This window comes from Idiomarina sp. PL1-037 (assembly GCF_034422975.1).
Classification (GTDB): Bacteria; Pseudomonadota; Gammaproteobacteria; order Enterobacterales; family Alteromonadaceae; genus Idiomarina.
The window spans coordinates 1,377,285-1,433,749 of record NZ_CP139873.1 but is presented as its reverse complement, the minus strand read 5'-3'; the positions used below and the strand labels follow the sequence as shown (position 1 = coordinate 1,433,749).

The following is a 56,465-nucleotide window of genomic DNA, read 5'->3' as shown; positions in this document are numbered from 1 at the left end:
TGGGAGCTCAACAGCCGCGACAGCTTGGGCGTTTCATTGTCTAATGCTCAGCAGGCTGTTAATAAAGCTCGTTGGCCTCTAAAGCTAAATGCTGTAGCTAAAGGTGAAAAAAACAAAACAATTCGCCTCGCGTCTGAGTTATCGATACAACAAAAAAAATGGCAATTTAACTCGCTTGATCTCGATTATGTACAACTAAGTGCGGACAGCATTAAGTTTCCAGTTGCCGGGCAATCAATGGCGATAAGCAAACTCACCTCACAATTTGCAGGAACAGTCTCGACCACAGCTGCCGAACTCCACAGTACTAAGCCAACCCGCATTGAGCTTAATGCTTTCGAAAACGACGCCCTAGCCATACTGAACTTCAATCAAATTTATTATCCGTACTCCGAACCTCATAATGCGCTTGCAGAATTTGACCTTAACATTCACAGCAACGCGATTAATTTCGAACCGATACGGAACCTCGAAGCCGTTTTTGACAGTAAATTTCAATATCAACAACAGCAACTGACAAGTGACGGAGAGCTCGTACTCGGTGACCATATAAAAGTGGCACACCATAGCCAAATTAATTCTGATCGGCTAAAGAGCAAAATTGAAGTTGGCAAATTCAACTGGCAGCAACTTCCACAACTGGACACCCTGCTGACGAATTTAGCGCCTCAGCTTGTTGTCAGTAAAGCAGCTATTAGTGGCCAAACCGATGTCACTTATTCCATAAATGATAACCGCTGGCACCTCGATAAGGGGCAACTAGAGATTCAACAAGGTGACTGGGTTTTTGATACCTTATCTGTGGTTAATAGCAATATTGATTTTGGTTTCACTGCCAATAACGAACAACTTAAGGTTAATAACGCGCAACTTAACATTGGTAGCGTGCAACAAGGTTTTGCACTGGGGCCAATCACCGCTGAATTTAGAGCCCAACTGCCCTTTCAACAACCTATGCAATCCACTCTCGATTTAACCAGTCACACCATTAAAGCTCTTGGTGGCAGCATAAGCATTCCCAACCAGGGTTACTCGTTAACCGACAGCTTTGTACTGCCCGTTGTGTTCGAAAAAATTTCGCTGGGTGAACTCATGCGTCAATATCCAAGCAACAAAATTTCCATAGATGGTAAGGTTTCAGGAACCATCCCTGTTTACTGGGATTCTAACGATTTAACGATAGAAAGAGGTTATCTGGATGCACTGGCACCCGGTGGTCACCTTCAGGTAGATTCATCCGCTCTGGTTCAACTTGCTGGCAGTAACCCCAGCTTACAGACTTTGGCAGGCGTATTGGGTAACTTCTATTATGATCAACTGTCTACAACCGTTGACTATAATGACAATGGTAAATTGACCTTAGCAGTACAGCTAAAAGGCTCTAACCCGGAGCTTGAAAATGGACGTCCGGTTGAGCTTAACGTAAGCTTAGAGGAAGACCTGCCCGCATTGATAAAAGGGCTGCAAATAAGTAATAGCCTGAACGATGTTATCCGTAAACGAGTGCAGCAGAAAATCAACTAAACAGGGAATGATATGAAACGATTATTGTTATTAATAAGCGTGCCTTTATTCGTTCTGGGGTGTACCCCGACGGTACAGGTCGCAGCACCTAAAGAGCCTATTACTATTAACCTAAACGTCAAAATAAAACATGAAATTTACGTTAAAGTTGATAAAGCGCTCGACGATGTAATTTCTGAATCCAGTGGCCTGTTTTAACGACAAAGGAATGCAATGATGAAATATTTACTAACCGCAGTTTTAGTTGTTTTTATTGGCTTATCAAGCCCGCTGGCACAAGCTCAGCAATTAGACTTGCAACAGGCAAAAACGCAATTAAGTGAAGCCAAAGAAAAAGGTCTGGTGGGTGAGAGACCCGACGGTTACCTTGGGGTGGTCAAATCTACAGACACTGCCGAACAGATCGTGAAAAAAATTAATGAGGCCCGTCGTAACGAATATACACGAATAGCCAACGAAAATGACATTGCTGTCGCGGATGTCGAGCTATTAGCCGGCAAGCGTGCCATTGAACTGACTGAGTCAGGCCTTTATGTTAAAGTAGATGGGGAGTGGCAGAAGAAGCCTTAAACGGCTTCTTTACCCTTTCAGTAATGTCATTCGAGCCCAAAACACCGTCTTTGCGTCAGCTAAGAGCAGGCCTTCCCGAACGATCGCGGCAAAGATTCACCAGCCAATCGCCCAGTGCCTCTACTCCCGGGCTTTTTGCAGTCGTTGAGGGGTACACAAAATAAAAGCTATCGTCGGTTTTAATACTATGAAAAGGTAATTCAAATAAGCTTTCAGCACGCTCTTGCTCCGTTGTCATAAACTCGTTAAGCAGTGCTATACCCTGGCCGTATTTCGCTGCTTCGGCCGCCAGTAACAAGTGGCTAAAATGGTGGACTTTCGCTGTTGCAGGGAGCTGTAAATTGGCTTTTTCAAACCAACGCTGCCAATCGGTACCCGGTTTCCCACTTGCAAAGGCACTAATTGCCGACAATAACGGGTACTTTATCAGCTCATCGGCACTTTTTAGCCGGTTAACTTCTGAAAAAAGTGCTTTTGAGCAATAAGGCTTGAGGGTTTCATCGTATAAATGATAACGCTGATAACCTGTAGCCGGTGGCTTTGTTGTAATGAAACAGTCTGCCCAGCGGATATCAAAATTACCATCCTGCGTTAACATTTGTAGAGTCAGTTCAATATTGGGGTAACGTTGGCGAAACTCATCTAGCGCAGGAATTAACCACTTAACCGCCAATGAGCCATGCACAGCCAAGCTTACCTGACGGGAGTCATTTTGTTTAAAGTTAACCGTAGCCTCTTCAATCGTACTGATAGCTCCGGCTACCTCGTTAAAGTAGCTTTCTCCCAGCGCGCTCAACATCGTCTGTCTGCCCCGTCGAATAAACAATTGAGCCCCCAGAGACTCTTCCAGCAGTGCTACTTGGTGGCTGACAGCACTTTGCGATACATGCAAACGCTTAGCCGCTTGAGAGAAACTCTCACAGCGAGCCACTTCGACAAAATACTGTATCGCTCTGAACGGCAAGCTCATTATCTAAAAATCTCATCTTATGATTATTTAATATCATTATATTTTATATCAAACCTTCCGTAAAATGCGCCCAAGTCGTCATCATGTCGTTCCCCAAGGGGCTATAAGAGTATGAATCGTTCGTTAATCATGGCTGTTTTCCTGCTGGTTGTCGGAAACAATATTGTCATTTTCTCAGATTCATTAATAAAATTACTGGATGGTTTTGATGCCCCCTTTCAGTTTGTTTTCTATCGGCAAGTTAGTGCGGCACTCATTTTACTGCCTTTTATCGTATTTTTTAAACGGCCTTTATTGCCGAGAAGACTTCGCTGGCACGCCACAAGGGCGCATATTTTTTTACTTGGTACTGTCTTTATGGTGGTATCACTTACCACCCTTCCGTTAGCAACAGCCAATGCTATTTTCTACGCTGCGCCTATTATTACGGTAGTGCTGGCGCGGCTATTATTTAAAGAGCGAGTTACACGCTTGTCATTGGTCACAGCCGTGTTAGGTATGACTGGCGTGTTGGTTATTATTAACCCAGCATCTGCAAATATTTTTGCGCTGGCTGCTCTGGTTGTGGCTACAACACTAGCTTTGAACAATCTATTAATAAAGAAGCTGCCATCAGAGCATGGCATAATAGACACGCTATATTTGACTAACTTATTAGGTATTCCCGTTGCTGCCTGCCTGACCTGGTTTGAAGGTGCCAGTTTTAATTTAGACACATTATTAATAGCTGTAGGCTCTAGCCTATTTTCTATGATTTATGCTGGTACATGTGTTTTTGCTTATCGGGCGGCCGAAAGTAATAAAATTACCAGCGCAGAATACACGGGCCTTATCGGCGCGGTAGTTTTAGGAATGCTATTTTTTACCGAAACGCCAGATGTCCGTTTTTATGTTGGCTCGGTGTTGATTATTGTGCCGCTAACCGTCCTTACTTTGCGAAATTCTAAGTCAGTTGGTTAACACTAAAAACCAGCTTTTTAAATAAGTGGACTCATGTCGTGAGAAATAAAAAACCTTTAATATCAAACTTTTAAGTGATCGCCTCGGCTATTTTTAAAGTTTTTGATTTTTTATTCAAATTAAGCCATGTAAAATTAGTATTCAGTCTATTGAGGGCACTGAATGCTACACGACTATGAAAGAAAGCGTTTGGCCGCGCTTCGCCAGCTAAATTTATTGGACACATCGCCAAGCGAAAGTTTTGACCGTATAACCCGTATGGCAAGTAAACTTTTCGGTTTACCTATCGCAGCAGTCTCCTTAACAGATAAAGACCGACAGTGGTTTAAATCTCGCGTTGGTGTTGAACATACAGAAATCCCTCGTTTTAAAGCCTGTTGTGGTGAGGTTGCTGATACATCAGGCTTTTTAGTCGTGCCCGACTTGCAGAACTCTCCACTATATCAAAACAGCGTACTGGCGGAATCGGGTGTGCGCTTTTATGCCGGAGCCCCGCTTACGACCCGTGACGGTTATACACTAGGGTCTATGTGTGTACTTGGTAACGAACCCCGCCTAATAACCGACGACGAGCGTGCCCTGCTTCAGGACATGGCTGCTATGGTGATGGACCAGATAGAGCTGCAACACGCCTTCGGACGAATAGACCCCGTAACAGGACTGCCTAACCGCAATCAATTTGTCGAAGACATTGAAGATTTAAAAACAGAGCAAAGCGGGCTCCGCTATGCCTTGCATGTGGATCTATTTGACGAAAACCAGCTCCGTTCACTACAGCGAGTAGTTGGGTTGCCAAGCCTCGATAACCTAGCGCACGACATTGCCGACTACCTGAAACAACAGCTGCAGAACCGCGATCGCCTTTATTACATCGGTGGCTGTGAATATTTGTACTTAGTCGACGACAATGACGAAGACATTAATAAAACAGCCAGAGCTTTGTGGCAATTAGTTAACGACGTGGTGTTGGATGAGTCTTCTCCTTTATTACACACTCCAGTCATTGGAATTGCGCCATTCGAAATTAGCGATGCCTTTGGCGCGGACATAATTCGCACAGTACACAGCGCCAGTCAGGACGCGCGCCTGGCCGGTGAGGACGTAGTTCTGTACTCTCAGCAAATGGATGCAGAGCATCGTCGGCGCTTTACTATTTTGCACGACTTTCGTCAGGCACTGGAGAGTAATGAACAGTTGTTCCTGTATTTTCAACCCAGATTAACTCTCAGCGACAATAAATGTCACTCGGTAGAAGCACTGATACGCTGGCAACATCCTACCCTGGGCACGATTTCTCCAGCCGAGTTTGTTCCTCTGGTAGAGAGTACGTCATTAGTACGGGAAATGACCCACTGGGTATTGCAGCGCTGTATCGAGCAAATCAATCTGTGGCACCAGCAAGGTTGTTCACTGCAAATAGCGATGAATATTTCTGGTAATAATCTGGATGAAGCCGGCTTTGCAAAACGCATATTATCGGCTCTGAAAGCAGCTGATATTGACACTCGCTGGTTCGAGCTTGAACTTACCGAAAGCGCCATTGTAAGCCACAGTAAACAAGCAATGAAGCAATTAAAAACGCTTGCTGAAGCAGGTGTATCAATTGCTATTGACGACTTTGGTACCGGCTACAACACATTGACCTACTTACAAGAAGTTCCGGCACATGTGGTTAAAATTGACACAGCTTTTGTTTTTAACCTTGATCAAAAGCCTCGAAATCAGGCAATCGTGAACGCTATGGTGAGTATGGCGCAACAGTTAGGCTACCGAGTTGTTGCAGAGGGCGTTGAAAACAAAGAAAGTTGCGAATATCTACGTCGAATTGGTTGTAATGAGATACAAGGCTTTTGGTATAGTAAACCTAGCCCTGCCGATGAATGCTGTGCGCTGGCTCGCATCTGAATCAGCGATCTTTTATTGGGCTTACCGCGCTGTCGACCAATACGAACGAACAATAGGTCAGACTTCGCCCCAAAACGGGACTAATATGAACGCACAGTTATTACAACTTTTTTAAAAGTTCGAGCTGTTGCCGCTCTTGTTGACTTGGTGAGTATGGCGTTTGATCCAGCCTATCTTGGTTAACTTTACCAATAGGCCAACGTATTCTCTCGCTGCGCCCATATCTTTTGGCTTCACCAGGGCGCGATGACATCTTCTCAATAACTAGGTTGGTCAAGGCTAACTCTACGGTTTTATTGGGCAATACGCTGTGATGTATCTTAATCATAAGAGTCTGAGAGCCAGCCCCCAAAAACTCAGTTGCAGTAACAATTGCAAGTCGCGTTCCTTTTTCTTCTTCAAGAATGCCTCTTAACCGATAAATACCCGGTTTCTCAGTATGCAGGGTCACTTCACTAACAAGATCTTGTTGGTTGATACGAGCGTGATTAATCGCCTTAATTGTCGCGACAGAGTAATGAGCATTTAAATCAGTGCTCAGCTCTTCGCTGCCTCCATCAAATTCTACTGTTGCTTTTATTCTCAATTGACGGGGCCAGTTCAATTCCAAAGGTATTAAAAACTCGCTTTTACTTTGTTGTATATGCAGTGTTGTTCCGGTTCTAACATCAATTAATTCAAGCCTGACATTGCCGACACCGACGCTCGCATCTACTTTACCTTTAATAGCATCTGGGTAAACATAATGAAAGTGACTTAATCGTAGAGATAAATGCTCCTCGCCGTCTAATATTGGGATGTCTACGGGGTGTGGACTGTTCCATTGTTCGAACGAAGCACCAACATAACCATAGGGCTGAGAGTAAGAGGGATGACTTAACAACTTTCGCTGTATGGTCAAAGCGTTATGAACTGCCTGCCCCCCTCTTGGCTCCGCTGCATCGCGCTTATTATTATGACCAGCACTGTAGGACGCCCCCTTATGCTGCGATGCCTTCTTACCGTCCAAGTGATGAGTATCGTTTTTGGGTAAGCTTTTTTCCAAACCGGACAACGGATTTAATTGAATAATAAACCACAATACCAGCGCTGCGAGACTTGCAGCCCCGGCCAACGTCATCCATAAGATTTTTTTCATGAGATACCTAATTGGTTATCGTAACAACTCTAATGCAACCATGGACATACTGGCTCGTTGCGACCCTCTCATGTACTCATACTCCTGCCCTAACCAGTTTGATTCTTTATCTGTAACAATCTTGAGAAGGTAACCATTTTTAAACATTTGAGAACGCTGAACTGAACCTAACGCCCCTTTAAATTGCCGATTAATAGTTGCGCTATGACTGTATTCTGCCCCCATAGCTACTGGGTAATGATAAGCCATGAAGTGAGCAACTCCTTGGGAAACTGGTGCTTTACGGCCACTAAATTCCATCGCTGTCGAACAACTACTGAAGTTACCAGCATTAAGCGCTCCACAAGCCGAATGAGCAGCAACTACACCATCATCATGCCCCGGCAAAAACATTGCTGTAGCATTCCAAAAATCGTTGGCATCACCGACAAAGCGCAACCGCGGAACGCGTGCTTCTGGCAGAGGTGCTAACTGACGAGCATTTGCCACGCGCAAGTCGTTCAGCACCCCTAATGTTTTTTCAGAGGGGGGCATTCCCAGCCATAGGGACATCGCATAACGCATGGCTTCGTTTGTCAGTCCTCCTCCATTGGCGACATTAATTGCAATATCAGCCAATTCCGTACCTCCGCCAGCTCCAGCAAAATCTACCGTAGCCACAATGTTAAGGGGCGTCATACCCGCATTTTTCAGCCAGTTGCGCTGATTTTCAAGAATATAGCGTGCAATTAAATCTCCGGTTGAATGCGTGACCAAAATGCAACCAGCGTCACATAGACCTTCCCGCGAAAACTTTCTAAGCTTAGGCCAAACATAATCAGTAGATATTTTACCTTGTACGCGCTGGTGAGATGGCCAATCAATGCGAGCTGCTGCCTTTTCCTTCCAGACACCACTCCAATAAGCTGCACCATCGAGCTCCACTTGTTTTGCATTGGGCTGAGACTGCAGTTGGTGCGATTGAAAACCGTGAATTAAGATTATGGGGTAAACCTTTTCCGCTATCACCGAAAAGGAAAGAAATGCGCTAAACGCAACAAATAGTATCATTATCCTAAACATAGTATTCCCCATCTGCTGCACTGTTAACTTTGTACATAAAAGCGCATTGGATTTTTCGACATTATTACTACTTTACGTTTCCCGCTCAAATTATGAAAGCGCTTGATATTAAAATATATCGGCGATTCCTAAAACCTGAGCAGCCATAGCTCAAAACGGCTCAAAAAAGCTTGCAATCTCAAGTTTGCTAGTTAACATAAAATTAACACGCGATTTACTCCGCTCCATAGGATTTACCCAATGAAACTGATCACTAATACAAATATAAGTTTAAGACTTTGGTTTATGAGTGCTACAGCTCTATTGGGCGTTGTCGCTATGTTTATTTTTATGTTGGTGAACATGCGAGGCGAACTCATCAATGGAGAAGTAAAGAAGCTAGATGCCATTAACGATGTCGCTACAGCCCTTATAAACGATGCTTACGATAAATATGAAAGCGGTCAACTTAGCGAGGTCGAAGCGAAGGAATACGCTACCAATCAGATCCTGAAGGTTAATTATGAGGGGGATGAGTATGTTTTTATATATGATAGGCGTGGAACCTTGATAATGGATCCATCCCTGCCTAAAGAGGACTGGTCTAAAGTTAATTTTTACGATTTTAAAGATCCCGAGGGAACCCCCCTTTTTCAAGAAATGATAGAACGTACTAAAAATAGTGAGCGTGCTACTGTTAACTACGTTTGGGAACTCCCCAACAGCACTGAAATAGCTTCTAAAATGTCGCGAGTTATAACATTTGAACCTTGGGGATGGATCATTGGGACTGGGGTTTACATGAATCATGTTTCTGAGCAGGTATGGGAAACATTTTGGCGTGTAATAACAGCGGTATTAATTGCCTTGATACCTATGGCTTTCCTGTTTCTAATTATTATCAGAAGTGTAGTTTCTCCATTGAAATCTACAATTTCTGCAATGAATAACATTGCAAATGGAGACGGTGACTTAACTCGGCGACTAGAGGTAAAAGGCGACGACGAACTTGCTCGACTAGCTAGTGCTTTTAATACTTTTGCTGATCAAGTTCGTGATTTAGTAGCTCGAGTGCGAGCATCATCTTTAACTATAAGTCAATCAGTGCTTTCGCTTAACGATACCATGCAAGAAACTAGAGAAGGTGTTGATAGGCAACAAGTTGAAACAAATCAAGTTGCAACTGCTATGAACGAAATGACTGCAACTGCACAGGAAGTCTCGTCGAGTGCTAGCGCAGCATCCGATGCCGCCAGCCAAGCTGAAAAACAAGTTACTAACTCCAAGAGCGTGCTTGGCAAAGCGATAGAAGTGATTGGAAGTCTCTCTGAACAAGTCAGTGAGGGGGTCATCGTTGTAGAAGAGTTGAGTGGGGACTCTGAGAATATTGGAAGTGTTTTAGATGTAATCCGCGGTATCTCTGAGCAGACAAATTTACTCGCTTTGAATGCAGCTATAGAAGCAGCTCGCGCGGGCGACGCTGGCCGCGGCTTTGCTGTTGTAGCCGATGAAGTTCGCACGCTGGCGAGTAGAACTCAAAAAAGCACAGAGGAAATTAGATCAATGGTCGAGAGCTTACAGCAAAGAGCTACCAAGGCAGTAAAAATGATTAATACTATAAGTGAGCGAAGTGGAGCTACGGTCGATGAAGCACGCTTAGTGGATGCTGCTTTGGCTAGCATTGAGCATGATGTTAATACAATAAATAGTATGAACGCCCAAATTGCGAGTGCGGCCGAGGAGCAAACCAGTGTTTCTGAAACAATTAATAAAAATATTCTACATATCTCGGAGATTACAGAAAATACGGAGCAAGGAGCTCGGAGTGCCAGTGAGGAGACCAATAAGCTCAACAAGCTAGCTACTCAGCTCGATCAACTAGTAAAGGGCTATAAATCCTGAATAGATTCACCTGGCTTTATTAGTAAGTAGTGTTCCCTTCTTGTATACTCTCGGGTCAGTCGGCATATTTATAGTACTGGATCACTACAAAGGAATTTGCATGCTTACCCCCGAGCATATTATTGACCGGAATAACGTCAACATAATTGGATCTGGCGACAAAGTCATAATGATGGCTCATGGCTTTGGTTGCAATCAAACAATGTGGCGTTTTCTCATACCAGAGCTGCCCGATGACTACAAATTAGTGCTTTTTGATTACGTCGGCTCTGGGGCAGCGAGTATGGCGGAGTATTCAACCTCTAAATACAGCTCCCTAGAAGGTTATGCTCAGGACATTGTCGATATATGCAAGGTACTCGACCTACAGAATGTATCTTTTATAGGTCACTCCGTCAGCAGTACGATAGGTCTACTTGCTACACGAGCCATTCCTGACAGAATCAACGCCCTGATTATGATTTGCCCCTCCCCTTGTTTTTTGAATATTGACCAGAGTTACCAAGGTGGCTTTGAAAAGCATGACTTAAGCGAACTCATCGAGTTAATGGATAAAAATTATATTGGCTGGGCGGAGTACCTGGCCCCTTTGGTAACAGGAATCACTGAGCGCCACCCCGTGACAAATGAGCTGACGGAGAGTTTTTGCACGACCAACCCAATTTCAGCTAAGAATTTTGCCAAGGCTACTTTCTTTTCTGACCATCGAATGATACTTCCCGAAAATACGCATCCGGTATTGCTATTACAAAGTGATAACGATGCCTTAGCTTCGTTATCTGTGGGTCAGTACATGGAAAAACATACACCTGGCAGTGAGTTACAGGTCATAAAAGGAAAAGGCCACTGTTTACATATGACTCATCCTCAAGACGTTGCTCTGCACATCAAACGTTTTTTAGAAGTGACATACGCCAGCGAGTAAAGACAAATGACTAAAGTACAACTGGATAACTTTCCAATCGGACTGGTCGTCACCACAGCTGAAGACCATAACGTACTGCATGGCAATAAGGACTTTTACGGGCTTTGTCAGCAAAAAGCAGAAAGTCTATCGTGCTTAAGAAGCATATTAACTCCAGCCTCTAAGATTATTGTTGAAAGCTTTGTCATGCCGTTGCTTTTACATGAAGGGCATTGCAAGGAAATACAATTAACCATTAACACTCCGAGTGGAGATAAAATTCCCGTTTTGGTTAATGCTGTAATGCATTCAGCAGAGAAAGATTCGATTTATTGGGCCATATCATCCGCTCAGAAGAGAGATGATCTTTATCAAGAACTGATCAACCTTCGCAACGACTTAGAAGATAAAGCTGAGCGACTTAAGCAGTTATCGGAAACCGATGAACTCACCAAATTACTTAACCGTCGCGCCTTCGTCGCGGACGCTCGCACTATGATAAAGCAAGCTAAGCGCAATAACCTACCCTATTCTTTTATGATGCTTGATATTGATCATTTTAAGCACATCAATGATCAGCTGGGACATTTTGTCGGCGATAAGGTGATAGCCGATGTTGGCGCTCTACTTAAAAAGTACTGTCGCGAAAACGACTTAACCGCTCGTATAGGCGGTGAAGAGTTTGCCATCTTTTCGACTAGTAGCGCCACCGATTCTGCCAGCCAATTTGCTGAGAAACTTCTTAAGGTCTTCAGCTCTGAAGACATTCAGGGCCTGAACGTTACGGTCAGTATTGGCGTGGCGACATCGTTCAGCGATGATTTTGATACACTTTACAAAACTGCGGACCGACTACTTTATCAAGCAAAAAAGAACGGCAGAAATCAGTTTTGTGGCCACTTTTGTACTTAATCCTTATCATACAGCACAAAAATGTCTATGGTAACGGGGCCAAACCCCAGCTGGTATCGCGTTCAAAAGCTCGTATAAAGTATCGACTCCCCTTCGGCTGAATGAACTCAAGTCTGTCAGTTATTAAGATTCAAAGGTTCAGGGACTTGGGAGCGCACTCTAACCGCGATTTTAAATCAAGACTCCGATTCAGTAAAATCGTGGTAGAACTCTAGTGCTACATCCGCATAACCGAATTGATGTAGCACCAAAAGTAGCACTACTTAGTATCGATTTGCAATGTAGACATAGGGAATAAGAATTTGCCTTGAAAGCCAGTAAAATCAATGGCTCGCGGCATTTAATAGACTTTGAAATAATCGGAATTGGTGCCCGGGGCCGGACTTGAACCGGCACGAAGTTACCTTCGAGGGATTTTAAATCCCTTGTGTCTACCAATTCCACCACCCGGGCACTACATAGAAGTGTTCTCGAATAATGGAGGCGGGTCCCGGAGTCGAACCGAGATCCACGGATTTGCAATCCGCTGCATAGCCATTCTGCCAACCCGCCAGACTTTGGAGCGGGAAACGAGATTCGAACTCGCGACCCCAACCTTGGCAAGGTTGTGCTCTACCAGCTGAGCTATTCCCGCACCGTCATCTGCCGTGGCATTCTACTGTTTAATCGGTTTCAGTCAATGACTTTTTATCATTTTAATGACTGTTTGCACAAATTTACGGCAAAGCAGTTAATTTCTGGTCAATTCGCTCTTGGCGCCGCGTAAATATTCCCACATGGACCACAGAGTCAAAACAAAAGCCGAATAGAATAAGAACATCGATAACCAATAAATATAGACGTTTGCATTCCAAAGCAGTCCAATTAAGGCCAGCATCTGTGCCACTGTTTTCCATTTGCCTAAATTCGAAACAGCGACCTTTGCTCTGTGGCCGCTTTGAGCCATCCACTCACGTAGCGCACTGACTATAAGCTCGCGGCAAATCATCGTCAGCGCCGGAATGGTAATAAAGGCTGAATTATAATCTTCGACAATGACAACCAGTGCAGCAACCACCATCGCTTTATCTGCTACCGGGTCAAGGAACTCGCCGAACTTAGTAAATTGATTAAAGCGACGTGCTATATAGCCATCCAGAGCATCTGTGATTGCCGCTAACCAAAAGATAAAAGCAGCCCAGAAACGCGCATCTTCCATTGGTAAATAGAAAACCACCAGAAATACCGGAATAAGTACTATCCGGAAGCTGGTCAAAATATTAGGGATATTCCACTTCATTATCCGCTGATTCCTTATTGTTTTTACTCATCACGAAATGAGTAATAGATTTTCTCTGCCAATGCTCGGCTAATGCCAGGTACGCTGGCTAATTTATCAATACTAGCGTTTTTTACCTCTTGTAATCCACCTAGATTTTTCAAAATGGTCTGTCTGCGCTTCGCTCCTACCCCGTCAATCTGTTCTAAGGTCGAGGTTTTCTTAACTTTAGCCCGCTTCTGCCGGTGCCCGGTTATGGCAAAACGGTGCGACTCATCACGTATGTGCTGAATCAAATGCAGCGCACTGGCGTCTTTACTCAGCGGAATGGTTGCATGGCTCCCCGCCATGATCAAAGTTTCCAGGCCCGGTTTGCGCGACTCACCTTTGGCAACACCAATTAATACCGGCGCTTCTTTTCCCCAGTCATTAAAGTAGCTCTCCGCCTGGGCTAGCTGGCCTTTACCACCGTCGATAAACAGAATATCCGGTATGTTGCCCTGCTCTTTCGCATTGTCGTACCGCTTCGCCAGAGCTTTAGACATGGCAGCGTAGTCATCGCCCGGCGTTATACCGGTAATATTATAGCGGCGGTAATCTGATTTTTTAGGTCCGTTTTGATCAAACACAACGCAGGAAGCCACCGTTTGTTGACCCATTGTGTGGCTAATATCAAAACATTCCATGCGCTGAATGGGTACACCAAATTCCAGCACTTGCTGTAATGCCTGAGTTCGGCGGTTCATCGTACTTTGCTGATTCAGGCGACTCTCTAGCGCATTAACCGCATTCTTTTGAGCCAGCGACTGATACTGACGCTTATCCCCGCGCACTTTACTTTGCAGTTTAACAGGTTGTGACAACGCATCACTCATGACCTCCGCTAATACGTTGTCCGGCTTTACATCGACAGGAAGCACGACTTCTCTTGGAATTTTCCGTCCGGCAGTATCCGATAAATAAAACTGCAGCAGAAAAGCTCTGAGCACTTCATCGTCAGGGGTATCTGTCGGCACCTTAGGAAAATAGCTGCGACTGCCCTGCAAATGATTATCCCGGATAAACAGCATTTGCACTGTCGTCATTCCATTACCACGCGCTAAACCAATAACGTCCAGTTCTTGCTGGCTGCCGGTCACCGAGTTGCGCTCCTGCGTTTTTCTTAATGCAGCAATCTGGTCACGAAATCTTGCTGCTCGCTCGAAATCCAGGCTTTCACTCGCCTGCTCCATTTTATTCATTAGCTCGTCAATAACCTGCTGATTCTTGCCCTGCAGAAACTGTTTCGCCAGTGCTACCTGTTCATTGTATTCATCGTCAGTGCAAACATTAACACAGGGCGCGAGGCAACGTTTTAACTGATACTGCAAACAAGGTCTGGTGCGCGCACGATAATAAGAGTCGTCGCATTGTCGAATTGGAAACAGCTTTTGCAGCAGGTTTAGGCTTTCGCGTACAGCTGAGCCATTAGGAAAGGGACCAAAATAGTCCCCTTTCGCGCGTCGAGCGCCCCGGTGAAAACCAAGCTTAGGGTGCTGATGAGCAGTTAAAATAATATAAGGATAGGACTTATCGTCACGCAACAAGACATTGTAACGCGGCCGATATTTTTTGATAAAAGAGTTTTCTAATATTAACGCTTCAGCTTCGGTGTTGGTAACGGTTACGTCCATAGACGCAATTTGCTTAACTAACACCTGTGTTTTCATCCGGTCTACCTTCTCACGAAAGTAACTGGACACACGTTTTCTCAAATCTTTTGCTTTACCAACATAAATCACGTCACCCGACTCATCGTACATCCGGTAAACGCCGGGCTGATGAGTCAGGTGACGGAGAAAACTGTCGCTGTCAAACTGCTTTTGTTGATTACCTTCTGTCATCTACCTTCAAACTGAATTAGGTCAACAAGACCTGACTGAATTGCAAGATGAGACAATTGTACATCACCATCGATACCGAGTTTAGAGAAAATCCGATAACGGAAGGTATTTATTGTTTTACTGCTAATGCATAAATGCCGGGATATTTCCCTTACCCGAATGCCCCGACTGAGCATTTGTGCCACCTGAAGCTCACGTTCACTCAGCATATCAACCATTGTTTTTTGCTGCTGCGAGCGTGGGTTCTGTGCAAGGTAAGCAGCTACTGGAGCCGCGACAAAAACATTGCCCTGCTTCAGCGAACGAATAGCCTGAACCAAATCGGTACTGTCGCACGAGTCCAGTAAATATCCGTCAACAACGCTAATACCGCACTGAAAATCAAGTACATCTTGTTGGTTTCTACCCCAGACAATAAGTTTTAGATCGCAATGACGACGCTTCAAGCGACGCCAGTGTTCCACTGTTGCAGCACCGCCAAGTTGGCTGCACAAAACAACCACAGCATCTTCATACTCGTAGCAAGCACGGCGTAAATCGGCAATACCGGTTACGGTTAATATTTGGTCACTGAAGTGTTGCTGCAGAACGGCGGCCATGCCAGCACTAATAATGGGATTGGGGATCGCTAAAATAATACGGTTCATTTTCACATTCCTTATTTGTATACCTTGTTAGTCTTCCTGATTAGGCTAAATCCGTACCACTCTGCCCGAATTCGGATAGAATATTCTGAGCTTTTAAGGACAATAACAAGCGGCTTTTACAGAACTTTACAAAAACTCTGAAAAAGCCAATTCAAAGGCGTGAAAATAACATTTGAAGGCTAGCTTCAAGGTGAATTTTTATACTGGCTACAAGCGTGCCTGATCCAGCATATCCCACAAGTAACAGGCTAAATAACTGCGGTAAGGCTGAGCCCTTTCGGGAATGATCAGAATATCCTGATCTTTCAGCAGACTCATGGCCTTACGCAGCGAGCTGTCCTGAATGGGAAAAAGATCTTCGTGGGCAAAATGAAACATCGCTAAAATAGACGCCGTCCAGGGGCCAATACCTTTAAGCTGACTCACATCCTTAATCAGGTCAGTTGAACTCATCCGCGACCAGGCTTCTATTCTCTCAGGTTGAGCTTCATGACAGTGAGCAACACTGTTAATGGCTGAAGCTTTGGAACGACTGACACCGCACCCTGTTAATTCCTCTGCAGGAAGGTAAGCAATGCGGCCTACTCCTAATGCTTTTGCCTTTTGTTCTGCCCTTTCAATAATGGTTGCGGAGGCTTTTAAAGACAGCATTTGACGAATAATAATTCGTGGTAAGGCTTCAATAACAGGTGTTTCAGATGCCGCCAATAAGGCCCGCTCGGGCAACTGGAGCAGCAACAAGTCGATACCGGCTGGGTATCGATAAGATGTTGTCTGACGATTGCTGGTGTCGTTTTCATACAATTACTACGCAAATACCGTAAAAGTCTGTCGACTTATAGCTAACAACTCGCCCTGCTCACTCCACAGACCCGCACGACTGTGTCCATAACCATGTTCAGCATGCTCAATAAAAGCTTCGTACTGAAACCAGTCGTGGCTACTGAAACTTTGTAGAGGAATATCAGGAAACTCAATAGTCCAGGTTAAAGAGGAGGCCGGCGCAGGGCTGTCTAAATGAGGCAAGACTGCCGGTGGCCAGGCGTCAACTAAAGCCAGTATCGTCGCCGTAGTCAGCTGTTGTTGCTCTTCACGAAAACGTATCCAGCCACCAAAAGTTCTTCCCGGTTGTCCGCTAAATGGCATACCACCTGACGTAATACGGTAATCGAAGTTTTTCGCAAACTCTGGGACAATATCCGCTTCAGGTAAACTTGGTCCGTCTTTTATGGTTTTAAGATCGGGTGGCGTTTCACTTGCCACTGTAACCGTTGAACTTCGGGCTTTGCCCAGGCTCGCCAGACAAGACAACATAATCTGGCCTTGCTGTTGCAATTCGACAGCAACCTGAATAACCGATTTTCCCTCGCGCAAAATTCGGTAACTTAACTCAGCCTCACCCGGTTCAGCAGGTGCAACAAAAGAGATATTCATGGAACGAAGATGGTATTCAGGCGGAAATTGTTTCAACAAAAACTGAGCAGACAGTGCTGCACTGAAGCCGCCGAAAAATGCACGTCCCTGAGCCCAGCCTGAAGGTAGTTCAATGAATTGATTGTTCTTATCCGCGACGATTTGTTCTATTACTGTGTGGAAGTTCATACTATTCCCTATTTAAACGACCGTTTAATTTAAGCGTTAAGAATACCAACAACCATTGAAAAGCAGCAACCACAAAAAAAGCCCCACTCTAATGAGCGGGGCTTTTTTCTAAATTTGGCGGAGAGGGAGGGATTCGAACCCCCGGTGGGTATGAACCCACGCCTGATTTCAAGTCAGGTGCATTAAACCGAGCTCTGCCACCTCTCCGTATTTTTGTTCTCTGCAACTGCGTTGTTGAGAACGAGGCGAATATTAAAGACCTAAGTTACGCTTGTAAAGTAAAAATTTGAACAAAGTGTTCGTTTGGGTGTTTATTAAACAAACCGAACAAAATTCACCAGAAATTACTACCTTATCCTCTACCCAACGCCCCCATTAATGCTGTAGTATCGAGGAAACTTTTTAAATAAAAAACAGTCTTAACAGACAGTAAGTTCAACACGGGGAAATCTATGAACAATCGCAGTCAGACTTATGTCGGTCAGAACGAATCGACGCTGGCCGTTAATAAGGTATTACGCAACACCTACACTTTATTGGCAATGACATTAGCCTTTAGTGCTATTGTTGCTACTATCAGCACTATGATGAACTTGCCTTATCCGGGGTTAATCATCACTCTAGTTGCTTACTTTGGCTTGCTTTTTGGTATTCACAAAACCAAAGACAGCGGCATGGGCATTGTACTGACCTTCGCTCTAACAGGCTTTTTAGGTTATACCCTTGGCCCTATCCTTAACATGGCATTATCAATGCCTGGTGGCGGCGAGATGGTTGCTACTGCGCTCGGCGGTACAGCTCTGACCTTCTTTGCAACCTCGGCTTATGTCTTAACCACGAAAAAAGATATGTCTAAGCTGGGTGGTCTGGTTACTGCTGGTATCATCATGGTCTTCGTAGCAATTCTGGCGAACCTGTTCTTCCAGTTGCCAGCATTACAGCTTGCAATCTCTGCTATCATGATTCCATTGATGGCCATGCTGATTATGTGGCAGACCAGCGACATCATTAACGGTGGCGAGCGTAACTACATCCTCGCAACAGTTACTCTGTATGTCTCGATTTATAACTTGTTCCTTAGCTTGCTACAATTGCTAATGGCGTTTGGTGGCGACGATTAATCGCTTCCGTAAAATCGTAATAAGCGCCCCGCATTGCGGGGCGTTTTTGTATGAACGGACAATTTATGGCTAAGCTCACACTCATCCTTCAAAAGTCAGTTAAAGAACGCGCCCAATCTATGGATGCTCTGGCATTTGCAAAAGCGGCTATCGCAAGTGGCCACACCATAGCCTGTGTGTTTTTTTATCGAGAGTCAGTAAATCATGCGGAATTTCCTACGCCAACAGAAAATGAAGACTTGATTACGCAATGGGAAGAGCTTAGCCAACACAACCAAGTACCTCTGGTGGTCTGCCATACCGTGGCTGAACGCAAGGGGATGGAAAAATTCCATCCCAGCTTTGAAGCCTCTGGCCTGACGGCTCTGGCAACAGCTATGGCTGCCAGCGACCGGACCTTACAGTTTTAATGACCATGAAAAAAATTGCTATTTTACAATGCAGTGCTGCGGGCGACTCAGCAACCGAAGCACTCGATATCGCTTTAGCATTAGCCAGCTTTGATTATCCGGTGCAATTAATATTGTCCGGTGAAGCCGTTAAGTCTTTACTGAACCAACCTTCAAAGCGTTACGCCATGCTGGAGTTGCTGGATGCTGAACCCATTGTAATGAGCTCAGAAGCGTTAACCGATACAAGTGCCCTGCCCGCAAACATTGATACGGTTATAGTCTCGCCAGAACAGTTAAAGAGTCACCTAAGCCAATTTGACGAGGTATTACAATTCTCATGACCTCTACTTTACACTGGTTAAGAAATTCGCCTTTAGTGCCCTGGCTGGAACAATATAGCCACTTGCTGGGTGAAACCGATGCGTTGCTAATGTCCGGCGTAGCACTCAATCAACTACCACCCGAGCCACCTGTTCAATTACCGGTTTATGCGCGCAAGCAGGAAGCTAACGCTTTGGATACTGCACTGCCTGACTATGTCGTGTTAAAATCGGACGAGCAGTGGGTTGAGCTGGTGCTTAGCTTTCAACAACAGATAACCTGGTAATAACACGGCATGATTGAATTTAACGGTCAAGAATACGAAACTGACAAACACAACTACCTTGCAAACCTAGATGACTGGAGCGAGGAGTTGGCGCTTCACTTTGCGCAGTTAGAAAGTATTGAAATGACTCCGGCACACTGGGAAGTCGTGACTTTTGTGCAAGATTTCTATCGTGAATTTGATACCAGCCCGGCAATGCGCGTACTGGTTAAAGCCATGAAAAAGCAGTTAGGCGAGGATAAAGGCAATAGTCGTTATCTGTATAAACTCTTTCCCAAAGGCCCGGCAAAGCAGGCCACACGAATTGCAGGCCTGCCTAAACCGGCTAAATGTATTTAATTTAAGCCTTAAGTACTTCTACACCACCCATATAAGGGCGTAGCGCTTCAGGAACGACTATTGAACCGTCTTCCTGCTGATAGTTTTCCAGCACGGCTACCAGCGCACGGCCAACAGCCAGGCCTGAACCGTTTAATGTGTGCATAAGTTCAGGTTTCTTTGCGCCCTTACGACGGAAACGAGCCTGCATACGGCGCGCCTGAAAGTCCTGCATGTTCGAGCAGGAGCTGATTTCACGGTACGCTTCCTGCGCCGGCAGCCAGACTTCCAGATCATAAGTTTTAGCTGCCCCAAAGCCCATATCACCGGTACAAAGTAGTACTTTACGATACGGCAACTCAAGTTTTTGCAGCACCGCTTCAGCGTGGCCTGTTAATTGCTCCAGCGCATCCATCGACTGTTCAGGTTTTACCAACCAGACCAGTTCCACTTTATCAAACTGATGCTGGCGAATAAGCCCACGAGTGTCGCGACCGTGAGAACCGGCTTCACTTCGAAAACACGGCGTATGCGCGGTAAACTTAAGCGGTAGCTCTTCTTCGTCCGCAATTTCATCACGGTATAAATTCGTTAACGGCACTTCTGCCGTTGGAATCAACGACATAGGAATTTGATCCTGAGATTCGCCTTCAATATGGAATAAGTCTTTACCGAACTTAGGTAACTGCCCGGTTCCGTACAATGAATCCTGGTTCACCATATAAGGCACGTAGGTCTCAAGATACCCGTGCTCGTCAGTATGTAAATCCAGCATAAACTGGGTCAGCGCGCGATGCATGCGGGCGATACCACCACGCATAACCACAAAGCGTGCTCCAGTAAGTTTTGCGGCCGTTTCAAAGTCCATACCTTTGGCTAATGCTTCGCCTAAATCGACATGATCTTTCACTTCAAAGTCGAACGAGTTAGGCTTGCCCCAGGTCAGAACTTCCTGGTTTTCATCTTCATCCGCACCTTCCGGGACTTCGTCTGCCGGCAAGTTCGGAACCCCCATAATAATATCGTTGAGTTCTTGCTGGATAACTTTCAATTCGTCTTTAGCGTTATCCAGTTGCTCGCCTAAATCGCTTACCGCGTCCAGCAAAGGCTGTATGTCTTCACCCGATGCTTTTGCCTTACCTATGGCTTTCGAGCGGCTGTTACGCTCTGCCTGTAACTGCTCGGTGCGTACCTGCACCTCTTTGCGCTGCTCTTCCAGCTTTTGTAATTTGGCAACGTCTAAGTCAAAGCCTCGCGTTGCTAGCTTTTTTGCGGTCTGGTCTAATTCCTCTCGGAAGTATTTTGCGTCTAGCATGAGTGTCCTATTTAACCGTTGTTGAGTACAACACCATTGCCGCGAAAACAGCAGCAATACAAATAATTACATTAAAGGCAATGTGCAGAGCGGCTTTAAACAGCTCGCCCTGACTGGCTAAGGCCACAACCTCGACAGAAAATGTCGAGAAGGTTGTAAAAGCCCCCAGTAAACCAACCCCTAAAAATAAACGAATGGTTTCAGAAACGGGTTGTTGCTCTGCGTAAGCCAGTAACAACCCTAAGAAAAATGAACCTATTATGTTAACGGTCAACGTGGCAAAAGGGAATGCCCGAAACCCAAATGATTGCATAGCCAGAACCATAGCAAAGCGTGCCGATGCACCTATTGCACCACCCGCGGCTACGCAAAAGAAATGAAGAAGGAGGTTATTCATCAGGCTCCCTGTGCCAGTCTGACTTTGAGTCCATATCCTGAAGCCAACGGAGCTTTTCCTGCAACTTTATTTCCAGACCGCGTGGCTCCGGCGTATAAAATTGGGTGTCGGCTATTTCTGATGGTAAGTAACGTTCACCAGGAACGTAAGCGTTAGGGTAATTATGTGCGTACTGGTAGTCAGCACCATATCCCTGAGCTTTGTGCACCTTAGTTGGTGCGTTACGCAAATGTTCAGGCACTGGCGCATCGCTGTGTTCTTTAGCGGTTCTTAGTGCGCTCTTAAAAGCATTATAAACGGCATTGCTTTTCGCTGCACAGGCGCAATAAATAACCGCTTGAGCAATGGCACGCTCCCCCTCTGCCGGCCCCACTCTGTGGTACGTGTCCCAGGCATTCAATGCCAACTGTAATGCTCGGGGGTCAGCATTGCCTATGTCTTCCGAGGCGATAGCCAGCAATCGGCGGGCAATGACTAAAGCGTCCCCTCCACCGGTTAATAAACGTGCATACCAATACAAAGCGCCGTCGGGAGACGAGCCTCTGACAGACTTATGGAAAGCGGATAGAACATCGTAGTAATGGTCACCCTGATGATCAAAAGCCGTGGCTTTTTCACCAATAGCCGCAGTGATCAACTCTGGTGTAATTGGCTGGCTGCTGCTCTCAACAAAATCAGCAACCACTTCAAGGTAGTTTAATAAGCGACGCGCATCCCCACCGGCTAAATCCAGAAGTTTTGCCCGAGCTTCACCTTGCAGTTGCAACTGACGTTGACCAAGCCCCCGTCCCGAGTCTGTTAACGCGCTTTCCAGAGCCTGTTCAAGATCCGTTTTGGACAGTGTTTTTAATCGGTAAACCCGCGCCCGCGACAACAGTGCGTTGTTAAGCTCAAAGCCGGGGTTCTCGGTGGTCGCGCCAATAAAGACAATAGTGCCGTCTTCAATGTGAGGCAAAAAAGCGTCTTGCTGGCTTTTGTTAAAACGATGCACTTCATCCACAAACAAAATGGTGCGGCGCCCCTGCTGCTGAGCCAGCAACTTCGCTTCTTCAATGGCTTTTCGAATGTCTTTAACACCGGAAGTTACCGCACTAATGCGGCTGACTGTAGCATTTGCCTGGGTCGCAATAAGTTCCGCTAAGGTGGTTTTGCCGGTACCCGGGGGCCCCCATAAAATCATTGAATGTAAATGGCCCTGCTCTACAGCTACTCGCAAAGGCTTACCCGGAGCAAGCAGATGCTGCTGACCTACATACTCGTCAACCGAGCGTGGACGCATTCGCGCCGCAAGGGGCTTGAAATCGGGTTGAAAATCTAAGTCCAGGCCTGTCACAACAATTAACTTTGATCGTCGACGTCGACGTCAGCGGGAACGTCAAAAATAAATTGTTCGTCGCTGATGGCTTCATTTAGCGCCACATTATTCAACATCAGTTCAGTCCGCTCGCCCTGAGCCTGAATCATGGTTATCTCTGTGAGCTTCTCATCGGTAAATGTTAACTCCAGCTTGCTGCCATTCGTTTCATGCTCAACAAAGTAGCGGTTATCGCGAAAACTGACGTTGTAGTTCTGCCACTGATTACCGTTGCTGTCCAACACCAGCAGCAAAGGGCTGTCATCAACCATGTCCTGCTGTGCATAAATAGTCACTTGCTCGACAAAAGGATTGTAGTACCAGACCTTTTGGCCGTTAGCGACCATCACGCTTTCATCCGGCTCTTTCGTATGCCAATACAAATTAGCCGGTCGCTTTAGCTTTAATATGCCACTTAGTGTTTGTAGCACTTCGCCTTGCTCATCTTTTACTTGCTGTTCAAACTCTGCCGATAAGCTTTGAGTTTTCTTCAGTAAACTTTGCAGAGTCTGCTTGTCTGGCTCATCGCCTGAAGCAAACACATTAAACGAAACGGCCATAACCATAGCCAATAAAACTGCTTTCATGAATTAGTCCCTTGGAGCTCGTGGAGCCAGCACTTCGCGCTGACCGTTATTGCCTGCACTGGTTACGACACCGCTCACCTGCATTTGTTCGACAATACGGGCGGCGCGGTTATAACCGATACGGAATTTACGCTGTACACTCGACACTGATACCCGCTGGGTCTCAGTAACAAAGGCAACAGCCTCGTCGTACAAAGGGTCAGATTCAGCATCATCAGATTCCTGTTGTTCACCCGGTAGCAGCGCTTCTTCGCCCTGATCACCTGATAAAATTTCTTCCAGATAATTAGGTCGACCACGTTTCTTCCAGTCTTTAACCACCGCATGAACTTCATGATCATCGACAAAAGCACCATGTACACGAACGGGAGAACCGCTACCCGGCGGTAAGTAGAGCATATCGCCCTGCCCCAGCAATTGATCCGCTCCTGGTTGGTCAAGAATGGTTCGCGAATCGACTTTTGAAGATACCTGGAACGCAATTCGGGTGGGAATGTTCGCTTTAATTAAACCCGTGATAACATCAACCGATGGGCGCTGAGTTGCCAAAATGAGATGAATGCCTGCTGCACGCGCTTTTTGGGCAATACGGGCAATCAATTCCTCGACCTTTTTACCGACAATCATCATCATGTCAGCAAATTCGTCTATCACCACCACAATATTCGGTAATTTTTCCAGCAGCGGCGGTAACTCATCCATAGAGTCGCCCGGCTTCCAGATAGGATCGCGAAGTGGCTCGCCCGCGTCTTTCGCCGCCTGAACTTTCGCGTTATAGCCTTTTAAGTTACGCACACCAAGAGACGACATTAGCTTGTAACGGCGTTCCATTTCACCGACACACCAACGCAGCGCATTGGCGGCATCTTTCATGTCAGTAACAACCTCGGTCAACAAGTGCGGAATGCCCTCGTAAACCGACAGCTCGAGCATTTTAGGGTCTATCATAATAAGGCGAACGTCTTCAGGCGTACTTTTGTATAGCAGGCTCAAAATCATCACGTTAACACCAACAGACTTACCTGAGCCGGTGGTACCCGCCACCAGTAAATGCGGCATTTTTCCCAAATCAGCAACTATTGGCGTGCCGGCAATATTTTTACCCAGAATCATCGTTAGTGGCGAACTGCTATTAGTGAACTGGTCACTATTAATCACTTCGCTTAACTGCACAATTTCGCGGTGTTTATTCGGCAGCTCCAAACCAACGTATGACTTACCCGGAATTACCTCTACCACACGTACTGCAACCGCCGACAAGGTACGGGCAATATCTTTTGCTAAATTCGAAATTCTGGACACTTTAACGCCCGGCGCTAAGTCGAGCTCAAAACGGGTAATAACAGGACCCGGTTCAACGTGCGCCACCCGAACATCCACGCCAAAATCTTTCAGCACTGTCTCGACCGTTCGTGATACCTGATCCAGTTCTTCCTGGGTTACTGGATGCTCTTTTTTATTCGGTCTATCCAGAAGCTCTATTGACGGCAGCGGCGAAAGTGACTCCCCCTCGCCTGAATTAGCTTCTGATTGCGGTTCCTCTTCCGCAGGGAGTTCTGACGAAGACGGCGCGGCAACCGGCTTCTTAGGTGTGTCTTTTTTCGCAGCTGCCTGTTTGCTAAATTTAGGCGCATCGTTGTCTATGTCATCGTCTTCATCAACCGAGCTCATTGATGGTAGACTCAGAACAGGCTCTTGTTTGTCAGCCCCGAATAAGTCGCTACTGAGCGTTGTCGGTTTCTTTTCTTCAAAAGTCTGCTCACGCTCGCTGTCATCATAAGTTTTTGAGTGGTCTTCTTTATCTTCCGCTTCCGAACTTCCGCGACTTTGCCACAGAACTCTAACTTTTTCGGTTAACCACAAAGCCCCATCGATAACCCACTCACCGAGTTTATCTGCCACCTGCAACCAGCTTATTCCAGTCACTAAGGTTATTCCGGTAAAGAAAAAAGTCAGTAACAGCAGTGTCGTCCCGACGAAGTTCAGATAAGGAAGTAGAGACGCCGCAATCACATCGCCGATAACCCCACCGGCGGAAAAGTAATAAATATCATCGAAGTTAATAGAGGACAGTGCGGATGCACCAATAAGCGCGAGCATAGCGCCTATCATGCGCAAACTGACCGCAAGGTAATCCATTTCCAATAAATGGTAAGTTTTGCGGAACAATAAGTAGCCCAGGCCGACAAAGCCGAAAGGAATAAGGTAGGCAACAAAACCAAAAGCAAACAAGAATACATCTGCCATCCAGGCACCTACGGCACCGCCGGTATTATGGATGCTTCCTTCATAACCCGTCTGTGACCAGCTGGGATCAGCGGGATTAAAGCTCACCAATGACAAAAAAATGAAAATGGCCAGCGCACCACTTATCAGCAACCCTGCTTCTAAAACTCTTTGTACACCTGTCATTATCTTATTGCAGCGCCTTCGTTGGTATTCTTATTAAGATAAAATATCGAGATAAATTTTATCCGCATGATTGTAGCGAATATCAGCCCCAATGTTACCCCTTTACTAATACTTTATTTTCTTGTTTAACCTCTTCCATAACCACATAGGTTCGTGATTCATCAACCCCCGGCATCATTAACAGGGTTTCGCCTAATAATTTGCGGTAAGCGCGCATATCCGGAACCCGGGCTTTTATCAGAAAGTCGAAGTCACCCGCCACTAAATGACATTCAAGAATTTCGTCGGTTTTACGTGCAGCCTCACTAAATTCGGCAAAAGCGTCGGCTGAGGTTCGGGTTAAGGTAATTTCAACGAAAACCATCAGGTTTGCACCTAACTTCGCAGGGTTAATCCGGGCATGATAACTTTCTATAACCTGCTCTCGTTCGAGCTTTCGCACACGCTCCAAACACGCCGTTTGACTAAGCCCGACACGCCTTGCCAGTTCAACGTTCGACATGCGCCCATCATCCTGCAAAAACCGCAGGATCTTTCTGTCGGTTTTATCAATAGTGACTTCCGCTGGCTGCTCGGCATTAAACATAATAAATCCCTAAATAATCAATAATAATTAGTATATCACACCAAAAAATAACTTAAAAAAAGTAAGTCATGCACTATCGTTTGCGTCTATAATTTGCGCCAAATAATTCCCCCTTAAACACGAAAATGCAAGAGGCAGATAATGTTAATTGGTGTACCAAAAGAGATTAAAAACCACGAATACCGTATCGGCTTAACTCCGGCAGCTGTGCGTGAATATGTGGAAAATGGGCATGACGTCATTATTGAAAACAACGGTGGCGCAGCAATTGGTTTCACAAACGAGCAATACATGGAAGCTGGCGCAACTATTATTGATACACCAGAAGAGATTTTTCAGCGCGCCGATATGATTGTTAAAGTAAAAGAACCTCAGCCAAACGAATGTAAAATGCTTCGCGAAGGCCAAATTCTTTATACTTTCCTTCATTTAGCACCAGACCCAACCCAAACTGAGCTACTGGGTAAAGCGGGTTGTACTGCTATTGCTTACGAAACGGTCACTGATAACCGTAACGGTTTGCCTCTTTTAGCACCTATGAGTGAAGTTGCCGGTCGTATGTCAATTCAGGCAGGCGCTCACTATTTAGAAAAAGCACACGGTGGCAGTGGCACCTTATTAGGTGGCGTTCCGGGTGTGGCACCGGGCAAAGTACTGATTATTGGCGGTGGCGTTGTGGGTACTAACGCGGCGAAAATGGCTATTGGCCTGGGTGCTGAGGTCACTATTTTAGATCGTTCTCTGCCTCGTTTACGTGAATTAGATGATATTTTCGCTGGTCGCGTACAAACGGTTTACTCAACCGTTGATGCCATCGATAAATACTCTCGTGAAGCCGACTTAGTGGTTGGTGCGGTTCTTATTCCGGGCGCAGCGGCACCTAAACTGCTGACTCGTGAAAACATCAGCAATATGAAGCCGGGCTCAGTATTGGTTGACGTTGCAATTGATCAGGGCGGCTGCTTTGAAACATCAAAAGCAACTACACATCAGGACCCTGTTTACATTATTGATGATGTGGTCCACTACTGTGTAGCGAACATGCCGGGCGGTGTTGCCCGCACATCAACTATTGCACTGAATAATGCAACCTTGCCGTATGGTATTGCTCTGGCTAACAAAGGCGTGAAAGCCATGCTCGAAAACGAGCACCTGTTACGTGGCCTAAATATGCACAAAGGTAAAATTACCTACAAAGCTATTCACGATGACCTTGGTCAGCAGTTAGGTCTGGATTACCAGGACCCACGCGAAGCGCTGCAAGCATAATTACCAGGTTGTTCTGAACAAGCCCGTGAACAAAAGTTTGCGGGCTTTTTTATTGGCAGTTCTTGTTCGCTAAGCTTGTAAACCCTACAATCAACCCCCATAGCTAAATAACGAACAATCAAAAACGAATTAATGGAGTTTTCCTAATGGCTGAAGCCAAACACTGCAAGTTACTTATTCTCGGATCAGGTCCTGCTGGCTATACAGCTGCAGTCTATGCTGCACGCGCTAATTTGAATCCTGTTATGGTAACGGGTATGCAACAAGGTGGTCAGTTAACCACCACAACCGATGTTGAGAACTGGCCGGGCGACGCCGAAGGTTTAACCGGACCGGACCTTATGGTCCGTATGCAAAAGCACGCTGAACGCTTTGATACCGAAATTGTGTTCGACCATATTAGCAGCGTCGATTTTTCTAAGCGCCCTTTTCAGTTAAAAGGTGACGTTGGTGAGTATACCGCGGACTCAGTCATTATCAGCACTGGCGCATCGGCTAAATACTTAGGTTTAGACTCAGAAGAAGCTTTTATGGGTAAAGGCGTTTCAGCTTGTGCAACGTGTGACGGATTTTTCTACAAAAAGCAAAAAGTTTGCGTAGTCGGCGGCGGTAACACCGCAGTTGAAGAAGCGCTTTACCTGTCAAACATTGCCAGCGAAGTACATGTTATTCACCGTCGCGACACTTTCCGTGCGGAGAAAATCTTGGTTGACCGCCTGCATGAAAAAGAGAAAAACGGTAACGTTACCTTTCATCTGAACAAGACCTTAGATGAAGTTCTGGGTGACGACGCCGGTGTTACTGGCGTTCGCATTAAAGACACGCAAGACGGCAGTACCAAAGATCTGGAAGTAGCAGGCTGCTTTATTGCCATAGGCCACCAACCTAACACCGGTATTTTTGACGGTCAGTTAGAGATGCAGGACGGCTACATTCAGGTGCAGACCGGGCTTCAGGGTAATGCAACAGCAACCAGCGTTCCAGGCGTTTTTGCGGCCGGTGACGTAATGGATCACATTTACCGTCAGGCAATTACCTCTGCCGGCACGGGCTGTATGGCCGCATTGGATGCCGAGCGTTACTTAGACGCACTGACTAAGTCTTAGTCTTTTAACGTGATTGTTCAGCTTGATCCGGCATCAATAAGCTTTCCACCCGCAGCGACAGCTTTGCATGAGCCCAATGGGCTACTCGCTGTCGGTGGAGATTTATCGCCGGCTCGGCTGATACACGCCTATCAACAAGGTATATTTCCCTGGTTTTCGGAAAATGATCCAATTTTGTGGTGGTCCCCTAACCCCAGAGCCGTATTCTTCCCCGACCAAATCCATACTAGCCGATCTTTAGCTAAGACCAATCGTAAGCCAAACTGGCAAATGAGCATCAATTGCAATTTTGCTGAAGTGGTTCGCGCCTGCGCAGACGAACGCGCGGATAAAGAAGGTACCTGGATCACGGAAGAAATGATTGAAGCTTATTGTAAGCTTCATCAGTCAGGTCACGCCCATTCCGTCGAAATTTGGTTCGACAATGAACTCGCAGGCGGTTTGTACGGTATTTCAGTAGGCCGTGCTTTTTGTGGCGAAAGTATGTTTCACTACAAAACCGACGCGTCAAAAATAGCCTTGTTACGTTTCGCTCAATATTTTAAAAAGCATGGCGGCCAGCTAATCGATTGTCAGGTAGGAAATCCGCATTTATTTTCATTAGGTGCTGTTAACCTTCATCGGGAACGCTTTTTAATGAAACTCAATATTGCACAGCAAAGAGAGATGCCGGATATTTTTTGGCAAGCTCGTGAGCTTTCTCACTCTGGAGAACTGTAGTGCAATTTGGTGTGACGAAAGAAAGCCAGTGCCACTATTTAACCGACCAGGAAGAGCGACTCGTTGTTGCCCTGCCTAATGAACTCGAAAGCCTTAATGCAGACGCCTATCAGCAACTCATGCAATACGGCTTCCGGCGCAGCCATAATGACGTGTACCGTCCTCACTGCCGGCTTTGTACTGCTTGTCAGTCGCTTCGTGTGGTCGTGCCCGAGTTTCGCTTTAGTAAAAACCAAAAACGAATTCTAAAAAAGAATGACGACTTAACACTGCAGGTTAAGCAGCAGCCGAAATCTGAATACAGTCAATTGTTTTCACAGTTTATTGAGCAACGACACGCGGATGGGGAAATGTACCCACCCGACCCGGACAAATTCTGGAGCTGGGTAGATTGTGACTGGTTAACTCCCGAGTTATTAGAATGGCGCAATGCCAGCAATGAATTAATGATAGTTTCGGTAGTTGATCGCACTGCTGAGGCAATGTCCGCGGTCTATACCTTTTTCCATCCCGATGAGGAAAAGCGTTCGCCGGGCACCTTCGCTGTATTAGAAATGATTCGGCTGGCTCAGGAGCGGGAAGTTGCCAGACTCTATTTGGGTTACCAAATTGATGACTGTAAAAAGATGAATTATAAAACTCGATTTGCCCCATATGAACGACTGGTTGGCAATCATTGGAAAAAAGAGCTAAAATCGCACACACTTAAAGCTCAAAACAAAGATTAGAGGATTTTAATGGCGAAAGAAGACAGTATTGAGATGCAAGGAACGGTTCTTGACACCCTTCCTAACACTATGTTCCGAGTAGAATTGGAAAATGGTCACGTAGTTACTGCCCATATCTCAGGAAAAATGCGTAAGCACTATATCCGCATCCTGACCGGCGATACCGTGACTGTGCAGTTAACTCCTTACGACCTGACCAAAGGCCGCATCGTCTTCCGCGCACGTTAATCCGCACTGAGGATTAAAAAAAACCGGCTCCATTTAATGAGCCGGTTTTTTCATTTATGCCGAAGACGTATTAACTTTCGACGGTTTCATTTTTGCTGTCGTAATCAAACTGCAGTCCGTCCATGCCATCAGCAGTCACTTTAACACTACCACCACTGGCCAGTTTCCCGAACAGAATTTCGTTGGCTAAGGTTTTCTTCAGGTGTTCCTGAATAACCCGACTCATTGGGCGCGCACCCATTTCTTTGTCATAGCCTTTTTCTGCAATCCAGGCATGAGCAGAAGGGTCAACCTCGAGCGATACGCCTTTTTTATCTAACTGAGCCTGCAGTTCACAAATAAATTTATCGACAACCTGTTCCAGTACTTCCGGTGAAAGATGGTTAAACCAGACAATACCATCCAGACGGTTGCGAAACTCCGGTGTGAAAATATTATTAATTTCAGCCAACGCATCGAAGCTGTGATCCTGCTGCTTAAAGCCAATAGACTTACGCACAGTTTCACGAACACCCGCGTTGGTTGTCATAACAATAATTACGTTACGGAAGTCAGCTTTACGGCCGTTATTGTCGGTTAGGGTGCCGTTATCCATCACCTGCAACAGAATGTTAAACACATCGCTGTGGGCTTTCTCCAGCTCATCCAACAGCAACACGCAATGTGGCTGCTTGATTACAGCGTCGGTCAACAAACCGCCCTGCTCGTATCCTACATAACCGGGAGGTGCCCCAATTAGGCGGCTGACCGCATGGCGCTCCATATACTCCGACATATCAAAGCGCACCAGCTCAATGCCCATGGCTTTAGCCAGTTGCTGTGTTACCTCGGTTTTACCAACACCTGTTGGTCCGGCAAAAATAAACGAACCTATTGGCTGGTTATCGTTGGCAAGCCCTGAACGCGACAAGCGAATAGCACCGGTAAGTTTATCAATCGCTTCATCCTGACCAAACACCACCATTTTCAAGTTGCGATCGAGCTGCTTCAATAAGTCTTGATCAGACCGAGAAACCGATTGCTCCGGAATACGGGCTATCTTGGCGATAATGGTTTCAATATCAGAGACCCCCACGGTTTTACGGCGCTTAGAAGGCGGCAATAAACGCTGAGAAGCACCGGCTTCGTCCATTACATCAATGGCTTTATCGGGCAAATGACGTTCATTAATGTATTTAGCAGAAAGCTCTGCTGCCGCTTTAATAGCCGGTTGCGTGTAACGAATACCATGGTGGCTCTCGTAACGTTCTTTAAGACCCATCAATATTTTAGTTGTGTCTTCAACAGAGGGCTCAACCACATCCACTTTCTGGAAACGACGAACCAGCGCTCGGTCTTTTTCAAAAACGTTCTTAAATTCATTGTAAGTAGTGGAGCCAATACACTTAAGCTGCCCGCTTGAAAGCAACGGCTTAATCAAGTTAGAAGCATCTAAAACGCCACCGCTGGCGGCTCCGGCGCCAATAATTGTGTGAATTTCGTCAATGAACAGAATGGCATGTTCTTTTTCCTGCAACTCTTTCAACAGCATTTTGAAGCGCTTTTCAAAGTCACCACGATATTTCGTGCCCGCCAGAAGGTCGCCCATGTCCAATGAATAGATGGTGGCATCCTCGAGGATCTCTGGTACTTCACCTTTAATAATGCGATAAGCCAGGCCTTCTGCGATAGCGGTTTTACCCACACCGGCTTCACCCACTAACAACGGATTATTCTTACGACGACGACACAGAATTTGCGCGCAACGTTCCAGCTCAAAATCGCGGCCAATTAACGGGTCAATTTTGCCTTCCTTTGCTTGCACATTCAGGTTGGCACAAAAGCGTTTTAAATAGCTTTCCTGCTCCTCGCCACCCTTAACAGCTTCTTCTTCCGCCATTTCTTCATCCATAGGTTCATCGTCATCGCTACGAGAAATACCATGAGAAATGAAGTTAACGATGTCCAGTCGGGTAATATCGTTTTTACTCAGCAAATAGACGGCCTGAGATTCCTGTTCACTGAAAATGGCAACCAATACATTGGCGCCCGTTACCTCTGCGTTACCAGATGACTGAACATGAAATACTGCGCGCTGTAAAACTCGCTGAAAACCAAGCGTAGGTTGAGTATCCGGACTTTCTTCTTCGGGACCAAACAGTGGCGTACTGCGATCAATATAACTTAACAGTTCTTCTTTCAATTGTTGAAAGTTTGCCCCACAAGCTCTAAGCGCTTCCGACGCATCTGGGTTATCCAGTAATGCAATGAGCAAGTGTTCAACTGTCATCAATTCATGATTACGTTCGCGCGCTAGCCGAAACGCATCGTTTAGCGTTAATTCAAGGGCTTTATTCAACATAGACCACTCCTTACCAGCCAACCCGGATCATTCTTGCTCCATGGTGCACAATAATGGATGCTGATTTTCCCGGGCATACTGATTTACCTGTACTACTTTAGTTTCGGCGATTTCCGCAGAATAGACACCGCAAACGGCCTTTCCTTTATAATGCACCTGTAACATGGTGTCCGTGGCGCGCTCCTGATCCATCTTAAAAAATCTCATCAATACTTCAATCACAAAATCCATAGGCGTGTAATCATCATTATTAATAATGACCTTATACATGGATGGTGGCTTGAGCTCCTGCTTTTCCTCTGTATCGCTAAGGTGCTGGTGATCAAACTGACTCATTTATTAACAACCTGCCATAATAATAGTTTTAAATTTAGCAAAAAATAGAAAAAAACAACCAAAATATTAACAATCTAGGTTACTTTTTAAACTTTAGGGCTTGACTAATCACTCACGTCACCTAGAGTTAAACATGGTGCTAAATCGGCGATTTTTCAAGCCACCGCACCTAATAATAATAAACTATCTATCTGTTGCAGAAGAAGGATGTAGAAGTATGGCTACCGGAAAAGTCAAATGGTTCAATAATTCGAAGGGCTTCGGCTTTATCGAAAGCGAGGACCGCGAAGGTGATATTTTCGCTCACTATTCAACCATTGAAATGGAAGGCTATCGCACACTTAAAGCGGGGCAACCCGTAGAGTTTGAACTCGAAGAAGGCCCTAAAGGTTTGCATGCCAACAACATTGTTCCCGGTGCTGCCGATAAATAACATCGGCTAAACCAAACAATTTAAGTACTTTCAAAACGCCGGCTTGTCCGGCGTTTTAATTCACTTAATCACTCCAACTAACTATCTATACCAAAATAGCGCCGTAATTGATCACGTAAATTTGGCGGCGTACCATTAATTGTTAACGTATCCGTCGCCGCGTCATAATGCACTCTCTCCCCCAGGGCTGTGTGATCAAAGCCAACGCTGACGCCTCCACCTTGCCCCTGAAACTTAACCAACTTACGTAATGTCGACTTATCAGCCGGAAAGTCATCGACTAATTCGCGTGAATTCTGTTCAGCAAAATCCTTTGAGAAACTCTCAAAGCTTTTTTCTACCGGGTACTGCTCTGCAAATTGCTCTGATAGATCTTTAATTTTTACTGTGTCTCCCTGCTTCCATTGGTCGTCACAATACTCATAAGCCGCTTTGTTCAGCGCTTGCCGTTGTTCCGTTTCCAATTCCGACTGTTTCGCATATTCTTGTACGGAATCGACTAACTGTTGTGTATGAGCTTTTGAGTTTAAACGCTCAGTACATCCCAGAAAATCGAGGAAGAAATCTGAAACCTTGCGACCGGCGCGTCCTTTAATAAAGGAAATATAGCGCTCACTTTCCGGAGATGTTTTCCACTCGGTTAAGTCGATACGAGCCGCCAGTTGCACTTTTGTTATATCTAACTGCGACGAGCGGTCAACAGCCAGCTCGGGGTTTATCGTTACCCCCTCTTTAACGGGTAAGAAACAGACCAGTAGATACTCAGTACTCAAATGCTGGTAGCGGGTGACTAACAAAAAGCCTGCTTCTAACAAATTATAGTTTTGCAGTTGTTCCAGCAATAGCTTGGCAGATTGCTGACTGAATTCGACAAAGTCCAGTCGCCCGTCATACCAGGAGGTTAAATGCTCAGGGAAGGGACCGGGCTCTCCCTCTTCGTCATCTTTAAGAAAACTCGCATAACCTTTTGCCGGTTTGCTGGTATATACGTCCGTTAATTCGACTAACAAATCGTGCAACTGGTCATCTTCCGTTAACGCCGAAGGAGCCAAACGAAGCCCGACTTGTCCGTCATTTTGATAAAACTGGTGAATAATACTTTCTTCTATCCGCAATTGCATAACGGGGACTATCCTTGCTGTTTTGCTGTGTTACTATAATGCCATTGTAACACGGGACTGACGAACGATGGGAAAGTACCAACGTAGGGATAAAATTGCCCGATTAATAAGCTGGGGACATTGGTTTACCTTTGCCAATATCGTCCTTTGCCTGTTTATTGGACTTTTGTATATTGAAGCGGCCCCGAAGTCCTCCACGGCTATCGGTAATCTCTACATGCTCGTCAGCTGGATAGGCCACTTTGCCTTCCTGCCTTTTATATTCTTTATTATTCTGATATTCCCATTTTGCCTGGTTGTTCCCTACTCCAAAATATTACGGGGGTTTGCCGCCCTGATAGCCTCATTCGGCCTGATAGCGCTTATCGCAGATGCGCTGTTCTTTCGTCAATACGGGTATCATTTGAACACCTATTCTATGGCGCAAATGACTCGCGATGCAGAAGCGGTTTTCACAGGAGCAAGTTTCGTTATTATTTCCGGCGTGCTGTTAGGTTTTTTAGTCACTGTCGGGATACAGCTGCTGTTGGCTAACCTCGCCTGGAAGCGCCTGGAATACCTACAACAACGAAGAATCGGCGCTCCGGTCACAGTCATTTTCCTTTTATGCTTTTTCGTTAGTCACAGTATTCATGTTTGGGCTGACGCGGTGTTGTACGATCCTATTACCCAACAAGACGACATGTTTCCTCTGTCCTACCCAACAACGGCAAAAACATTAATGGCTAAGCATGGAGTCATTGATGTTGAGAGCTACCAGGCCAGACAACAAATGCTGATGGCTACCGATAAAATAAAACTTAAGTACCCTCAGCAACCACTTTTGTGCTCTAAAACAGACTTTCAGCAATCAACAACCCTCATTCTATTTGAGCGTAGCAGTAGCGAAATTCAGAAAGAGCTGGAAACTCTGGCAGCCAAACATCAACTAGAGCGACCTCAGCTTAAACTATTGGCTCATCCGAACCGCGACGGCGGATTATTTCAGGTGCTTTATGGCTTGCCCGACTTTTATCAGGAGTCCATTGAGCGACAGCAGCTGAAGCCCGCTTACCTTAAGCCGCTTAACGACTTTAATTTTGATGTGCGTTGGTATCACAGCGAAAACTGGGGCAGCTCTTTGAGTCTAAGTCAGTTTCATCCTGACTGGCAAAGCCAGCAGTTGACTGAGTTTACCTCTCACCCTCAGAACCAAATTAATGTCATTTTAATTGCTGAAGAAGATATTTCTACTTTAAACAAGGTCCTTCAGCAAACCGGAGACCAACAACTGCTGCTCACAGCGTTGTCTCCTGCGCAAAGTGAAGAGTTATTGGGTAACAAGCAATTTGCCCTTGAAAACATGCAAGTTCCGCTTTGGCAACGACATTACCAACTTGCTGACCAACCCATTGCCGGACTTATGGATTTGGTTCCAACCATGCTGGAAGATCGCATCTCCTGCGCGGGTTCTCATAAAAATTACACGAACGGCGAAAGCCTGCAGACACCTAAGCGCAGCTGGCCGCTAGTTGAAACCTACAGTCCTTTTATTGTTATTTACGACCAGAAAGAGATTACGATTTTAGATAATAGTGGTCAATTTAGCGTATACAGCAGCGGCGATTTTGAACTGAAAAAACAGGCCGAACCGCCCGTTCCGGTGCTTATCGACGCACTGAAAGACCTAAAGCGCTTTAGCGAAACTGAAAACAAAGAGTAATTGTCGAAAATAGCAGCAGTTGAGCGTCGGAGAGCGTGTTGAGACTTGCTAATTCGGCTTAATCCAGTAACATAGCAGTCCTCGGTCGGCGTGTGGCGCAGCTTGGTAGCGCACTGTCATGGGGTGTCAGGGGTCGGAGGTTCAAATCCTCTCACGCCGACCAATAAATCAATATAAATCAGGGGTTTAGGCGATTGTCTAAGCCCCTTTTTTATGCCCTTAGAATAATTTGGAATAACTGGTAGCCATTTAGTAGCCAATTATTGGCTTACAAATTTATACGCTATTGCGTACACATTCCGCTCGAGTATTTAGCCCCGCGTTTTGCTATTCTTTTGTTTCAACATCAACTAGGGATAAGATAATGAACAAACGGGAATTGTTACACGCGCAAGAACTGGCTAAAGCTCTCAACTATTTCATTTGGCGGCGTGATAGTGCTGCTGAACAGGTCGAGCAAATTCAAGCTGAATTAGACAAGCTGGCCAGTAAGTTTAACCGCCAGTTAGAGCCTGAACCGCGTCCGTAGGGAGCTTACAGGAATTTCTTTGACTCGATGAAAGGTGTCTATAACGTAATCCACGTTAAAGCCCGCTTGAGTGCAACAATGCTCCACCATTTCGCCGCCGCTGATTATGTCATCGTAGGCCAACTGATAAATGTTATGCGGCTGATATTCGGGCGGCTTCTTACCTTGATAGTGCGCGATTGCATCACACATCAGCGAAAGTAAGACCGCAAGCATCAGCCGTTCTTCTGGTGTCCGATTGCGGTCTAGGTTAATCATTATTCGCTTACCGCGTCCAAGCCTGACAGCGCGTCATTAAGGCCGTTTGTCGCGTCGTCAGTAATCGAGCGCTGTTCGTCCGCTTCACTCTCTGCCCGTGGATCTCGCATCTGCTTAACAGAATCGACAAAACCATCAGCGGCAAAATCTAGGCGTTTGGTCAGGTCGTCAATCTCTGCAATCTTTTCATCAAGGTCAGGTGATACGCTGCGAATATGCTGCTCTACCATCGACTCAAGCGGGAGTGTATGAGTACCCACAAGAAACGGCGATGCTGCTTCATTTACGGCGCGAATGATATACATGTCGCCACGCTCAAAAGCTGATTTGATTTCACCCTCGCGTTGCTTCTGCGACAAGCTAGCCAAGCGGGAGCGAACTTCCACCAATGCGGACTCGGGCAACGGCTCAAAATACCCCGCTGCTTTGTACGCTTCGCGATAAACACCCTCGCGGCGGCTAGATAGTCTGTCGAATGACGTTAAAACCGATTTTTTAAGCGTTGCTAATGCTCTCTCGGCCTCCCGTTTCACCTTTAAAGCGTGGGCGCTTCTGCTCAATTCAGGGTCGGGTGTGCTGTGTAGCTTTGACAATGAGTCGTACGCTTTACTCATGCGGTCGATTGTATTCGTTGCCTGATAGTATTCAGGGACGGCCTGATTAAAAATCTGTTGGGCTTTCTCTGAATTAAGAAACGGCGGTTTTTTGGGTGTGTTTTTACTCATGGTAATACCTCTACTTAATGAAATGGTGGCGCGGGAATGAGCTTGCGCCGTTCGTTAGCTAAAACTAATGCACCTGCCACACTGTTAATCATGTCATCATGCTGGTTCGGTGCGTGGTCTATCTTTGGCTTACCGCCGCTGGCGTTGCGGCGCTCTAAACCTGTAAGCTCGTTGGTTAAACGCTGAATGTCGGGCAACTGGACGCGCTGCGAGTTAATAAGCGGTAGCATCTCGGCGTAAATTTCTGACTTGGTGCGCTCGCTGGGCTGGTAGTTAATGCCACGCTTGCGGAACTGCTCACGGACAAAATCGCCTCCCCATCTATCGCCCACCACTTGCTTAACGCCGTAGAGCTTGAACAGGTCGCAAAACTCCTGAACAACTGACTCAGGACTAAACGGCGGTTTAATGGCTCGTACCGCGTCAATGATTAGTGAGTCGTCTTTACCGTCACGGTGGGCAACGGCGCATGTCATAGAGTCTTGACCGCTTCCGCCTGCAGCATCAACAAACGCTAGGTAATAGTTAGCGCGGGCGGGTGGTAGCTCTAGCCTGTCGGTGATTGTGACCGCTTCCACGGCTTCCCGACTAATAAAGCTCTCTACGTCACTTCTGAACTCTGCCCCATATTCGGCTTTTGCGCTGGCTTCATCTTCGCGGTATGCCTGTTCGATGATCTCAGGGTCGAGTGTCGGGTTCATTACTTGCGTTGGTGCTTTTGCCACCATGACGCGCTTATCCTCTTTGCCGTAATAGGTGCGATAAGCATCGTATAAAACACCCTTGCGGGCATAAGGTGACGACAAGGCAATCAGTTTACCGCCCAGCGTTGCCAGTGACGGACGTAGCGCGTTTATGATCTCCCTGTCAGGGTTTGCCCCGTCCTGATACCAAAACGCTATTTCATCGGCCAACACCAGCGAACAGGTATAACCACGGGTGCGGCGGTGGCTGGCGGTGGTGATCTCGATTGCGTTGCGGTTGGTTAGCTCTAGGCTCTCGGTCGTTTCGCGTAATACCATCGTTGACAGCATGGGCGAACCGTCCACAATGCCCTGAACGTAACGAAAGATTGCCCGCGCCTGTTTCCTATCGGCGGCGATCACCATCGCTGTGGCTATCTCACCCGCTGAAAGCTGGTCGCGGTAGTCATTCAAAAAGGCTTCATAAACCGCTATGAGCGCCGCTATCTGTGACTTACCACCACGGCGGCCAATGGCTAACCAAAGCTCTTTAGACGCGCTGGTGGGCGTGTCTGTTCGCTCTGTCAGTGCGTTATATAGGTCTTGCTCGTCCTCAGTCATCGGCAAGCCGTAAAAGCCTTTGAGTAATGAGCGCCAGCCGTTCCAGCTTTCACCGTTGAACTGGTCGCCACATAACGCGGGGTCGCTCATAAACTCTATTATGTTCATCACTTGTCGCCTTTGGCTTTAACGTAGCTGGCTAACGTCACTTCACGCGCTTGGCGTTGAAGCCCCAGCGTTTTGAATATCCCTAGCAGGGCGTTGCATGACTGCACCCAACGGCCAGAATCAAACTCCGCGCCGCTTGCTAGCTTTACTTCTTCCTGTTGTAGGTGAAACTCAAGGAATAACGCACGATCGATTAGAGCGCGTTGCTGATAGCTCAGGGTTGATTCGCCGCCCAAGTCTGCAGCAAGCTCGCCATAACGCCGTTTAAGCGATTGCGCTACACTGGTGCGCTGGTCGATACTCTGCAGCCAGTTGGGTGAATAGTTGTCGGGAACGTGCTTGCTCATAATCCTGCTACCAGTGCGGTTAATAAAACGATTGAAAGGCCAGCACCAAAGCCGACAAACATTGAAGCTAAAAATTGCTTGTTTAAGTCGTTCACTATTTACCCTCTAACTGGTCTGACCACTAACTATAATTATGCCCTATCACACGGGTAAATCTAGGGTAAATGGCTACTAATTGGCTATCAAACTACAAAGATAAACAACAAAGACTAATATAAAAGGCTTGTAGCAACGGGCTGACTGCCACAATAGGACAGGGGTCTAAAGTTAAACGCTGATTTTTAGGTGTTTTAGGTGGGTTTTCAGGGGGTAGGTATCAAAAAAGGGGCTATTTTTACCCCCGTGATTTTAGCCATGCGGGGTTCTTATTTTCTACTCTACCCCACTATTTAGAAAATACAGATTATTTAATTTTTTTGAGAAATTAGAGTAATTAGGAAAATTTAAGAAATTAAGCAATAGCAAGGGCTGTAGCGACATTAAAAACCCAAGCGTGGCTAAATAATGACCACCTCGCCACCCCATCGAAACTACACTGATTCTAATTTCTTAAATTTTCTAATTTTCCAGTGTGTGCGGGTCAGGCACAAAAAAGCCCCAATTAAGGGGCTTCTAATTACTCGCCGTTACTTAACTTATCGTAAAGCCCTATTACTGGCGAAATGTATTCTAGCGAACGGTAGAAATAGCTGTGCTTTTCACCCTTGCGCCGCGTCCAGCGATGCCCTTTGCTATAGTCGCCGCCTGTATGAGCGTTCAGCGTCTTGGTCACTCGCTCTTTAGAAACGCCTGATAGTTTGTGCGCTTCTTCTATCAAGTCGGTTTTCTTCATCTCGCCGCCCGATAACGCTTCTAATATAGCTTCGATGATGTCCGCGTTCTTCTCCAGCTTGTCCATGATCCCGCGCTGGCGCTTCGCTTCCTCTGCGTCCGCTTCACTTACCTTGCAAACGGAATCGAGCAAAGCGGTATAGCCGCCCGTTGCCGCCGTTATGCTGTTCGCATAGCTATAGGCTATAGACTGCTCAACGTCACCACGGCTTTTAATGTTCTCAAACAATACAGTTTTGCTTTGGTCGCTGCTCTCGGTAACGTCTATCGTATAGGCGCAATCCACATCGTCCACAATATCGCTAGTACCTGAAAATACTACTTTACCCTCTAGGTCGCGGTTTTTGTTTGTGTGCGCCAGCAAAATCATTGTGCCGCCTTTAGATACAAAGCCCCGCATGACTTTACCGAAATCACTCGCTACTTTCTTATCCATGATATTAGTAAATTTCTTTAGCGTGTCGAGAATAATAACCTTACCCCGACAAGTGTCACTATTGATCATTTGAGTCATATATAGAGCAAACTCATTTACGCTGAAATCATTAAAGCCTGGCGCAACCATATTAAAGCCGTATTGCTCCGCAATTTTTAGCTTTGTAACAAGGCCTTTGTAGTTATCATCGGCATTGATATAAAAAACGTCTTTGCCCTCCACTTCGCCGCGCTCTAGCCCCTCGCATAACAAATGAAGCGTTAACAAGGTTTTACCGCTATTGGGCTTGGCGTAAAGTGCGGTTGCCTGTCCTAGTATCGCCACGCCCTCTAATACAAATTTATCCTCTAGCATTTGCGCTTCCATTGTTGCGGAACTCCCATTCAGTGCGAATTTGGTAAAGTCGAACTTTGGCTTTTCGTTTGGTTGCTTTAATTCGCCCCCAGCGGGGCTAGGTTGTATGTTTTCAAACATGGCGGTAACTTCTTCGGGTTTAGCGCTCTGCTCGGACATATATTCGCGCTGGTTCTGTTTGGTAATCGTTACGCCCTCCACGTTGGTAAACATATCGCCAGCGGCTTTCAAAGCTGCGGTTTCATCGTTGCCATATTCAAAGAACTTGAATAAATCCCAAGCATCAATGATCCGCGCTTTCCCGCTTTGGGTCTGCTTACCTAGCCCCGCTTCTGTGTCGCTGCCGTGGTGGCTTAATAGCTTGCCGCTTTCCTGAATAACCATTCCAGCGTTTCCGCTTTGGGATAAAGGCGATATAGCTCGGCTTCCTACTACCTTGCCGCCGTATTGCTGCAATAAATCAACGGCTGAATATGAAGCGTTGTAAGCGTCTAGCGGGCTTTTCATGCCGCTTTGCATACGTTCATAGGCCTTGCGCTTGCTCTGCTCTAGTCGCTCTCTGCGCTCTCGCTCTGCGGCTTCTGCAGCTTCAAGCTCTGCACGAAAATCATCGCCCCACATATCAACGGAAAGCTTGCCGCTGAACGGGTTTTCCATGAAGTCGTAAAAATCGCCCCGATTAGGTAAATAACAAACTTGGTTAGCGGTTTCAGTTTTGCGGTCAGGCTCAATGCCAGCCGCTTCTAGCTTGTCATTGAGTATCTTTTGCATTATCTCAAAATCGCTACCGTTAACGGCGTGCTCCAATGGAACTATTAGGCGGCATTTCTGGTTTTGTTCAGTCGCACTGCGGCTGGTGTACCCGAGCAATTCAGCATCTAAAGCTTCATCAGCAAGGTTAAATAAATCGGAAAATGGTTTGCCGTCCGCTTTATCAATATCCGCCCATAACGCATAGAATTTACCGTTTGCGCGCTGCTCTACGACTTCACGACTGGCAAGGTTTGAAAATATCACCCATTGTGCTGTTTCTTTAGCCACGCATTGGGGGCTAGGTAGCATTTCTGTTATTTGCTCCAAAGTAACAGGCACATAAGGTTTCGGGTCGCGCTTGTTTTTGGTGCTATGAAATTGCCCAAAGCCTGAACATAGGTTAGTATTTGAACTGCAGATAACCTGATTTTCTTCGCTTGCCCCAGTTGCCGCTGGGGCTTTCTTTTGAATAGCCATTATTGCGCCCCCTCTAAGATCAAAACATCGCCGCTGTTCATAAGGTGCTGTATCTGCTCGGCTAAGGTTCTTATCTCTAGCCAAAGCTCACGGGCTTGCCCTGAACGGCCTAAATTAAGTAGGCGAACACGCTCTCCATAAGTCGCCATAAAGCGGTCTAATAAGTCTTTAGCGGCCTTGTTCTGTGGCTTCAATGGCTGTGTAAGTATTACGCGGTAAAGTTTTCTGACTTGTTCATCACGCATGATCACACCCCCGCTAAAAATTGCTGGCCGTCCGTGTTCAAGCGGACAAAAATTGAAGGGTCTTTGTGTTCATACTCGATTAACCCCGCTTGCATCAGTCGGCGCAATATATTGCGAACTGCACTCGGTGTATAACCTTGCTCACTTCCTAGCTTTAGCAGGGCTTTGAGCTTCATCTCGCCGCGTTGTAAGCGGCAAGCAATAAGCGAGAGTAATGCACAATGCGAGGCTGTGCCTTTCAGGTCTTGCTGTAACCACTTGCGGTGATTTTGGATTAATTCATGCTCGTAACTCATGACTAAACCTCCAAGCTCTGCAGCCACGAATCAAGGTCGCTTTTGCGGTAGTAGCAAAGGCGCTCGCCTGCTTTGAGTTTTCGAGGAAATGACGGATCACGCTCGCTTAGTTTATAAAGCGTTACACGGTGAAGGTTTAGGTAAGCGGCTGCCTGTTTAGGGCGTAATAAATCGCTTTCTGGTGTTTTGTTGTAAGTGTTTTGTGCCATAGGTAAGACCTCTCAATTGTTTGTAGGCCTTACCTATTCAATAGACACATCGGCAAACGGTCGAAATAGGTAGTGCAAAGCAAATGACAGTTGCTCTGCACCGTTTAACGTAAGTCTATAAATTTGGGTAGTTTTTTATTTTTTCTCGATATTCAGAAATTAGGCTTTTCAGGGTTCTAGGACTAACCCCTAGCATTTTTGCCACTTTTTCATCATACCGTCTTTGTGATCCTCGATAGTCTATCAGCTCGTCTTTTATCTCCTCTCCATTTTTGTCTGCTACTTCTTCATAATTCGGCGCTGTGCGCTTGGCTAAAACACTCTCGGGCACTTGTCGAATTGATAAGTAGGTTTCCGCAATCATCATTCTTTGGTTAGCATCAATCTTGCTACTGTTAGCCTTTGTTTTTTGCTTCCTATCACCTGAAATAATAGCCGCTACAAGCTGGTTTAATTCGCTCGGAACGCCATGCTTTTGGATCATCAATGAAAGGGGCTTAGGGTCGCAATAATCCCATGAGTCTATTGCTGCCACCCAACTGCGGCTTGTATTTTCTTCTATCTTTATGCGTAGCTCGCTCATTACTCGCCCCCTGCAGCTTTAGCCGCGCTTGTTTGCTTTGTCTGTCCCCACCCGTCAGCGGCTAGCGTTGCTACTTCTAGCATGTCCTCTTCATCTTCTCGCAAATAATATCGGACTATCATATCCGTGTTTGTATGCCCTACTAACCGCGCAATCTTGATTAAAGGCACGTTTCGTTTAACCAGTGACGAAATGAAGTTATGGCGGAATGAATAAAAGTCTAAATCCTCTGGCAATTTTCCAATATCCAAAACGTGCGCCCAATGCTTTAGATACGCCTTGCGCTCTATCTGCCCACCCGTTCGGCTAGATTGGAATAAAAAGCCCGTTGCTGGGTTGCCTTGCTGCGATTGCCACTTATTCAATATATCCAGCAACTCACCATCAACGGGAAAGCGAACCTTTACGGGCTTCTCGCCTTTGTCTTTGGTCTTTTGTGGGGTGAACTCTAAAGTAGTGTGACCATTAAACTGGTTGTGGTTTATTTGCTCCCAACGCAAGGCGCGTATATCACTTGGCCGCATGCCAGTTAGTCGTGCAATATGGGCAAACGGTATAAACCAATGCGGGTACGCCACTTGGTCTAAATCAGGCAAGTGATCTTTGCCGTGTTTCCGACTTCTTCGGCGCTGGGCTTTTATATGCTCGGCATAGCCGTTTAGCCCATTCATAATACCCTCGCGAACCGTATCGCTGAACATATCGCGCTTTGCTTCGAGCGCCTTAGTGTGCTGTTCCATTAACTCCCGTTCTTTATTGTTTGGACGCGGTAATGAATAATCACGCAACGGGTTAAAATCAATCACTGGATTATTGTTCTGGTCGCCTTTTTTAGTGCCAGCCGCAAAATTCAGCATAGCCTTAAATGCGCCTAAATAACCTGTAAGGCTTTGACGCTTTAGCCCCGCTTTTTGTTTTTCTCTATACCAGCTATCCATATCTTGCGGCGTTATCTTGTCCATGTCGCGGTCAAACAAAAACGAAAAGCTTTTAATCTTGTTTGCTACTTCATGGCCTGTGCGGTAATTGTCCAGCAAGTGTTGGCGATAAACTTCAAAATAACGGCCAGTATTCCTATACTGATTTTGTGCTTCCTCTTGTGCCTGTGTGCGCTTCTGCGCGGCTAACTCCTTGCGTTGCTCTAACGGGTCAGGTTCTCCATTTTTGATCTTCACGCGCCACTCTAAGGCTATCTCGGCGGCTTGCTGGGGCTTCATAGCTGGATATTCACCAATCTTTATTACGTGCCTTTTACCCAAGAGATCCGTATAGCGGTATCGGAAAGCTGCAGCGGCTTTAATGATCTTCACTCGGTGCTTCAGCTTTTTTTCGGAATAGTCACGAATCTTTATGATCTGAAAGCCCTTGATTAAGCTGCAGCCAATTTGCTGCGAAATCCTACCGCTCTTTAATAGCTTGTTTGCTTCTGTGGTGGTGATTGAAGTTTGCATAAAGCCCCTGTTGATCTTTGTCAGGTAGCTACGATTCAAAAGTTAGTAGCCGATTAGTAGCCATTATATGGCAATAAATGGCTACTGCAAACAACAATAGGCTACAAAGTAAAACAGGGGTGACTGCCCTAAAGGTCACTGCAAATAAGGCTTAAGCCTTTATTGGTGGGGTCTGCAGCGAACAAGCTAGAATTTTATGGGGTGTCAGGGGTCGGAGGTTCAAATCCTCTCACGCCGACCAATTCTTCTTCTAGTGACACTCAAAAAAGCATTCATTGGTTCCATTCCGGTAAGCTAAGCTGCTCTCCCATTTCGGTTGTCACTCGCCAGTAACCTCCTCTGGCAGAACCTTTTCGAATTAATACCCCTTGTTCTTTCAATTTAGAAATGTGTTTTTCTACTGCGCGCGAGGAGATATTCAACACTTCTGCGACTCTGGCAGCACTCCATTCGGGTTGCTCATTTAATAGCCTTAGCACCATATTTCGTGTGCTAGTACCCGAATATCGACCTTTAACCGAACCGTTATCCGAACCTAACAGCGAACTTTTTACCGAACTCACCACCCTTTCACTAGAAAAATCATGCGAAATATTCGCTTCTTCCAGCATCGCTGCTTTGTCTTTTTCTTCTTTCACTGTGGTTGAGATGCTCTGTTGTAAACAATCCAGAATAAACTCAACCATAAGACCTCTATCATTTTCACTAATTGAGCGACGCAAGCAGTCAAGATATTCGTCTTTATTGAATTTAAAAGTTTGTTCAAAGCTTAACCAGGCAAACGCGGAATGCCATTGAGCTAAAATAAGGCTAAACCAAAGCCGGCCAATGCCTCCATTAGCGACAGAGAACGGCTGAATAAATTCGAACTGCTGTAAAAAAATAGCGGCTTTTATTAAAGGATGATCGTCACTTTCCTCTAACCAGGACAATAAACTTCTTACCGACTTCCCCGCCTGACCTGCGGGCGCGGTCATATGAACCAATTTGTTGTTTCGGTAAACGCCCATTCCCGTTGCACGATAGCTTCCGGCACTGGGCGTTACTGCGGCGCAAATCATTTGGTGAGCGTTTTTAAGATCTGATTCCGAATGTACATTCCACTCAGACAGTTTTTTATAGGCTTCGTCTAAGCGAATTCCCTCCAGCGGCTGTGACTGCTCATCCAGGCCAACCGATGCATGAGCTTTAATAGGCAGTTGTTGAGACTTAAACTCTTCCAAATTGCTTTTACCGGATTCAAGTAATGCTAACCAACGACCGAATTCGGTGCTTATTCGCGCCACTAAATTCACGCATTTACTGGTAATCAAATAATCTGCTGCTGCCATTTCTTATCAGTAACCCTGAGGTTACGCTCCGTTATTTGCTCTAATCTTTGTATGATTTTGGCCGATATGACGGTATTAGCTTAACGTATATATAAGCCGTAAGGTAATTATTTGAGGGCATCATGAATTTACAAAATAAATTAACTTTAAGTATGGCTATTGCTTTAACAACAATATTGGTCATTGCTATGGGCGTCTCGACCTTCATGATGCGCTCATTAATTGAGGAGCGGGTGACGGAGCAAGAGCTTCCTGCGGCTCTGGGCGAAATTCGCGGGGAAATAAGCCAGTTAATTACCACCCCTATGTTGGTTTCTCAAGAGCTGGCCAACAACCAATATTTAATCGATGCCCTAAAAAGTGATGAACCTGAAAGTGTACAGCAGGAAATTACCCGCTACCTTAGCCGTATACATCAAGAAAGAAGCGCTGTTACAGCCTTCACTGTCAGTAAAGGAAGTAATAACTACTATACTGCTGACGGTCTATTTAAAACAATGTCACCTAATGAAGAACGCGACCAGTGGTTCTTTAACTTTGTAAATGGCAATACTTATCAGGAACTGAATTTTGATGTGGATGAGTTATCTGGCATACCAACCGTCTTCGTAAATGTCCGTATCAGTGACAATGATCGCACTCTTGGGGTCGGTGGTATAGGCCAGAGTCTGGAAGCATTGCAAAATGCTGTTGCCAATTTTAATGTCGGTGAAAATGGCATCGCCTACCTGGTTAATGAGGAAGGTAAAATCCAGATCCATCCCCGCATAAGCAATTTCCGAAAATTATCAGAAGAGGTTGGCAGCGCTGTGGCTGATAACCTAATGAGCGATAACGAAGTCGAAATCGGTTACACCAACCAAAGCGGAGAGGATTTAATCGTAGCCAGTACTTACCTGCCGAACAGTAACTGGCGAATTGTTATTGAGTTACCGGAGAGCGAACTATATGAAGGGCTCAATCAGACAGTCATGGCCATAATACTTATTAGCTTAGTGATTGGCTTATGCTTTGTTATAGCCAGTTGGTTTTATGCCCGAAGTATTGTTCGTCCAATAAAATACGTGGCCAATAGCCTTAACCGGATGTCCAACGAGGGGGGCGATTTAACGCAGCGTCTGGATATCAATAGTAGTGATGAAATTGGGGATTTGGCAAACGGCTTTAATGCTTTTGTCGCCAACCTTGGTAGTATCATTACTCATGTCCGAAATACAGCTTACGAAGTCAATGAGAAAGTGCAAGGTATCGATAATTCGATGATGCAAATCGATAATCTGTCCCGGGAACAGGAAAACAAAACCGATCAGGTCGCGGTTGCAATGAGTGAGATGGAAACAACGGTTAGAGAAATTGCCGAAAACTCAAACCAGACAGCCAATCACGCCAGTGCGTCGCAGCAAACCACTTCTCAGAACCAGCAGCAATTACAAAAAGCGGTTGCTACCATGCAAGAGTTGTCAACCTCTATGCAAAGCGCAGCAGGTTCAGTAGAGAATCTAGCGACAGAAGTTGCCGGTATTGTGACTGTCATTGATACTATCGAGAGTATTTCGGAACAAACCAACTTACTGGCGTTAAACGCAGCTATTGAGTCAGCCCGGGCTGGTGAAGCCGGACGAGGCTTTGCTGTGGTGGCGGACGAGGTACGAACCTTGTCGCAACGAACCAGCGAGTCGACAGAGCAAATTCGTCAGAAAATTCAGAGCTTGCAACAGGGTTCTAAAGCAGCAGTTTCAGCGATGGATGCGAACCGCACTAAGGCCGAAAGCACGAGCGAGCGTATTGTTGCGGCTAATGAAAAGCTCAACGATTTAGTTGTTCTGATACAGGAAACTGCTGATATGAGTACTCAAATTGCTACTGCAACAGAAGAGCAAGCTTCGGTCAGTCAAGATGTAGCCAAGAATATCCAGGCAATTGCCGACTTCTCTACGCAGGTATCAACGGCAGTTAAAAGCAGCCATAGTGAGTGCGAGCAGATGTCGTCTCTTGCCGATAGCTTACGCACTCAACTTGAGCAATTTAAAACGTAATATCAGCGAACAGCGATTGCAGCCTTGCCACTTCGCTTTCTTCAAGCGGTTGCATTGGCTGTTTTCCCCAAACCGGCGCCGGCCAGGCAACGTCAGTTTGGAACCGCGCTATATGATGCACATGCAACTGCGGAACCTGATTTCCTAAAGCAGCAACATTGAGTTTATCGGGTTGGTATTCAGCTTTTAGCCAGTGGCAAAGAAACCGGCTTTCTTGCAGCAACTGCAGTTGGTTATCTTCAGAGAGATCTATGGCTTCGCGCACGTCTGCTACTTTAGGAACCAACAAAAACCACGGAAACTGTCTGTCATTCATGACTCTGACTTCGCATAGCGGCCAATCGGTTAAATGGTAACTGTCTCTGGCTAATTCCGAAGATAATGTATATTCCATGACCTATCCTTCTAGTAATGTTTCAAGAAACCGTTTAAACAGTGCATTAGTTTGCGGCAGGCTGTCAATTAAACGGTGATCATCATTCACCAGGTGTAACTCTGCCCTGGTTCTTTCCGCATAACGCCAACTGTTTTCGACAGGCACAATATCGTCGTTCCAGCCATGAACAATTTGAGCCTTACAAGCCGGTGTTAGTTCGTCAAAATTTGCCTGACCACCTAAGTAAAAGGCCGGAGCCATTAAGAACAGCCCCCGGCTCTTTGTTTTAGCTGCTGCAACCGTTGCCACGTAACCACCCATACTGGAGCCAACCAGTAAGAAATTTTCCGTTAGTGCTTCAATATAAGTCGTGAGTTTTTCCACGCGCTGATCAGGATCATCAATACCCTGATAATCGACACTGGTTACGCTAAACCCTAAAGCTTCAGCGGTTTTTGCTAAAACTTTAATTTTGGTGCCCCAGGGACCGCTCTCTTTTCCGTGATTAAAAATAACCTGCATTTAGCAATTACCTATATTTTGTGCTTAGATAGAACCATCAGATATAACAATTAAATAACAATGTAACCTTTTATCATGATAGTAAAAACGTTCATTATAAAGAAAGGCGGTTACTATGACCTTTAACAAGCAACTTGTTGCGCTGTACACCGCATTATCTATAGTGGTTTTGTTTAGCTCAAGCAGCCTTGCCGGGCAGGAGGACATTATCTGGGGAGTAAACTCCTCTCCCCCTTTTCATATATTTGATGGCAAGTACGAAGAGCAAGGTTTTTGCGATGCTTTAGTCAGCAGCTTTCAGCGCCAGCTACCGGAACTGTCGCACAAGGTCAGAAAGTTGCCCTCCCGCCGCATCACCATGCTTATGCGAAAGAACAAGAATCTGTGTTTTCCCTGCCTGATTAAAGAAGCAAGTTATAATTCCGAATTTAATTACACCAAAACAACTCACCGGTACCAACCGCACGGTATTATTACCCGTGCTGACACAGCGGCCAGGATCATTGGAAAGTATGGTCAACCAGTAGATTTTTCCAGTCTGGTTCAGGACTCAAACTTACGCTTTGCGCAACCCGCTGAACGCCGTTACGGCCGCCTGCAGCCTCTGCTGGAAGAGCACCTTATTGATTCAGATAATTTCAGTTTCATCAGCGGCGACAATGCCCACATCAATTTGCTGACCATGATAGTCAACGAGCGTATTGATTACACTATCGATTATGAAATGGTCATGACTTACTACAACAAAACCAAGTTTAAAAGCAATGGACTGGTGTTTTTGCCTATTGAAGAATACGAGGGTGTGGTTATAGAGGGAGCGGTTGGCTGCAGTAATAATGAGTGGGGACATAAAGCCGTTCGACACCTTAATGCGGTCATCAACGAGCTTCAAGCTGATCCGGACTTTCAGCAAAGCCTGGATCAGTGGCTAGGAACCAATCGCCCAATGTTTGATTAAGCAAAGCGCTGTTGTAAATACTTGTTAATGTCGTCGGACTCATACATCCACTGTACTTTATCGTTCTGCTCAATGCGCAGACACGGCACTTTAACTCTGCCGCCGCCGTCTAACAGCTCTTGTCTGTGCTGCTCATTATTTTTTGCATCTCTTAATTCTATATTCAGATTAAGGCGGGCAATTTCCTTACGTACCTTGACGCAAAACGGGCAAGCAGCAAATTGATAAAGAGCCAACGACTTGCAGGCTTCATCTACCTGTTGCTGAGCCTCATCACTGCGGCTCAGGCCTTTTGGCGTGGTCAACTTTTCAATCAGTAAAACAATAGGCGTTAAAATAAGCCGTAGAGTACGAAAAAAGTAACGAATAATAATTCTCATAAAAATACAACCAGACTGCCTGTTAAAGATGCCGCTATTCTAACGTGTTTAAGGTAAAGCGTCAGTCTTTTAGCTGAACGCTTTTCACTTTCCGTTTAAAGCTTCTGCAGCAATTTCGAGCGACCTTAAACGAGCCTGGTGATCAAAGGCATGACAGGTAAGAATAACTTCATCTATACCGGTATCATCAATAAACTGATTAATATGTCGTTGAACTGAATCCTTAGTGCCAACCGCCGTATAAGTTAATGCATGATTCGCCCCGGCCAGTTCATGAGGTGCAGCAGCCTTTCTTATGTCATCCACAGGTGCTTTTAAAGGCCCGGGTGTACCACGTCGCAACGCAATAAACTGTTGTTGCATTGAGCTCATCATTCTTCGCGCATCGTTTTCGCTGTCTGCAGCAAAAACATTCATTGCCGCAGCAACATAGGGTTTGCTGAGGTAACGCGATGGACGAAAGTTTTCGCGATACGCTTTTAATGCATGCTGCAAATAGTCTGGTGCAAAATGCGATGCAAAGGCATAAGGCAAACCTAAATGCGCAGCAAGCTGAGCGCCAAAAGTGCTTGAGCCGAGCAACCACACCGGAATTTTCTGTCCAAATCCGGGCACCGCTTTAATCGCATCGCTTTCCTGTGCTTCTTCCAGATAACCTAAAAGCTCCTGAACATCGTTAGGAAACTGTTCGGCGTCGTCGGGTTTACGTCTTAACGCCCGTAAAGTTCGACCGTCTGTTCCTGGTGCTCTGCCCAGACCAATATCGACACGCCCGGGGTACAAAGCATCTAACGTACCAAACTGTTCAGCGACTACGAAAGGCGCATGGTTCGGCAACATAACACCGCCGGAACCTACCCGGATTTTTTCGGTTTTACCGGCGACGTAACCTAAAGCAACCGCGGTTGCGGCCGAGGCAATTCCAGTCATATTGTGATGCTCAGCCATCCAGAAACGGTGGTAACCCCACCGCTCTGCATGCTGGGCTAAATCAGCCGAGTTATGCAATGATTCAGCCACTGACCCGCCTTCCGTGACAGGCGCTAAATCAAGAATTGAGTATTTCATCGTAACTTACATCTCTTGCTTGGTTGGGCGAATGATCATTTCATTCACGTCAACTTGCTGAGGTTGCTCAATTGCAAACGTAATGGCGCGGGCAATAGCCGCCGAATCAATCGCGTCTGAATATAAATCGTCAGCCATTTCTTTTGCGTCTTTGTCACTAATGTGGTCTGTCAATTCTGTTGCTACAGCACCGGGTGAAATATTGGTGGCGCGAATTTCACCGTTAGATTCCTGACGAATGCCTTCAGAAATCGCTTTTACCGCAAACTTGGTTGCGCAATACACCGTTCCGCCGGCAAAGACTTTCTGGCCTGCAACCGATGACAGGTTGATGATATGACCGACATGCTGTTCGCGCATAACGGGTAATACAGCAGCTACGCCATATAGAACACCTTTAATGTTCACATCGATCATGGTGTCCCACTCATCCACTTTCAGCGCATCGAGCGGGGCCAGTGGCATGAGCCCAGCGTTATTAATCAGTACGTCAATACGACCAAATTCCGCTTTAGTATCATCAGCCAGTTTTTGTACGGCTGCTTTGTCGGTTACGTCAACCACACGGTAAGCTGCCTGGCCACCGTCTTTTTCAATTGACTCAGTCAATTCTTTTAGGCGATCTTCGCGGCGCGCCGCTAACATCAGTTTTGCGCCTTTTGCCGCAAGCATACGAGCGGTTTCTTCGCCTAAGCCGCTGCTTGCACCCGTAATAATGACAACTTTATCTTGTACTTCTGACATAGCTTTACCTCCGGTTAGTGCTATTGGTCGACTGCCCCTAACTGCTTTAATATCATGTCTTCAAAACGCAGTAGCGGCAGCATAGAACGCTGAACTTTGGCTCGCAGTAATGCTCCCTGCCAACCAGAAAGAATGAAGGCTCCCATCTGTTCGGTGTCAATGCATTGCTGAATTTGCTGTGCGTCCTGCGCAGTTTTTAAACACCGCGCAATACGCTGCTCCCAGTCAGAAAAAATGTCATTTAACCGTTCGCGAAATAAATCACTCTGCGAGGCCATTTCCTGACCTAGGTTGCCTATTAAGCAGCCTTTGGAAAAATCACACGACTTTAAGTCCTCTACCGAGCGACGCAAATAGCTGCGCAAACGATCAACTGGTTCCAGTTTTTCGTTGGCCAGAGTTTCGTCCATGCGTGCTTCATAATCCTCGGCGTAGGTTTCGATAACAGCTAGGCCAAAATCATTCTTACTTTTGAAGTAATGATAAAAAGAGCCCTTGGGCACCTGCGCCTCGCTCAGAATTTTATTCAACCCGGTGCTGACGAACCCGTGTATGGATATCAGGTCAGCACCGATTGTTATGATATTTTGTCGCGTGTCATTCTTAGTCATGCGACCTATATTAGACCAGTCGTCTAGAAACTTCAAGATAAGCTTATCAATTGTAATTACAGAGCTTCGGCAATGGGTTCCGGCCAGACACCGCACTGAACTTTAGCAATGTGGTCACTTTGTAAAATTTGCATCACCACCCGTGACTGCCCTATTCCCCCTCCAATAGTTAAAGGCAACTCACCCGCTAACAAGGACTGGTGCCAGGGTAGCTGGAGCTTTTCTTCCTGTTGACTAATAGCCAACTGACGCTTTAATGCCTGCTGGTCAACACGTATTCCCATAGACGAAAGCTCCAGCGCGTCATCTAATGCCGGATGCCAGACAAGAATATCGCCGTTTAAACCAGTACTGCCCTGCTCGTTAACCGAACTCCAGTCATCGTAGTCCGGCGCTCTGACGTCATGCGCATAACCATGACTCAACTCACCACCTATACCCACCAGAAATACCGCCCCATACTGTTTAACCACCTCGCGCTCCCGCTGTTTTGTGGTAAGGCTTGGGTAAGCAGTGATCAAGTCCTCGGTATGCACAACATGGATTGCACCCGGCAAAGTGCTCCTGCCACCGTGTTGTTCTATATATTGTTGCTCGGTTTGACGCAGTGCATCATAAATACGTTCAACTGTCTGAATCAGAAACTCCAGTGACCGCTGCTCTTCAGTAATGACTTTTTCCCAGTCCCACTGGTCTACGTAAACAGAATGTACGGAACTCAAAGCTTCTTCGTCGGGCCGCAGAGCTTTCATCTGGGTAACGATGCCCTCGCCGGCACCAAAGCCGTAACGGCCAAGGGTAAAGCGCTTCCACTTAGCCAACGAATGAACTACTTCATAATCTTTGTCGGGAACGGCTTTTACTTTAACTGCAACTGCCTTTTCCCAGCCCGACAAATCATCCTGAACACCACTGCCCAATTCACTTAGTAGTGGCGACTGCACTTCAATAAGTCCAAGCTGAATCTGCAACTGCTGAGTGAAGCAGGCTTTTACGAACTGAATTTTCTGTTGCTGTAACATGTATTGTGATTTCATAAATACTCCGAATCATTAATAAAAGAATAAAAACACGATTCAATTAATACCTTTTAGATTTATTTATTCAATAACGTTTAACAAAAATAGCTTTACTTATTATTTTCCGTTAATTTATACCTAAGTTAATTAACGAAGCTTTAATAAAACATGAAAAAATCACCTGAAAATTATCAAATCGATGATCTGGACCGTTCCATACTCAGAACCTTGATGGACGAGGCTCGTATTCCTTATGCTGAGCTGGCTAAACGCTATAAAGTGAGTCCGGCCACTATTCACGTGCGGGTTGAAAAAATGAAGCGCGCCGGAATTATTGAGGGCACGCGTTTACAGGTTAATGCCAAACGCTTAGGCTACGATGTCTGTTGCTTCATTGGCATTACCTTGAAAAGCGCGGGCGACTACCCGGCCGCAATTGAAAAGCTGGAAAAGCTCGAGGAAGTTATTGAGGCTTACTACACCACCGGACAGTACAATGTTTTTATTAAAATTATGACGCCGTCAATAAACGAGCTACAACACACGCTAATCAATCGAATTCAGGCTATTGATGAAATACAGTCGACGGAAACGCTCATTTCATTGCAACAGCCGATTAACAGAGACATACAGCCATGAGTCAGGAAATTAGACTAACAGAATACAGTCACGGTGCCGGTTGTGGCTGCAAAATATCGCCGCAGGTTTTATCAAGCATTTTGCAAAGCAAACTGGATATAGCACCCGATCCTAAACTTCTGGTGGGGAACAGCACCCGTGACGACGCTGCAGCCTATGATTTAGGCAATGGTATGGTTGTATTAAGTACCACCGACTTCTTTATGCCAATTTGCGATGACCCTTTCGACTTTGGCCGCATAGCTGCAACAAACGCTATTAGCGATATTTACGCTATGGGCGGTCAGCCTTTAATGGCTATCGCTATTTTCGGCTGGCCAATTAACAAACTACCCGCGGAGGTGGCGCAGCAAGTTATTGATGGTGGTCGACAAGCTTGTGCTGACGCGGGCATTATGCTTGCAGGCGGACACAGTATTGATGCGCCAGAGCCAATTTTTGGGCTAGCAGTTACCGGTCAGGTAGAAAAACAAAAACTCAAACAAAACGATAAGGCCCAGGAAGGCGATGTCTTAATGCTGACCAAACCCTTAGGGGTTGGTATTTTAACTACGGCACAAAAACAGAAAAAACTTTTACCCGAGCATAGCGGAATTGCGATAGAGACCATGTGCCAGCTGAACCGAATTGGCAACGTCTTTGCTGATATTAAAGGCATTAACGCCATGACAGACGTGACCGGATTCGGTTTAGCCGGACATTTAATTGAAATGGCTGAAGGTGCCGACCTTTATGCAACAATACAGTTGGATAAGATCCCGACCTTGCCCCACGTACATGACTACCTCAATCAAGGCTGTGTTCCCGGAGGCAGCCTGCGCAACTTCGAGAGCTACGGTCAGCATATTAGCCCGGTACCGGAGCAACAGCGTAACCTTTTATGTGACCCACAAACTTCCGGCGGCTTACTTATCAGCGTGGCAAAAGAAAACGTTGAAGCCGTTTACCAAACCTGTCGCGAGCATAATCAGTCAATACAGATTATTGGTGAGCTTTATCGTGCTGAGATGCAAACCTACCGAGTGGTTGTTGAATAAATGTCTGGTCAATGGATAACCCACTCACAATTTGACGAACTCTTTATTAACGGTACACCTTTGCTGGATTTAAGAGCTCCGGCGGAATTTAAAAAAGGCGCTTTTAATACCGCGGTGAATCAACCTCTAATGACAGATAACGAGCGCGCAAAAGTGGGTGCTTGTTATAAACAGCACGGCCAGGATGCCGCCATTGCGCTGGGACACGAGCTGGTCAGCGGGAAAACCAAACAACAAAGAGTTAGTGGCTGGAAACGTTTTTTCAGTACACATCCAGATGGCCTGATTTACTGTTTTCGGGGCGGTTTGCGATCACAAATAGTACAACAGTGGTTAAACGATGAAGGCGTTGCCCGACCGCGTATTGAGGGCGGTTATAAAGCACTCAGACAACACCTGATTCAGCGCACGCAAGAGCTTGCCGCCGACTTTAACTGGATTGTCGTAAGCGGCCGTACCGGCTGTCAGAAAACCGAGTTTATTAAGAATCAACCGAATTCAATTGACTTAGAAGGATTGGCGCATCACAGGGGTTCCGCATTTGGACGT

At 46.0% G+C, this 56,465-nt stretch carries 60 protein-coding genes and 5 tRNA genes (2 of these 65 cut by a window edge); 27 read left to right on the top strand and 38 right to left on the bottom strand.

Annotated features, from left to right (window positions below):
• The 3 genes in view from U0358_RS06715 to U0358_RS06705 are tightly spaced (at most 15 nt apart) and all read left to right on the top strand, a layout consistent with a single transcriptional unit that may run on beyond the window.
• A protein-coding gene (locus tag U0358_RS06715) for an intermembrane phospholipid transport YdbH family protein (RefSeq protein ID WP_322405735.1) crosses the window boundary here: on the top strand, positions 1–1,524 show its 3' portion. 855 nt of this gene lie to the left of the window's left edge; only the last 1,524 of its 2,379 coding nucleotides appear in the window; its start codon lies off the left edge, out of view; its stop codon occupies positions 1,522–1,524.
• Between the two features lie 12 nt (positions 1,525–1,536).
• Positions 1,537–1,722 (top strand): YnbE family lipoprotein, encoded by a 186-nt coding sequence (locus U0358_RS06710; RefSeq protein WP_011234492.1) that lies wholly within the window; start codon positions 1,537–1,539, stop codon positions 1,720–1,722.
• A 15-nt stretch (positions 1,723–1,737) separates the two neighbouring features.
• Positions 1,738–2,094: a YdbL family probable chaperone protein gene (locus tag U0358_RS06705; protein WP_317496893.1), complete on the top strand. Its 357-nt coding sequence runs from the start codon at positions 1,738–1,740 to the stop codon at positions 2,092–2,094.
• Between the two features lie 55 nt (positions 2,095–2,149).
• Here the strand turns inward: U0358_RS06705 and U0358_RS06700 are convergent, their stop codons facing one another.
• Entirely contained in the window at positions 2,150–3,064 is a 915-nt protein-coding gene (locus tag U0358_RS06700; RefSeq protein WP_317496892.1) for a LysR substrate-binding domain-containing protein, read from the bottom strand.
• Between the two features lie 111 nt (positions 3,065–3,175).
• On the opposite strand from U0358_RS06700, the gene U0358_RS06695 reads away from it, so the two are divergent.
• Complete coding sequence (locus U0358_RS06695; RefSeq protein ID WP_322405734.1) at positions 3,176–4,024, top strand: DMT family transporter; 849 nt, start codon at positions 3,176–3,178, stop codon at positions 4,022–4,024.
• Positions 4,025–4,186: 162 nt separating this feature from the next.
• Complete coding sequence (locus U0358_RS06690) at positions 4,187–5,929, top strand: sensor domain-containing phosphodiesterase (protein ID WP_322405733.1); 1,743 nt, start codon at positions 4,187–4,189, stop codon at positions 5,927–5,929.
• A gap of 100 nt (positions 5,930–6,029) precedes the next feature.
• Here the strand turns inward: U0358_RS06690 and U0358_RS06685 are convergent, their stop codons facing one another.
• Entirely contained in the window at positions 6,030–7,067 is a 1,038-nt protein-coding gene (locus tag U0358_RS06685) for a hypothetical protein (protein WP_322405732.1), read from the bottom strand.
• A gap of 15 nt (positions 7,068–7,082) precedes the next feature.
• Positions 7,083–8,129: a hypothetical protein gene (locus U0358_RS06680; protein WP_322405731.1), complete on the bottom strand. Its 1,047-nt coding sequence runs from the start codon at positions 8,127–8,129 to the stop codon at positions 7,083–7,085.
• A 240-nt stretch (positions 8,130–8,369) separates the two neighbouring features.
• Between U0358_RS06680 and U0358_RS06675 the strand changes: the two genes are divergently transcribed.
• The 3 genes from U0358_RS06675 (at position 8,370) to U0358_RS06665 (ending at position 11,826) form a co-directional block, all read left to right on the top strand.
• Entirely contained in the window at positions 8,370–10,010 is a 1,641-nt protein-coding gene (locus U0358_RS06675) for a methyl-accepting chemotaxis protein (protein ID WP_322405730.1), read from the top strand.
• A 100-nt stretch (positions 10,011–10,110) separates the two neighbouring features.
• Positions 10,111–10,935 (top strand): alpha/beta fold hydrolase, encoded by an 825-nt coding sequence (locus U0358_RS06670; RefSeq protein ID WP_322405729.1) that lies wholly within the window; start codon positions 10,111–10,113, stop codon positions 10,933–10,935.
• Positions 10,936–10,941: 6 nt separating this feature from the next.
• Positions 10,942–11,826, top strand: a complete 885-nt coding sequence (locus U0358_RS06665; protein ID WP_322405728.1) for a GGDEF domain-containing protein — start codon at positions 10,942–10,944, stop codon at positions 11,824–11,826.
• 366 nt (positions 11,827–12,192) lie between these two features.
• Here U0358_RS06665 and U0358_RS06660 read toward each other — a convergent pair.
• The 9 genes from U0358_RS06660 to U0358_RS06620 all read right to left on the bottom strand — a co-directional run bounded on the left by U0358_RS06660 (position 12,193) and on the right by U0358_RS06620 (position 17,423).
• A tRNA-Leu gene (locus U0358_RS06660) sits at positions 12,193–12,279 on the bottom strand.
• A 25-nt stretch (positions 12,280–12,304) separates the two neighbouring features.
• Positions 12,305–12,378 (bottom strand) — tRNA-Cys (locus U0358_RS06655).
• A 6-nt stretch (positions 12,379–12,384) separates the two neighbouring features.
• Positions 12,385–12,460, bottom strand: a tRNA-Gly gene (locus U0358_RS06650).
• Between the two features lie 96 nt (positions 12,461–12,556).
• On the bottom strand, positions 12,557–13,105 hold the full coding sequence (gene pgsA, locus U0358_RS06645; RefSeq protein ID WP_322405727.1) for a CDP-diacylglycerol--glycerol-3-phosphate 3-phosphatidyltransferase: 549 nt from the start codon (positions 13,103–13,105) through the stop codon (positions 12,557–12,559).
• Positions 13,106–13,128: 23 nt separating this feature from the next.
• A complete protein-coding gene (gene uvrC, locus U0358_RS06640; protein ID WP_322405726.1) occupies positions 13,129–14,967 on the bottom strand; it encodes an excinuclease ABC subunit UvrC in 1,839 nt (612 codons plus the stop codon).
• Positions 14,964–15,614, bottom strand: coding sequence for a LuxR C-terminal-related transcriptional regulator (locus U0358_RS06635; protein ID WP_317496839.1), 651 nt, complete (start codon positions 15,612–15,614; stop codon positions 14,964–14,966). The genes uvrC and U0358_RS06635 overlap by 4 nt, the downstream gene beginning before the upstream one ends.
• A 207-nt stretch (positions 15,615–15,821) precedes the next feature.
• Complete coding sequence (locus U0358_RS06630) at positions 15,822–16,418, bottom strand: DNA-3-methyladenine glycosylase family protein (protein ID WP_322405725.1); 597 nt, start codon at positions 16,416–16,418, stop codon at positions 15,822–15,824.
• A 3-nt stretch (positions 16,419–16,421) separates the two neighbouring features.
• The gene (locus U0358_RS06625) at positions 16,422–17,216 is read right to left on the bottom strand and encodes a thioesterase family protein (RefSeq protein ID WP_322405724.1); all 795 of its coding nucleotides are present in this window, start codon (positions 17,214–17,216) and stop codon (positions 16,422–16,424) included.
• A gap of 115 nt (positions 17,217–17,331) precedes the next feature.
• Positions 17,332–17,423 (bottom strand) — tRNA-Ser (locus U0358_RS06620).
• Between the two features lie 245 nt (positions 17,424–17,668).
• On the opposite strand from U0358_RS06620, the gene U0358_RS06615 reads away from it, so the two are divergent.
• Genes U0358_RS06615 through U0358_RS06595 form a run of 5 tightly spaced genes read left to right on the top strand, consistent with a single transcriptional unit; the run spans position 17,669 to position 19,675 of the window.
• Positions 17,669–18,337, top strand: a complete 669-nt coding sequence (locus U0358_RS06615) for a Bax inhibitor-1/YccA family protein (protein ID WP_322405723.1) — start codon at positions 17,669–17,671, stop codon at positions 18,335–18,337.
• A 50-nt stretch (positions 18,338–18,387) separates the two neighbouring features.
• Complete coding sequence (gene tusD, locus U0358_RS06610; RefSeq protein ID WP_322405722.1) at positions 18,388–18,747, top strand: sulfurtransferase complex subunit TusD; 360 nt, start codon at positions 18,388–18,390, stop codon at positions 18,745–18,747.
• The gene (locus U0358_RS06605) at positions 18,747–19,070 is read left to right on the top strand and encodes a DsrE family protein (RefSeq protein ID WP_317496834.1); all 324 of its coding nucleotides are present in this window, start codon (positions 18,747–18,749) and stop codon (positions 19,068–19,070) included. The genes tusD and U0358_RS06605 overlap by 1 nt, the downstream gene beginning before the upstream one ends.
• On the top strand, positions 19,067–19,336 hold the full coding sequence (locus tag U0358_RS06600; protein WP_322405721.1) for a hypothetical protein: 270 nt from the start codon (positions 19,067–19,069) through the stop codon (positions 19,334–19,336). Before U0358_RS06605 ends, U0358_RS06600 begins: the two co-directional genes overlap by 4 nt.
• 9 nt (positions 19,337–19,345) lie before the next feature.
• Positions 19,346–19,675, top strand: coding sequence for a TusE/DsrC/DsvC family sulfur relay protein (locus tag U0358_RS06595; RefSeq protein WP_317496832.1), 330 nt, complete (start codon positions 19,346–19,348; stop codon positions 19,673–19,675).
• A 1-nt stretch (position 19,676) separates the two neighbouring features.
• On the opposite strand, the gene serS is transcribed toward U0358_RS06595, so the two are convergent.
• The 6 genes from serS to lrp form a co-directional block, all read right to left on the bottom strand.
• Positions 19,677–20,969, bottom strand: coding sequence for a serine--tRNA ligase (serS, locus tag U0358_RS06590; protein ID WP_322405720.1), 1,293 nt, complete (start codon positions 20,967–20,969; stop codon positions 19,677–19,679).
• 7 nt (positions 20,970–20,976) lie between these two features.
• Positions 20,977–21,366, bottom strand: coding sequence for a fluoride efflux transporter CrcB (gene crcB, locus U0358_RS06585; RefSeq protein ID WP_322405719.1), 390 nt, complete (start codon positions 21,364–21,366; stop codon positions 20,977–20,979).
• On the bottom strand, positions 21,359–22,645 hold the full coding sequence (locus U0358_RS06580) for a replication-associated recombination protein A (RefSeq protein ID WP_322405718.1): 1,287 nt from the start codon (positions 22,643–22,645) through the stop codon (positions 21,359–21,361). The genes crcB and U0358_RS06580 overlap by 8 nt, the downstream gene beginning before the upstream one ends.
• Positions 22,646–22,704: 59 nt before the next feature.
• Complete coding sequence (lolA, locus tag U0358_RS06575; RefSeq protein ID WP_317496828.1) at positions 22,705–23,307, bottom strand: outer membrane lipoprotein periplasmic chaperone LolA; 603 nt, start codon at positions 23,305–23,307, stop codon at positions 22,705–22,707.
• A gap of 3 nt (positions 23,308–23,310) precedes the next feature.
• The gene (locus tag U0358_RS06570; RefSeq protein WP_322405717.1) at positions 23,311–25,719 is read right to left on the bottom strand and encodes a DNA translocase FtsK; all 2,409 of its coding nucleotides are present in this window, start codon (positions 25,717–25,719) and stop codon (positions 23,311–23,313) included.
• Positions 25,720–25,813: 94 nt separating this feature from the next.
• Positions 25,814–26,308 (bottom strand): leucine-responsive transcriptional regulator Lrp, encoded by a 495-nt coding sequence (gene lrp, locus U0358_RS06565; RefSeq protein WP_322407466.1) that lies wholly within the window; start codon positions 26,306–26,308, stop codon positions 25,814–25,816.
• 138 nt (positions 26,309–26,446) lie between these two features.
• Between lrp and ald the strand changes: the two genes are divergently transcribed.
• From ald to infA, 5 genes are all read left to right on the top strand, one after another.
• The gene (gene ald / locus U0358_RS06560) at positions 26,447–27,574 is read left to right on the top strand and encodes an alanine dehydrogenase (protein ID WP_317496826.1); all 1,128 of its coding nucleotides are present in this window, start codon (positions 26,447–26,449) and stop codon (positions 27,572–27,574) included.
• A 146-nt stretch (positions 27,575–27,720) separates the two neighbouring features.
• A complete protein-coding gene (gene trxB / locus U0358_RS06555) occupies positions 27,721–28,680 on the top strand; it encodes a thioredoxin-disulfide reductase (protein WP_317496825.1) in 960 nt (319 codons plus the stop codon).
• Between the two features lie 9 nt (positions 28,681–28,689).
• A complete protein-coding gene (aat, locus tag U0358_RS06550; RefSeq protein ID WP_317496824.1) occupies positions 28,690–29,400 on the top strand; it encodes a leucyl/phenylalanyl-tRNA--protein transferase in 711 nt (236 codons plus the stop codon).
• Positions 29,400–30,128: an arginyltransferase gene (locus U0358_RS06545; RefSeq protein WP_317496823.1), complete on the top strand. Its 729-nt coding sequence runs from the start codon at positions 29,400–29,402 to the stop codon at positions 30,126–30,128. The genes aat and U0358_RS06545 overlap by 1 nt, the downstream gene beginning before the upstream one ends.
• A gap of 9 nt (positions 30,129–30,137) precedes the next feature.
• Complete coding sequence (gene infA, locus U0358_RS06540; protein WP_008489926.1) at positions 30,138–30,356, top strand: translation initiation factor IF-1; 219 nt, start codon at positions 30,138–30,140, stop codon at positions 30,354–30,356.
• 70 nt (positions 30,357–30,426) lie between these two features.
• On the opposite strand, the gene clpA is transcribed toward infA, so the two are convergent.
• Both clpA and clpS read right to left on the bottom strand, forming a co-directional pair.
• Positions 30,427–32,697, bottom strand: a complete 2,271-nt coding sequence (clpA, locus tag U0358_RS06535; RefSeq protein ID WP_322407438.1) for an ATP-dependent Clp protease ATP-binding subunit ClpA — start codon at positions 32,695–32,697, stop codon at positions 30,427–30,429.
• Between the two features lie 27 nt (positions 32,698–32,724).
• Positions 32,725–33,033: an ATP-dependent Clp protease adapter ClpS gene (clpS, locus tag U0358_RS06530; RefSeq protein ID WP_011233927.1), complete on the bottom strand. Its 309-nt coding sequence runs from the start codon at positions 33,031–33,033 to the stop codon at positions 32,725–32,727.
• A gap of 217 nt (positions 33,034–33,250) precedes the next feature.
• Here clpS and cspD point away from each other — a divergent pair, with 217 nt between their 5' ends.
• Positions 33,251–33,466, top strand: coding sequence for a cold shock domain-containing protein CspD (cspD, locus tag U0358_RS06525; protein ID WP_011233928.1), 216 nt, complete (start codon positions 33,251–33,253; stop codon positions 33,464–33,466).
• Between the two features lie 77 nt (positions 33,467–33,543).
• On the opposite strand, the gene yejK is transcribed toward cspD, so the two are convergent.
• Positions 33,544–34,587: a nucleoid-associated protein YejK gene (gene yejK, locus U0358_RS06520; RefSeq protein WP_317496821.1), complete on the bottom strand. Its 1,044-nt coding sequence runs from the start codon at positions 34,585–34,587 to the stop codon at positions 33,544–33,546.
• A gap of 67 nt (positions 34,588–34,654) precedes the next feature.
• Here yejK and U0358_RS06515 point away from each other — a divergent pair, with 67 nt between their 5' ends.
• From U0358_RS06515 to U0358_RS06505, 3 genes are all read left to right on the top strand, one after another.
• Entirely contained in the window at positions 34,655–36,289 is a 1,635-nt protein-coding gene (locus U0358_RS06515; RefSeq protein ID WP_322407437.1) for a DUF3413 domain-containing protein, read from the top strand.
• Between the two features lie 86 nt (positions 36,290–36,375).
• Positions 36,376–36,452, top strand: a tRNA-Pro gene (locus tag U0358_RS06510).
• Positions 36,453–36,653: 201 nt separating this feature from the next.
• Entirely contained in the window at positions 36,654–36,818 is a 165-nt protein-coding gene (locus U0358_RS06505; protein ID WP_322407436.1) for a hypothetical protein, read from the top strand.
• A 257-nt stretch (positions 36,819–37,075) separates the two neighbouring features.
• Here U0358_RS06505 and U0358_RS06500 read toward each other — a convergent pair whose 3' ends face one another.
• The 10 genes from U0358_RS06500 to U0358_RS06455 form a co-directional block, all read right to left on the bottom strand.
• Positions 37,076–37,801: a hypothetical protein gene (locus tag U0358_RS06500; protein WP_322407435.1), complete on the bottom strand. Its 726-nt coding sequence runs from the start codon at positions 37,799–37,801 to the stop codon at positions 37,076–37,078.
• A 14-nt stretch (positions 37,802–37,815) separates the two neighbouring features.
• The gene (locus U0358_RS06495) at positions 37,816–39,213 is read right to left on the bottom strand and encodes a terminase large subunit domain-containing protein (protein WP_322407434.1); all 1,398 of its coding nucleotides are present in this window, start codon (positions 39,211–39,213) and stop codon (positions 37,816–37,818) included.
• Positions 39,213–39,560: a hypothetical protein gene (locus U0358_RS06490; RefSeq protein ID WP_322407433.1), complete on the bottom strand. Its 348-nt coding sequence runs from the start codon at positions 39,558–39,560 to the stop codon at positions 39,213–39,215. The genes U0358_RS06495 and U0358_RS06490 overlap by 1 nt, the downstream gene beginning before the upstream one ends.
• Positions 39,561–40,176: 616 nt before the next feature.
• A complete protein-coding gene (locus tag U0358_RS06485) occupies positions 40,177–42,411 on the bottom strand; it encodes an AAA family ATPase (protein WP_322407431.1) in 2,235 nt (744 codons plus the stop codon).
• Positions 42,411–42,656 (bottom strand): hypothetical protein, encoded by a 246-nt coding sequence (locus tag U0358_RS06480; protein ID WP_322407430.1) that lies wholly within the window; start codon positions 42,654–42,656, stop codon positions 42,411–42,413. The genes U0358_RS06485 and U0358_RS06480 overlap by 1 nt, the downstream gene beginning before the upstream one ends.
• 2 nt (positions 42,657–42,658) lie before the next feature.
• Positions 42,659–42,952, bottom strand: coding sequence for a helix-turn-helix domain-containing protein (locus U0358_RS06475; RefSeq protein WP_322407429.1), 294 nt, complete (start codon positions 42,950–42,952; stop codon positions 42,659–42,661).
• A gap of 2 nt (positions 42,953–42,954) precedes the next feature.
• Complete coding sequence (locus U0358_RS06470; RefSeq protein WP_322407428.1) at positions 42,955–43,161, bottom strand: helix-turn-helix transcriptional regulator; 207 nt, start codon at positions 43,159–43,161, stop codon at positions 42,955–42,957.
• A 115-nt stretch (positions 43,162–43,276) separates the two neighbouring features.
• On the bottom strand, positions 43,277–43,744 hold the full coding sequence (locus tag U0358_RS06465) for a hypothetical protein (RefSeq protein ID WP_322407426.1): 468 nt from the start codon (positions 43,742–43,744) through the stop codon (positions 43,277–43,279).
• Positions 43,744–45,234, bottom strand: a complete 1,491-nt coding sequence (locus U0358_RS06460; RefSeq protein ID WP_322407425.1) for a site-specific integrase — start codon at positions 45,232–45,234, stop codon at positions 43,744–43,746. Before U0358_RS06460 ends, U0358_RS06465 begins: the two co-directional genes overlap by 1 nt.
• A gap of 233 nt (positions 45,235–45,467) precedes the next feature.
• Positions 45,468–46,526, bottom strand: coding sequence for a Fic family protein (locus U0358_RS06455; RefSeq protein WP_322407424.1), 1,059 nt, complete (start codon positions 46,524–46,526; stop codon positions 45,468–45,470).
• 122 nt (positions 46,527–46,648) lie between these two features.
• Between U0358_RS06455 and U0358_RS06450 the strand changes: the two genes are divergently transcribed.
• Entirely contained in the window at positions 46,649–48,562 is a 1,914-nt protein-coding gene (locus tag U0358_RS06450) for a methyl-accepting chemotaxis protein (RefSeq protein ID WP_317496808.1), read from the top strand.
• On the opposite strand, the gene U0358_RS06445 is transcribed toward U0358_RS06450, so the two are convergent.
• Both U0358_RS06445 and U0358_RS06440 read right to left on the bottom strand, forming a co-directional pair.
• The gene (locus U0358_RS06445) at positions 48,552–48,956 is read right to left on the bottom strand and encodes an HIT domain-containing protein (RefSeq protein WP_322407423.1); all 405 of its coding nucleotides are present in this window, start codon (positions 48,954–48,956) and stop codon (positions 48,552–48,554) included. The two genes, U0358_RS06450 and U0358_RS06445, sit on opposite strands and share 11 nt — an antisense overlap.
• A 3-nt stretch (positions 48,957–48,959) precedes the next feature.
• On the bottom strand, positions 48,960–49,460 hold the full coding sequence (locus U0358_RS06440) for an alpha/beta hydrolase (RefSeq protein ID WP_322407422.1): 501 nt from the start codon (positions 49,458–49,460) through the stop codon (positions 48,960–48,962).
• Between the two features lie 115 nt (positions 49,461–49,575).
• Here U0358_RS06440 and U0358_RS06435 point away from each other — a divergent pair, with 115 nt between their 5' ends.
• Positions 49,576–50,418, top strand: a complete 843-nt coding sequence (locus U0358_RS06435; protein WP_322407421.1) for a TIGR02285 family protein — start codon at positions 49,576–49,578, stop codon at positions 50,416–50,418.
• Here the strand turns inward: U0358_RS06435 and U0358_RS06430 are convergent.
• The 5 genes from U0358_RS06430 to asnA form a co-directional block, all read right to left on the bottom strand.
• Positions 50,415–50,798: a glutathione S-transferase N-terminal domain-containing protein gene (locus U0358_RS06430; RefSeq protein WP_322407420.1), complete on the bottom strand. Its 384-nt coding sequence runs from the start codon at positions 50,796–50,798 to the stop codon at positions 50,415–50,417. The two genes, U0358_RS06435 and U0358_RS06430, sit on opposite strands and share 4 nt — an antisense overlap.
• Before the next feature lie 84 nt (positions 50,799–50,882).
• Positions 50,883–51,866, bottom strand: coding sequence for an LLM class flavin-dependent oxidoreductase (locus U0358_RS06425; protein WP_322407419.1), 984 nt, complete (start codon positions 51,864–51,866; stop codon positions 50,883–50,885).
• 6 nt (positions 51,867–51,872) lie between these two features.
• Positions 51,873–52,610 carry an SDR family oxidoreductase gene (locus tag U0358_RS06420; protein ID WP_317496802.1) on the bottom strand — a complete coding sequence of 246 codons (738 nt, stop codon included), beginning with the start codon at positions 52,608–52,610 and terminating at the stop codon, positions 51,873–51,875.
• A gap of 20 nt (positions 52,611–52,630) precedes the next feature.
• Complete coding sequence (locus U0358_RS06415; protein ID WP_322407417.1) at positions 52,631–53,221, bottom strand: TetR/AcrR family transcriptional regulator; 591 nt, start codon at positions 53,219–53,221, stop codon at positions 52,631–52,633.
• Between the two features lie 56 nt (positions 53,222–53,277).
• A complete protein-coding gene (gene asnA, locus U0358_RS06410; protein WP_322407416.1) occupies positions 53,278–54,258 on the bottom strand; it encodes an aspartate--ammonia ligase in 981 nt (326 codons plus the stop codon).
• A gap of 150 nt (positions 54,259–54,408) precedes the next feature.
• On the opposite strand from asnA, the gene asnC reads away from it, so the two are divergent.
• The 3 genes in view from asnC to mnmH are tightly spaced (each overlapping or abutting the next) and all read left to right on the top strand, a layout consistent with a single transcriptional unit that may run on beyond the window.
• Positions 54,409–54,879, top strand: a complete 471-nt coding sequence (gene asnC / locus U0358_RS06405) for a transcriptional regulator AsnC (RefSeq protein ID WP_317496799.1) — start codon at positions 54,409–54,411, stop codon at positions 54,877–54,879.
• Positions 54,876–55,916 carry a selenide, water dikinase SelD gene (selD, locus tag U0358_RS06400; RefSeq protein ID WP_322407414.1) on the top strand — a complete coding sequence of 347 codons (1,041 nt, stop codon included), beginning with the start codon at positions 54,876–54,878 and terminating at the stop codon, positions 55,914–55,916. The genes asnC and selD overlap by 4 nt, the downstream gene beginning before the upstream one ends.
• A protein-coding gene (mnmH, locus tag U0358_RS06395) for a tRNA 2-selenouridine(34) synthase MnmH (protein ID WP_322407413.1) crosses the window boundary here: on the top strand, positions 55,917–56,465 show its 5' portion. 456 nt of this gene lie beyond the right edge of the window; only the first 549 of its 1,005 coding nucleotides appear in the window; the start codon lies at positions 55,917–55,919; the stop codon falls past the right edge of the window.

Coding starts and splice junctions, on each gene's coding strand:
- U0358_RS06710 (WP_011234492.1), top strand. CDS start 1,537: ATGAAACGATTATTGTTATTAATAAGCGTGCCTTTATTCGTTCTGGGG.
- U0358_RS06705 (WP_317496893.1), top strand. CDS start 1,738: ATGATGAAATATTTACTAACCGCAGTTTTAGTTGTTTTTATTGGCTTA.
- U0358_RS06700 (WP_317496892.1), bottom strand. CDS start 3,064: ATGAGCTTGCCGTTCAGAGCGATACAGTATTTTGTCGAAGTGGCTCGC.
- U0358_RS06695 (WP_322405734.1), top strand. CDS start 3,176: ATGAATCGTTCGTTAATCATGGCTGTTTTCCTGCTGGTTGTCGGAAAC.
- U0358_RS06690 (WP_322405733.1), top strand. CDS start 4,187: ATGCTACACGACTATGAAAGAAAGCGTTTGGCCGCGCTTCGCCAGCTA.
- U0358_RS06685 (WP_322405732.1), bottom strand. CDS start 7,067: ATGAAAAAAATCTTATGGATGACGTTGGCCGGGGCTGCAAGTCTCGCA.
- U0358_RS06680 (WP_322405731.1), bottom strand. CDS start 8,129: ATGTTTAGGATAATGATACTATTTGTTGCGTTTAGCGCATTTCTTTCC.
- U0358_RS06675 (WP_322405730.1), top strand. CDS start 8,370: ATGAAACTGATCACTAATACAAATATAAGTTTAAGACTTTGGTTTATG.
- U0358_RS06670 (WP_322405729.1), top strand. CDS start 10,111: ATGCTTACCCCCGAGCATATTATTGACCGGAATAACGTCAACATAATT.
- U0358_RS06665 (WP_322405728.1), top strand. CDS start 10,942: ATGACTAAAGTACAACTGGATAACTTTCCAATCGGACTGGTCGTCACC.
- pgsA (WP_322405727.1), bottom strand. CDS start 13,105: ATGAAGTGGAATATCCCTAATATTTTGACCAGCTTCCGGATAGTACTT.
- uvrC (WP_322405726.1), bottom strand. CDS start 14,967: ATGACAGAAGGTAATCAACAAAAGCAGTTTGACAGCGACAGTTTTCTC.
- U0358_RS06635 (WP_317496839.1), bottom strand. CDS start 15,614: ATGAACCGTATTATTTTAGCGATCCCCAATCCCATTATTAGTGCTGGC.
- U0358_RS06625 (WP_322405724.1), bottom strand. CDS start 17,216: ATGAACTTCCACACAGTAATAGAACAAATCGTCGCGGATAAGAACAAT.
- U0358_RS06615 (WP_322405723.1), top strand. CDS start 17,669: ATGAACAATCGCAGTCAGACTTATGTCGGTCAGAACGAATCGACGCTG.
- tusD (WP_322405722.1), top strand. CDS start 18,388: ATGAACGGACAATTTATGGCTAAGCTCACACTCATCCTTCAAAAGTCA.
- U0358_RS06605 (WP_317496834.1), top strand. CDS start 18,747: ATGACCATGAAAAAAATTGCTATTTTACAATGCAGTGCTGCGGGCGAC.
- U0358_RS06600 (WP_322405721.1), top strand. CDS start 19,067: ATGACCTCTACTTTACACTGGTTAAGAAATTCGCCTTTAGTGCCCTGG.
- U0358_RS06595 (WP_317496832.1), top strand. CDS start 19,346: ATGATTGAATTTAACGGTCAAGAATACGAAACTGACAAACACAACTAC.
- serS (WP_322405720.1), bottom strand. CDS start 20,969: ATGCTAGACGCAAAATACTTCCGAGAGGAATTAGACCAGACCGCAAAA.
- crcB (WP_322405719.1), bottom strand. CDS start 21,366: ATGAATAACCTCCTTCTTCATTTCTTTTGCGTAGCCGCGGGTGGTGCA.
- U0358_RS06580 (WP_322405718.1), bottom strand. CDS start 22,645: ATGCGTCCACGCTCGGTTGACGAGTATGTAGGTCAGCAGCATCTGCTT.
- lolA (WP_317496828.1), bottom strand. CDS start 23,307: ATGAAAGCAGTTTTATTGGCTATGGTTATGGCCGTTTCGTTTAATGTG.
- U0358_RS06570 (WP_322405717.1), bottom strand. CDS start 25,719: ATGACAGGTGTACAAAGAGTTTTAGAAGCAGGGTTGCTGATAAGTGGT.
- ald (WP_317496826.1), top strand. CDS start 26,447: ATGTTAATTGGTGTACCAAAAGAGATTAAAAACCACGAATACCGTATC.
- trxB (WP_317496825.1), top strand. CDS start 27,721: ATGGCTGAAGCCAAACACTGCAAGTTACTTATTCTCGGATCAGGTCCT.
- infA (WP_008489926.1), top strand. CDS start 30,138: ATGGCGAAAGAAGACAGTATTGAGATGCAAGGAACGGTTCTTGACACC.
- clpA (WP_322407438.1), bottom strand. CDS start 32,697: ATGTTGAATAAAGCCCTTGAATTAACGCTAAACGATGCGTTTCGGCTA.
- clpS (WP_011233927.1), bottom strand. CDS start 33,033: ATGAGTCAGTTTGATCACCAGCACCTTAGCGATACAGAGGAAAAGCAG.
- cspD (WP_011233928.1), top strand. CDS start 33,251: ATGGCTACCGGAAAAGTCAAATGGTTCAATAATTCGAAGGGCTTCGGC.
- yejK (WP_317496821.1), bottom strand. CDS start 34,587: ATGCAATTGCGGATAGAAGAAAGTATTATTCACCAGTTTTATCAAAAT.
- U0358_RS06515 (WP_322407437.1), top strand. CDS start 34,655: ATGGGAAAGTACCAACGTAGGGATAAAATTGCCCGATTAATAAGCTGG.
- U0358_RS06505 (WP_322407436.1), top strand. CDS start 36,654: ATGAACAAACGGGAATTGTTACACGCGCAAGAACTGGCTAAAGCTCTC.
- U0358_RS06500 (WP_322407435.1), bottom strand. CDS start 37,801: ATGAGTAAAAACACACCCAAAAAACCGCCGTTTCTTAATTCAGAGAAA.
- U0358_RS06495 (WP_322407434.1), bottom strand. CDS start 39,213: ATGAACATAATAGAGTTTATGAGCGACCCCGCGTTATGTGGCGACCAG.
- U0358_RS06490 (WP_322407433.1), bottom strand. CDS start 39,560: ATGAGCAAGCACGTTCCCGACAACTATTCACCCAACTGGCTGCAGAGT.
- U0358_RS06485 (WP_322407431.1), bottom strand. CDS start 42,411: ATGGCTATTCAAAAGAAAGCCCCAGCGGCAACTGGGGCAAGCGAAGAA.
- U0358_RS06480 (WP_322407430.1), bottom strand. CDS start 42,656: ATGCGTGATGAACAAGTCAGAAAACTTTACCGCGTAATACTTACACAG.
- U0358_RS06475 (WP_322407429.1), bottom strand. CDS start 42,952: ATGAGTTACGAGCATGAATTAATCCAAAATCACCGCAAGTGGTTACAG.
- U0358_RS06470 (WP_322407428.1), bottom strand. CDS start 43,161: ATGGCACAAAACACTTACAACAAAACACCAGAAAGCGATTTATTACGC.
- U0358_RS06465 (WP_322407426.1), bottom strand. CDS start 43,744: ATGAGCGAGCTACGCATAAAGATAGAAGAAAATACAAGCCGCAGTTGG.
- U0358_RS06455 (WP_322407424.1), bottom strand. CDS start 46,526: ATGGCAGCAGCAGATTATTTGATTACCAGTAAATGCGTGAATTTAGTG.
- U0358_RS06450 (WP_317496808.1), top strand. CDS start 46,649: ATGAATTTACAAAATAAATTAACTTTAAGTATGGCTATTGCTTTAACA.
- U0358_RS06445 (WP_322407423.1), bottom strand. CDS start 48,956: ATGGAATATACATTATCTTCGGAATTAGCCAGAGACAGTTACCATTTA.
- U0358_RS06440 (WP_322407422.1), bottom strand. CDS start 49,460: ATGCAGGTTATTTTTAATCACGGAAAAGAGAGCGGTCCCTGGGGCACC.
- U0358_RS06435 (WP_322407421.1), top strand. CDS start 49,576: ATGACCTTTAACAAGCAACTTGTTGCGCTGTACACCGCATTATCTATA.
- U0358_RS06430 (WP_322407420.1), bottom strand. CDS start 50,798: ATGAGAATTATTATTCGTTACTTTTTTCGTACTCTACGGCTTATTTTA.
- U0358_RS06425 (WP_322407419.1), bottom strand. CDS start 51,866: ATGAAATACTCAATTCTTGATTTAGCGCCTGTCACGGAAGGCGGGTCA.
- U0358_RS06420 (WP_317496802.1), bottom strand. CDS start 52,610: ATGTCAGAAGTACAAGATAAAGTTGTCATTATTACGGGTGCAAGCAGC.
- U0358_RS06415 (WP_322407417.1), bottom strand. CDS start 53,221: ATGACTAAGAATGACACGCGACAAAATATCATAACAATCGGTGCTGAC.
- asnA (WP_322407416.1), bottom strand. CDS start 54,258: ATGAAATCACAATACATGTTACAGCAACAGAAAATTCAGTTCGTAAAA.
- asnC (WP_317496799.1), top strand. CDS start 54,409: ATGAAAAAATCACCTGAAAATTATCAAATCGATGATCTGGACCGTTCC.
- selD (WP_322407414.1), top strand. CDS start 54,876: ATGAGTCAGGAAATTAGACTAACAGAATACAGTCACGGTGCCGGTTGT.